The following is a 57,304-nucleotide window of genomic DNA, read 5'->3' on the forward strand; positions in this document are numbered from 1 at the left end:
TGTAAACACTGTCCTTCCAAATTGCGTTTACATGCACTTGCGCACCACGTTTAGCCAGTGATGAAGTTTGGCTAGATAGCTCACCCATCATATTCGAGAACGGCGCGGGTAAGTCTTTACGCGAACGACGCAGTGCACTAGTCACCGCCGACTGGCTGTTGTCATCCATTAAGCTGGTATAAGCGCGCTTGTTATTTGATTCTGACAGTACGTCTAAGTAATCACGTAGCTGTAGCATCGAAACGTGCATGCCTTCCAGATCAGCTTCATTAATGCTCAACAAGTCTTCAAATTCGGCTTCTACTTCAGAGCCAGGCAACGAAATTTTGGCCTTAGACATATCGTTAGGTAAGAAACGATTTAAGCGTGCCTTTTGACTCTTTAAGGCTACGTCAGTAACGTTTCCGGCAACTTCACCAGCCATTTTTGCGTTATCGCTCACTGCGATATCGGTTAAGCGAAGCTCTTTTTGTACTGCCATAATGAAGCTTTGCAAAGGACGCTCTGAGCCAGTTAAGTTTTTGGCCAGTTCTGCGCCTTCTTTAGCCGACGAGTATGGGCGCAACTGAACGTCATCTAACAATTGTTCCCAAACATAAACATAATCCCGGAAGTAACGTTCACTCACCGCTTTAACGACTTCATCGCGAGTCGCTTCATCAATCGACAAGCTATCGCCGTATACCCAACTGTCTTCCATTAGGCGTTTAACGATGCGGTTGTTTTCAATGCGGAATAAGCCGTGGAAGCCACTGTAGGTGTATAAGCCAGGAATACCTTCGTGCAGGGGCTCGCCACTGTTACGAATAAATACTTGGCGACCTTGGCGACCAAATACGTCACTCAATCTAAAGTCGGCTACGTGGCTAGACAAAAACTCAATGCGTAATCGTTGATAAGCCCGCTCGGCCAAAGGCATACGCGTTAATACGCTACGCGCTTGGGCAATTGCGTTTTGATTTACCGGAATAATGTTCACGCCATCAGCAAACAAGTTGCGGGTATGAGCCATTAAGTCTTGGCGAAGCCCAGTGTTAATTTCACCAGGCAAGTGACGCTCGTAGTAGATTTCAAACCAGCTATAGATTTGCTCAATTTCACGATGTTCGGCATCGTAAATCATCAAATAAGTTTTAAGTGATTCGTATAAATACTCGAGGTATTCCTCATTTTCGGCCAACTCGGTGGTTAAGGCATCGGTTAAGTAAGAAGCAAAGAAACCTTGCAAGGCACGTTGATAAGCCATTTGCGCAGGCTGACCAATTTTTTCACCTTGGTATAAGCCCATGCGGTGAACGTCTTGATCGATGAGTTTTTCACTAAAACCTGCCGGTAAATCGCGTAAAGCATTAAGCGCTTGTACCAAGGTAATCACGTCGGTATCAGTACTTAGGCCGGGTTTTACAATGTCTTTGTATTGGCTAACAGCTGTTTCACTGTGATCTACTAATTGTTTGTTCCAGCTATAACTGTTGTACCAAAGAACGCTACAAGTCAGCAGAGTAAAAGCACAACCGCCCGCCACAATGCGACGGGTCCACATTGAATGTTTCTGGTGATGGCGATTAACCGAACCAACAAACTTCTCTGGGAAAATCACGTCTTCAAGAAGGCGTTTAATAAAGTAACCTTTGGTCTCACCACCCTGTTGCTTCAAAGGCACTTGGCCTAAGCCCAAGCCATTAGACGTTTCAGCCATCACTCGGTCAATCGGCTTACCTTCTTGGGTGGCACTGGCAATGTATAAACCACGCAGCATTGGCGCTTCTTCAAAGGCATTTGGTGAGAAAATCTCTTTTAAGAAATCATCGATGCTTGATTGCAATAAATGCATTTGCTTAGGAAATTCGTACATCAAGGTACGTTTATCAATGTCGCGCTCTTGCTGCAGGCGAACATTTAAGCGGGTTTGAATACGCTTAAGTAAGCCGTGGAATTCACGGTTGAACAAACCCACTACACCGGTATCTTGGTTTTCAGCAATAAGTGGGAACGTAATACCCCAAATTTGCTCTCGCTCATTGGCGTTTAAGTCAGCAAAGAATTCGCTAAAACCAGCAATTAAGTCAGCCTTAGTTAGTACCACGTAAACCGGGAACTGCATGCCTAACTGATTTTTAAGCTCTTGAATACGCTGTTTAATAGCGCGCGCATGCAAGTTACGCTCGGTGCGAGTTTGTTGTAACAGGCTCGCCAAACTTACTGTAACAATAGCACCGTTAATCGGCCGCTTAGTACGATATTTTTTAAGTAGTCCTAAAAAGCCCAACCAAGCACGGGAATCTTTAGCACTGTTACTGTCTTGCGTGGTGTAGCGCCCCGCGGTATCAATCAATACTGCTTTGTTGGTGAACCACCAATCACAATGGCGAGTACCACCTACCCCAGCTAAGGGATCGTCACCTAGCTTGTCTTTAAGCGGAAACTCTAAGCCTGAATTTTGTAGGGCGGTGGTTTTACCGGTACCAGGAGGGCCAATCATGATGTACCAAGGCAATTGATAAACGCCTTGGCCTTTGGCTAAACTCGAATTTTTTAATACATCTAAAGCCGTTACCACTCGCTCACGCAAAGTTTCTACTTCACGGCGGCTTTCTTCATCATCACCATGCTCGTCTTCGCCATCGAGTAAAGACTGAACCGCTTGTTGGTTTTGCTTAGTGCTTTGTATGTGCTGCCAAAACTGATAAATAATACAGATTAAGGCCAAGGTAATAATAGTGAACCAACGCGCAGCAGCACTACCTAAAGGCTCTGAACCAGCAATCGCGATTAACGGGCCACCAAACCAGATGAGAAAGGCTACGGCAAGAAACCCTAGTAAGGTAATTGCCCATTTAGACTTCAACATTTGAATTAAGCGTTGAAAAAACAAACTGTTAAACATTTTTCAATCCTTTAGCCTTGCTTAGTAAAGCAAATCAATCTCTACACGACGATTCAAAGCACGTTCCGATTCAGTGTTATTGCTAGCACGTGGGTCAGAATCTCCTCGGCCTTCTGGCCATAACCTGCCTTGTAACAAGGTACCTATCGACATGGTGTTGGCGACTGAAGTCGCGCGCGCCAATGACAAGTGCCAGTTAGAGGGATAGCGGCTAGTAAAAATAGGTTGGTTGTCGGTGTGGCCGGTAATAAGTACTCGCCCGGTCGTGGACTCTAAGGCCCGAGACAGTTTTTGCAGTACTGGCACAATTGACGATTTAACTTCGGCGCTGCCTGCACTAAATAACTCGCTAGAATTAATAGTGATTCGAACACGATCACTCAATGGAGCAATTTCGAGTAATTGGCGATCCACCTCTGTTTGCAGGCGTTGCTGCAGCATAACAATTTGTTGGTCGTCTACCGCAACGGTTGTTGTTGACGTGCTTTCCCAGCGAGCTAGGGTATTAATTTGGTTAAACACCTGATTTGAATAGCTATTAATGAAATAGCTGCAGCTCATATAAATTGATAACAACACCACACCAAAAATTGCCGCTATCACCCACAGCGGTAAACCACCGTTGGCTTCATTACCAATACTCACACTCGCTTGGCTCTGTGGAGACAAATCAATATCGGCTTCGCCATGGATAGACTGCAAACGGTCAAATGCTTGCTGGCGGTACTCTTCTAGCTTCTCTTGGCCGCGTTCTTCTAAACGCATTTTGCCAACAAAACCTAGCGACAAACTGAGATACTGCAGCTCTAACAATTGGGTTTTAGCGTGCGGAGAAATCAGGTTTTCATCTAACAAGGTGAAGAAATGCTCGCCACCTGAGGTTTGCGAATGAAAAGTAGATAATAAGCTGTCACTCGCCCAAACAGATTGGCCGCCCCAGTTGGTATTTAGTACGGTTTCATCAATGAAACAGCACACACAATAACGGGCAGCATCGATAATCTCGGGGCTTATTTGTTGATGCCTAAGGTTAGCTTCATAATCACGAATCTTGTCGATACATACTTGGCGTAATGACGCGATATCGCCATGTTTAGAAGTGCAGCGAATCTGGCCTACCATTGACAATAGCGCGCTGGCCTCGTCAATCAGAGGGTTATCACCAAACTTTGGTAGTTGTACACCTCGCTCTTTATTTTTAGAGGGGGTGATAACCACGGTACACTCTGCTTCAGCAGCATTTGCGGCAATTTTACCAAGGTCGCTCACTGGCTTATTACCGCCTCGGCTTCCTGGTCGAGGCTTCATCACTGTAGCTTCAGACATCTATATTCATCCTTGGAACGTTGATTACTGGCTAATCGCCCAAATTTGCATTTCAAGCTCGGGGTAATTCCCCGAAAGGTGGATGGCGACACCACCACTGGCACTAAGGCGCGACCAGTAATCGTTGCTTTTATCCAATTTGAAATAGTGAAAACCAGCGTGGTATGGGATTTGGCGCGGCGCTACGGGCAAACCAATCGCAGAAATGCCGGGGAGCTGGTTATTAACCAAGTCACGAATGTGCTCAACAGGGCCAATTTTCACCTGTGATGGGAAGCGTTTACGCAACTCGTCTGGGCTAATGTTGGCGTTAACCGCGAGTACAAACTCAGCTCGCTCTAGCAAGCCTTTATCTTGTACCTGCGCAATACGGATCCCGTAGTTGGTTTCATCTAAGGCAATTTGTACCGCTGTTTGTTCTAGCACCATGCTCATGAATTGGTTCAATACCACCATCACGTCACCGAATACGCGGGTCAGCTCATCATGTTGGTAACCAGGCAATTGCGGGGCGCGTTTTTCTTTACTAGAGAACGTCGCCAACTCACCAGCAAGACCTGCTAGCTCTTGATATAAGCGCTCCGGATGCAAACCGTTGGTCGCCAATATGTGTGCAAGTACCGCGTCGTAACGGTTGAGCAATTGCAGCATTAAAAAATCTGCGATTGAACTGGCACTGCCTTGGCCAGCGCCAATACGAGCAGCCAAGGCTTCGGCGCGTTGGCGCAACATACCATGAACTTCTGTTAACTGTTGTTTTAGTACCGGGTTAGCCTGAGCGTTTAATGACGCGGGAATAAACTTTTCGTCGAGGCTAACTTGACCTTCTTCCGACACTTCGATGATTTTGGCTATCGCCAATGTGTCGTAACCCGATAAGTTGTCACTTTCCAGCTTCAGTTCAAAACCCGCTTGGGCTAATTGCAATACTTCAACTGCGTCATTACCAATGTTGGTATCAACCACCTCGTGATCAACAAAGCGATAGCGAGTAACACTGCGCCCTTGGGCTGATACGTTCAAACCGTTCGACTTTTCAGTAGGAAGAGCAATAAACACCAATTGGTCTCTTATGCTGCTATCTAAAGAAAGAGGCTCTGGAATAGGGTCTCGAGTAGGGCTAATAATTGCCGCGCCGTCTTGTAAACAAGCCTTAAGAGTAGATAAACCAAACTTGCCATTACTTAATAGAGCACGGTCAAAATTGAGTTCGCTCACACCCCAGTAATAACTCGATTGCTGTAATAGATTTTGCTGCAACTGAAAATTCAAACTGCGTTCTTGCTGCTGAAAGTGTTGCGGACGCAAAAACATCCCCTCGCTCCAGGCGACACGACAAAAGTCACTCATGTTTTAATCCCGTGATACTGCTTTATGGATTGCCAACAAATACGGCGAGTTCACCAACATGAACATCGAAGGTTTTGTAGTTGGTAGGGTCAATAGTTACTACTTCACGCCAGCTGGCGGTGTCGATATCTCGATAAGCAACTAATACACCGGCATAACGAACACCCGGAGATAGCGACAGTTTGTATTCAAACTGGCTACCTGGTTCAAATTCGAACTCGGTGCGATTGATTAGGTCAGGACCAAGCACTTGCGATGCATCGTCGTACAAAGCGAAGAAATCTTGGCTGTCGAATAAGGTGCGAGACGATAATTCAAAGACTTTCACTACGACCGGAGAAGCACGCCCAGTAATGTCTGGATTAACCCCTTCGTCGACATGAAACTGTAGTTTTGAATATGGTTCTACTACGTAATTGGCTACGGTACAGCCAAACATTGAAACACTTAGTAATACACTAAGTACTAACTTCCCTATGTTGCTCATCGTTATCCCTTTTGCTCTATGCTTTTTAAGCTTGATTCATAAGCCTTGGCAAAGTCTTCCATGTAGAAAGCGTTGCTGTTTCGGCTAAACTCATTTTCCAAATCACTGTAAATTGAACAGTAACGGTTCCAACTCTTATGCTTTTCAATTGCCGAATACACCTTGGCAATTCCTTTAGCGTGTTGATCTTTGGATTCTATCGATTTAGGGTCGAGCAGCTGCATCACTCCAGCAACCGCACCTTCAATCCCCGATAACAGGGCGTATTCATGGCGCTCTAAATCGATAAACGCTTCTTTAACCGCTCGCTCTGGAGGCAGAAAACCAGCAGTTTTGCGTTGTAATAAGTTATGAATGGCATCTTCGGCATTAGTAGAAAACTTAAGCGGGTTGTTTTCATTCCTTCTGAAAGTCGTTTGATTGATTCGACTGTTTTCTTTAAAGGCAGCACGGTTATGCAAGGTATTCATGATGCCATCCAAAGAGTCGCGAGTAATCACGCCTAGTTGGTGCCACCAGCGTACCGGATTATCTTGAGATACAAGCTCAGCAGATATTCCCATGCCTTCTAAAAAAGCAGTGAGATGGGCGTGTTCATCAGCAACTGTTGCCGTTGGTTTAGCCTGATTTTGCTGAGTTGGCGCACTAACTGCTGGCGCCACGTGATTTGAATACTGAGCAGTATTTTGCGGGGTTGCGTAGGCAAGCCCTTCATCAACTCGAGGCGCAACGGGTTCTTGAGCAACAGGAACATGAGGTACTGCTGGGGACGGTGCAGGATCACTCACTACCGCTGCTGTAGGCGCTGGTTGTTCTGCAGGCTGACTGTTTTGGGGCGCCGGTTGAGACACCGTAGCAGGGCTAGAGAATAGGGCATTCCAATCTTCTGGAATACTAGATTGCTCGTCATCGGTTAAGGTTTTTGGCAGTGCAAACGCATCATCTAGATTGGCATTTAACCTAGAATCTAAGCTGGTTGCCGCAACTGCTACAGGCTCTGGTTCAGCCAATACACCAAAGTCTTCTGCCACCGGTTGAATGGGTGCAGAGCTAAGCGCTGCAGGAGCCGCAACACTAGCAGGCTGAACCTGTGCGGAGATAGCCACTTCAATCTCGTAGTCACCAATAGCTAACACATCACCATCGTTTAACTGATAAGGCGTATCTTTAGCTAATGGCTCAACCGAGCGGTTTACAAATACGCCATTGGTAGACGTATCGTAAAGCCAAAACTGACCATTATTCGATTCAATTCGAGCATGGCGACTTGAGATAACACGCTCGGGGTCTAGCAGACACCATGAGCATTGGCTAGCTCGGCCAATAGTAATTACAGACTCCCCTGAATCAGTAGAAAGAAATTTCTTTTCTTCCACGCCAGAGGTAAACCTGTGATAACTCATCACAGACAAACACAAATTCATTTTCTTCCCGTCCCTTAGAAGTACTTTTTTACCTCAGGCTGAACCCATCACCCTAAAGATACTAATGATTTATATATCACCAGAAAAAGAAGCGGTATTATTACACTTAATAAATAAACCAATCAATATCAAAATAAATAATTTTAATAATAAAATTATTTTTCCCTACCTTTGATTTTTGACGATATTATTGTTAGCATCCGAACCTTTGTTTTACTGGGCTAAAAGCTAAAAACCATGTAAAGCAGTGACTAAAAAACAGTCAAAAAAGTAAAGCGAACGGATTTCACAATAATTTTCTTCTATTAAAGAGACTTTAATTCTAGAAATTAAAGACTAGAAAAACCGAAAATAGTATTCTTACTATTAATATATTTGTCACACATTAATGATAGAATGTGTTTTAGCCTGATAGGGTAGTTTCCATGGATGACGTTAATAAAGACCAAACCGCCACACCGAAAAAAAAAGCTGAACAAGCAGCTAATTCTTCAGGTTCTAATGACAAAACCGTAGTAAGTAATACAGAAACGGTAACCCCGAAAAAAAGCAAAGCGCACACTCCTAACGATCAAATGCTCAATCGCGTCATCAAAAAGCGCTATCAAATTGAAGGTTTGGTTGGCCACGGTGGAATGTGCGATGTGTACCGCGCCAAAGACTTATTGCTAGAAGCCGCTGGTGATAGCCAGCCTTATGTGGCGATTAAGCTGTTACAAAAAGAATTTCATGATCAGCCAGATGCTGCACGTATTTTGATTCGAGAAGCTCGGAAAACGCAGCGTTTAAGCCATCCTAATATCATTCGCGTGTACGACTTTGGCGTAGACCAAGAAGACTACTACTTGGTAATGGAGTGGTTAGATGGGCAAACCTTAGATGAAGTGATAAAGAGTCATCGACCTAATGGTTTGTCTTATAAAAGCAGCTTGGCTCTACTTCAGCAGCTGACTTCTGCACTCAGTTATGCCCACGAAAATGGCGTAGTACACGCCGACTTGAAACCAGGCAACATCATGCTATCGCGAGATGGCACCATCAAAATCTTTGATTTTGGTGTATCACGCGCACTTAACTTAAATGCCGATCAGTATGCTGCAGACAAGCCTGAAGAAACATCACCTGTGAGTGGCTTTACACCGACTTATGCTTCACCAGAGTTGCTGGATGGCGCTGCGCCGAGCATCGCCGACGATGTATTTGCCTTTAGCTGTATCGCTTACGAGTTGCTATCTAGCAAGCACCCATTTAATCGCAAAACAGCAAACCAGGCAGCGAAAGAAAAGATTATTCCAGCTAAACCTAAACATGCTCCTTTAATTCGTTGGGCTAGTTTAAAAAAAGGCTTAAAGTTCGAGTTAAATCAACGCACAACAGATCTTTCCAAGCTGGAAAAAGGCCTAACCAATAGTTACTTTAAGCCTACTTTTGCAGTTGCCTGTGGCATAGCATTAATTGGCTCTGTAGCTTATGGCTACCAACAAACCGAGCTGCAATTTAACCAAAGCCAACAAGCCCTAGAAACCTTGCAGCGAGTAGAGCTGGCTAACCAAGAATTGGTGGCCTTAACACCTCAGCAATTTTTGCCTATTCTCAGCACTATTCCTGTAAAGCAACATGTGCCTAAACAAGCGATGCTTCGTGATAAGCAACGTTTAGTGATTGATTATTATGAGAAACAAATCGACGATTTGTTAAATAATCGAGACAGTGCTTACCCCGATTACTACGCGATTCAGTCTTTACTTCAAGAAGTGAATCGAATTTATCCTGATTCCTATAGCTTGGCTTTAATCGCTGAAGACGTAAACCAAGGCTGGATGGGAACCGTTGAAGCATTGAGCCAACGTTTAGACACTAACCTAGAGCAAGGTAGATACCAGCATAGCGAAGATGGCGACGATATTTACCTTATCTATCAAGATTTGTTGCAAGTAAGAACTGACTATCAGTTTGCGCCCAATGAAAAATCAGAAAAAATGTTCACTCAGCTTTTCGACAAAGCCGCAGACGACTTAGATGTAGTTGCTCTTGCCGATATGATCTCAGCGGGTGAGACCTTTTTTGCCAATAGCGAACAACAGCAAGCGCGCATTGCTCGTGCAGCAGAGTTGAAGTCATCAATTAGTGCCATGGCAGAGTACAAGCAAGCCATAGCCAATGAACAAGAAGCTGATTTTCCTTATCAAGCCGCTGAAGTGTTTTACCAAAATCACTTCGCACAAATGCAAGAACGCATCGATGGTTTAACCCGTGTGAAAACGCTAGATAAAATGGCGCGAGAAGTAGATGTAATGGCCAAAGAGTTGCCTAACGACTTCTCACACCTAGTCGAAACACGCCAATCCATGGCTAACAAGTATCTACGTTTTTCAGATTACTTATTGAAAAAACGCCGCACTAAAGAAGCCAGTGCCGTAATGAAAAAAGCGCAAGATTTAATGACCAAAGTGCAAGATGCTCGCGTTGCCGATAACGCTTAAACGGCTTCGCCTGCACTTATAATTACCCTTAGGTAATGACAGTTTAGAGTGATTCAAAGCAGGTAGGCCGAGTCATCGGTCTACCTGCTTTAACTAAAAGCTCACTGGCTACGCTCTACAGGTATATTCGGTGCTCAACCGTCGGAAACTCAATAAACTGATAATGTCATTCCTCCACTGCTTAGCCATTTTCAAAGAACTGCGCCTGTAATCCTGTTTACTCGAAAGCCAGCCTCGTTATTGCCAATAAGCCTTAAGTAAAATGGCTAAACCAACACTCGCCAAGAACTAAACCTCTGCCACCCAAAAATGCCTTCAATCCAGGCTGTTTAAACAATCTACAAAAACGCGAGTAGGTTCACAGCAAACCCTTCTTAAATTATATAATAATACAAATATAACGGGATTTATCGACGACTCAAAAGGATTACCTATGCGCTTACAAAAAACAATCGCTCTTGGTGCTGGCATTCTGGGCACTTGTATTGTCCTATCCGCTCACGCTTATGTTCAAGATCCGCAGCTCACCAACTACCGCGCCGACAAAGGTAAAAGTGCAGTATGGCTAAGCCACGAAGATTCAAGTAACGGTTTAGGCGATGTGGGCAGCTCAAAAGATAGCGCTTTTGAAGGAGAAGGTTCATCTCGTTTTCGCTTTAAGCGCGATGTCAGTAACCATAATTTTTCAGCAATGCCTGGTTTAAGTCAGCTGGTGCGTGATTTACCAGCCAATACAGACATGGTGTTCTCTCTATTCTATTGCGATAAAAAAGGTAATAGCTCACCAACGCAATTATATTTTGGTGTTCGAGAAGTTGGCGATGCATCGCTCACTGGCAATATGCTAGCCGAAACTCGCGCGCACGTGCGTGATCTAGCCGACGCGCCACAAGGAGAAAACAAGAAGTGTTTCCGCCAAGTCAGTATCGACTTCAATACTGGCGATAATAACCAAGTGGAAATATTTAGCCTTTTAGAAGTAGACACCAGCACGACACCTAGCTTAGATAAAGAGCTGGAAGTACGCGTAGATGCCTTTTCTATCAGCAGAAAATAGCAACACATTACGCCATTAGTCACTCACGGCTAGCGCAAAGCTAGCCGGTTTTAATTCCACAAAGTCCTACTCTCGGCTCTTCAATAAGCCCCCCAAGTAGCAGTATTCTTAGCAATGACTGCCAATTTTAAGCGGAATACAGTCTTGCTCATCCATGATGAGTATTTTGCCCCTGCTAAAATGCCAATGACGAATTTGTCTTCAAAAACACCCTAAGAAAAATGGTAATTACTGCTACATAAGCAGTATTTATATTGCTTAATGTTTAAGCTAGCCCCCGTTTTTACTTATAAACATAAGCTAGAGCGGGGCTTTTCATAACCAGCATGTAATAATGTTTAATACATCAAATAGCCGCCAGTCATTTCATAGCCACCAGCTTAGAGAGCGCCTAGTGAAAAAAATAGCCGTATTCGCCGATGTTCAAAACATCTATTACACCTGCCGCGAGGCCTACGCTAAACAGTTTAATTACCGCAAACTTTGGCAGCAATTAAAAGAGCAAGGCGACATTGTTGCAGCTTATGCTTACGCAATTGATCGCGGTGATAACCAGCAGCTAAAATTTCAAGACGCACTTAAACACATTGGTTTCAAAGTAAAACTTAAGCCCTTTATTCAACGCAGCGACGGCTCAGCTAAGGGCGACTGGGATGTTGGCATTACCATCGACGTATTAGAAGCGGCACGCGACGTAGACATGGTAGTCTTGCTCTCTGGCGATGGTGACTTTGCCATTTTGCTGGATAAAATCACTCAGGAGTATTCGGTTGAGGCTTTGGTCTATGGGGTACCTAGCCTTACCGCCCATGCCTTAGTTAACTCGGCCAGTGTTTTTCAAGCAATAGAGCAGCCTTTATTACAATAAACTACCTACATTAGCCCCCAGCAAAATGCCGCCTAGTTTTGCTGTTCGGCCCTTCTAAAACACCTCAAGTGACATATATTTTTACAAGACAAGCTCAGTAAAGTGAAAAACTTGCTATTTTTTACACAATTGTGCCGTGTTTTCAGCTATCATCGCGCCCCCGAAAGCAATTGCTGCTGCGGTTATACCTTTATTTTTCCCTCGAAGAGGACGCCATTGTGAGCCAAACTGATTTTTCTACTCTTGCCCTACACCCTGATTTATTAGCAAATCTGGAAACTTTGGGTTATAGCTCCATGACGCCAATTCAAGCGCAAAGTCTGCCAGAAATTCTGGCAGGTAAAGATGTTATCGCTCAAGGCAAAACGGGTTCAGGTAAAACCGCCGCTTTTGGTTTAGGTTTGCTTAATACCTTGGAAGTTAAACGCTTTCGCATTCAAACATTAGTATTGTGCCCAACCCGTGAACTGGCCGACCAAGTGGCTAAAGAGATCCGTAAGCTGGCGCGTAGCATTCATAACATTAAGGTGCTAACCCTATGTGGAGGCATGCCTTTTGGCCCGCAAATTGGTTCATTAGAACATGGGGCCCACATTGTTGTAGGCACACCCGGTCGTGTAGAAGAACATTTAAACAAAGGCACGCTGAAGTTAGATAACATTAAGAACCTGATTCTTGATGAAGCAGATCGCATGTTAGAAATGGGCTTTCAATCGGCCATTGATGCCATTATTGAATTAGCACCGAGTGATCGCCAAACCTTATTGTTTAGCGCCACCTTCCCAGCTCAAATTGAGAGTATTTCTCAGCATATAATGCGCGAACCAGTGCGTATAGAAGTGGCTAGCACTCACGATGACTCGTCTATTTCACAGCACTTTTATAAAGTAGATGACAACGAGCAACGTATGTTAGCGCTACGCTTGCTGTTATTACAGCATCGCCCTAAATCTAGTGTGGTATTTTGCAATACCAAACGCGAAGCGCAAGAAGTTGCCGATGAATTACGCCTACTCGGCTTTAGCGCTGTTGCCTTACATGGTGATTTAGAACAGCGTGATCGCGACCAAACCTTAGTGCAGTTTGCCAATAACAGTGCCGCCATTTTGGTAGCAACCGATGTCGCAGCTCGAGGCTTAGATATTGACTCGCTTGATGCTGTGATTAACTACCACATTGCACGCGATGTAGAAGTGCATGTGCACCGCATTGGTCGTACCGGGCGTGCTGGCAGCAAAGGCTTGGCTTTTTCATTCTTTAGCGATAAAGAGCATTACAAAGTCGCCTTACTGGAAGACTACTTAAGCCGCCCCATTGAAGACGAAGAACTTCCAGATATGTCTTTACTAAACAAGAAGCCAGCAGGTGCGTTAATGGCTACCCTGCAAATTGACGGCGGTAAGAAACAAAAAGTAAGAGCCGGCGATATTCTGGGTGCGTTAACGGGCGAAAATGGTATTAGCGGCGCACAAGTTGGCAAAATTAACCTGTTTGATAACCGCGCTTATGTAGCAGTGGAGCGCGAAGTACTTAAGCAAGCACGTAAGAAGCTAGAGCACGGAAAAATGAAAGGCCGCTCGTTTAGAGTTAGACACCTAACTTGCTAAGTTAAGCAAACTAACACTCCGCCAGTGATCACTGGCGGACCTAATAGGTATTGTAATTAAAGACCAAACTCCCACCTTTTAGCACGCTGCCATAATTAAATAGCAAACCAATACTTACATTATCTAACCAGCCCTCACCATATGCACCAGTACCCATTAACAAATCAAAACCAAATTCATAGTAATGTGGTGTTTGAAAAGCCTCGTTAGTATTGCCAGTTAAATCAACCCGTGAAGCCGATAACTGCCCAGCAAATGAGATATCTAAAGCGCGACCAATAGGGTGAGCGTAATACAGGGTATTACGCCAAGAACTTGCACCAATATTGACTTTATGAGGCTCAATCTCAGACCCAAAGCTCTCCCCATACATGTAAGAAAAGCGCGAGCGATACTTAAGTTTGTGCTTACTCCAGCGCTTTTGATATTGCATCGCTAAGCTAGGGTGTAACATCCAAGCATTGAGCGAAAAATTGGTAAGTACTCCATCAAACACAGGTTGAAATATTTGGCTAATGGAATTGTTGTAAATATATTCTTGCTCTAAACGCCGAATACTTGTGCCTAATTCAGCACTAAAACGCCAATTTTTTATGCCATCCCAATGGGAGCCGCCGGCTAAAAATGCTGAGTATACTTTAAGTTTTTCATGATCTCGGGTGGGGTCTAACTCTTCGTAAAGCGTGATATCGTGAAATCGCTGGGTATAACCCAAACGGCCTGTGGCATAACTCTCCCATGCATGGCCATGCCAAGGAAGTGACAAGGTTAATGGTATGGTAATGGTTTTCAACTCATTTTTGAGACGATTGGCATCATCGCCACCAAGGTTATCATCGTCGATGGGAATAAAGCCCGATGGGTCAAAATTAACAAAGCCAATGGTTACCGTTTCGCGATCATGAATCACCGCATCGGCGGCAAAAGTCCCCGCTAAATTTCGCTGTATAATTGGTAAGATCTCACCTTCAAAATGTCCCTCTGCCAAAGCAGCATTAGCAGTGTTCCTAAGCAATGAGTATATCAAAACAACCAAGATACAACGTGAAGTTAATGATAGATTCATCCTTGAATATACCCTTCTTATCTACAAGCCTTTTAAACCTGAGGTATCTATATCTTTTAATGCTTGGTGCGCAATATCATCTTGACGTTGTTGCTCAAGTTTTTGCTGTTCAATAGCTATACGTGTTTGTCGCTGCAAGGCCTCTTCTTGAGATTCACACTGACGAAAGCCATCAGACCACCCTTGCGCATATTGCTTTTGCTGCTCAAAACGATTGATGTCTTTTTTGAACTGGTCAAACAAACTTCCTCCAGCTTGATGTCCGCTATGGCAGCCATCTTCAAAGCCATCGGCGTAATCAACCGGATAGCCTTGTTCTTGCATCTGTTGCGACTGACTTGCACAAGCAAATAGTGCGGTAGATATTGCCATTATCATGGTTAATTTGAGTATGTTCAAAACGTCTCCTTAAAAATGGATTTATTTTAGTTAAGTATAAGTACCATTTAATCGTTAGATTTACCAAAGAGCTAGGTGCTACCTCTTAAAAGTAGCACCTAGTCATTTAATATAACTTTATCCAGATGGTAACGCAGCGCTATAGCTATACATATTCTTAGCTCAGCCAAAGGCCAGGTTTGATTGGTAGGCAGTAAAATAGCGCGCTGTTTCTGATAACGAAACAAATTTGGGAACAAGGTTTTATACACCTCAACCAACTTTGTTTTACAATTTACGTATAAGCCTAAGTAGCCTGGCTGCTTAGCTTGCCAAGCTATTCGCAAGGTAGTGCCCGACTTTGTTTGTTCGGTGAGGTAGGCTAGCTCGCCCCACTTTAGGGTTTCGTGTAGCTCACCTACGCCCTCAGTTGTTTCGGCCACCGCTAAAATTTCTGCTCTTAATAACAACACTTGTTGCTGAATAGCAGCAGGATACTCTGAGATAGCAGCCTGCAGCTCTGGCTTTAATTGCCGCATCATTACCAAGCCTTTGCCGATACTAATGCGCGCTGAAACAGCGGCCAAGAAACAAGGTGCTGCTGATAACGCCCAGCGGCTCCTTCAAACTCGATCCCATAATTAGTTAAACGCTGTGCCATTACCGCATAGTAAGCATCAAGCGCCCCTGCTTTGTTAAAGGCGAAACAACCATCAAATTGTTGCCAAATAGCACTTAGGCGCTGTAATTCAGTCTCAATCTTAGGAGCTAGGCTCGGTGGTAAGCCTTTTTCAAACTGAAAGGGCAAATACTGGCGAATAGCCAAAAATCCCGCATGCAATTCCGCCATATAGCTACGCGCTTGAGCACGCAATCTCGCTTCATTGGGGAAGAGCTGGCCATTAGCTTGCTCGTTAGCAAACTCGATAATCGCTAAGGAATCATGAATGACAATATCTTCACACCTTAGCACTGGCACCAGCAAGCTAGGAGATAAGCTAGCTAACTGTTGTTGGTAACCCGCCTGGCCTAGAGGGACAGCAGTAAGCGAAAATTCCAGTTCTGCTAACTGCATACAAAGATAGGTACGCAATGACCAAGTGGAATCACGCCCAACAATCAAGGTTAAATTCTGCTCCATATCAGCTCCCCTGCAACGTGGCTTTTAAACCTTTCTGACGACTGTATATAGTGAGTAAAATCCCCCCTAATACCAAACCCGCCGAGAGTATAAAGTTTAACCCAAGTGGCTCGCTAGCAAACAACCAACCGCCTGCCGCCGCAATTAAGGGTACCAATAACTGTAACACCGCCGCTTGGCTGGCCGACAAACTCCCCAACGCGATATACCAAACCCAGTACCCCAATCCAGAAGCCAGAGCTCCCGAACTCAACGCTAGCAACACGCCATATACAGTCATGTTAGCTTGCATCGCTATCCAAGGTAGTAAAACCACTAAAAATGGTAAGCTGCGCCAAAAGTTAAAACAGGTATCTCGGCTAGGGCTTAATGAACCTCGCCCATTTAAGGTATACACCCCCCACGCACAACCTGCCACTAGCATTAAAACAAAGCCGACCAATGATACCGATGCCTGTTCGCTTGGCGCTAATAAAACGACCAAACCGGCAAACGCGAAGGCAATACCAAGGCCTTCGCCCCAAAATAATCGGACACCTTTAACTATCGAAATACCCACCATGCTTAGTTGCACCGCCGCAAATAATATTAATGCGCCAATACCAGTATCCAAATAAAGATAGGCAAATGAAAAACAAGCTGCATAACTAAACAGCATTACGCCCGACCACCAACTTCCCTTGCTTTGCTTTGCGCCAGAAGCAGGTTTTATCACCAACAACAGCACCAAAGTAATAGCACCCGCCAACAAACGCACCGCGGTAAAGCTGGCAGCATCAATTTGTTGGTCCCCCAAAGCCAAGCGGCACAGTACTGAATTACCCGCAAAAGCAATCAGCGCAATAAGAGTGGTCAAGTATGAGCGCATAGGTTGGGAGTTACTCAAGCTCAGACCACACTGCAAATTCGTTACCACTAGGTTCGCAAAAATGAAAGCGTCGCCCACCGGGGAAACTAAAAATTGCTTTAACTACCTTCCCGCCAGCTCGCTCTACTTTAGAAAGAGTCTGCTCTAAGTCTTGGCTATAAAACACCAGTAAGGCAGCACCGTTTTCGGTTGACGACTTTAACGGCGCTTGAAAAAAACCACCGTCTAAACCCTGCCCAGAAAACGCGGTATATTGCTCACCAAAATCTTCAAACTGCCAAGCAAAAACGGAGCTGAAAAACCGCTTAGTGGCGATGAGATCGCTGCTGGGGAACTCTACGTAGTTCAGCTTTTCGTGCTGATTCATTATTTCACTCCTTGAAAGCTAATTGGGTTAGCACTTACATAAACAAAGTGCCTTGCATATAGGTTGTAGCATGCCCAGCAACAGTGACACTTTGCGCATTTAACTTGCAATGCAATACGCCACCACGGTTCGAAGCTTGGTAAGCCACCATTTTCTTTTTATCTAAACGCGCCGCCCAAAATGGTGTAAGTCCAATATAAATAGACCCAGTAACTGGATCTTCATATCCGCCATTGGCAGGCCAAAAGTAACGCAATACAAAATCGTAATCACGACCTTTAGCGGTAACAACCACATCATAAGGACCAAGGGTTCTAATTAACACTTCATCAATAACTATCGATTCAACCTACGCTTGCTGATCATAGACCAGGAAATAAGCCTGTTGATTTCGCAAAACCTCACTCGGTTATATCTATACTCCATTTAATAGAGCATCTGGAATCTCTTGTATTGGCTGAGGTAGGTGAATGGGAAAATCCATAGCAATTAAATGGTTTTCCGCACGGCGTACGCTTAGCTCTCCCACTTTAGAAGTCGCAAATCTTAGTTCTAAGGCCTCAGTATTGTTTTCAAAGAGAACGCGTGCAACTGCCAGCCTGGCTTGTCCACAAAAATCAATTTCACAAATAGGCGAGAACCAGCGGATAAAATAATAGTTGGTCGCGAGAGGTACTAAGAACGCGGTTTCAGACAAGTTGTTTTCTATGGCTATCGCCTGCATTAACGCGTCTTCCAGCCAACGTTCAAGAATGATCACCGCTGTCGGATTACCTTTAAATAAGTCTTGGCTAAAGCTATCCACTTGATGGATCTTCAAGTTCATTGTGTTCCTTGTCATTAGACTAATTGCCTATTGTCAACTGGGGTAGAGATATGAGCTCGTCAACTTTACAAGACGCACTCCTCTGAACAGTGAGCGAAAGATCACACATACACCTTTACATTAATCCAATATACGTTACACTTCGCTCGCTGGTAAAGGTTACAGCGGATATTTATGCCCCATACAAATGCGTTGATTTCTTAGATTTCATACCTGTTTGTTCGTAAGTAATTTCTGCATCTTTCGGCACCCTTTAACTTACCCGTTTTTGGTGTAAGTTTTATTTATTATATTTTGGAGATTACTCATGGCTACAGGTCGCGTAAAATGGTTTGACGAGCAAAAAGGTTTTGGTTTCATCGAGCGTCCAGATGGTAAAGATGTATTCGTACATTTCCGCGCTATCAAAAGCGACGGTTACAAAACTTTAGCTGAAGGCCAAGAAGTACAGTTTGAAGTAGAAGAAGGTCCTAAGGGTCCTCAAGCTGCTAACGTAACTGTTGCTTAAGCTGCTCTTTAAGGCATAGTATCCAATTAGTCTTTGATTAGTTAGACACTAGCTTTAAGCTAAAAAAACGGCCTGCTTGGCCGTTTTTTATTGCCTGTAGAAAAGTAAACATAGCGATCAATCCGCTAAAGCAAACTGCGAAGCTGCGGAAACATGAATAGCGGTAGTATCGTAAAGCCTAATAGCGGTATGTGATTGCTGCACCAACAAGCCAATCTCAGTACATCCTAAAATAATAGCCTCTGCCCCTGCGGCTTTAAGCTTTTCCATTTCTTGCAAATAAACATCTCTAGAGCTGTTTAACACCTTCCCCTGACATAACTCTTGATAAATAATGTTATGTACTAACGCCATACCAACATCGTCGGGAACTAACACTTCTAAACCACGCTGTTGCAAGCGACCTTTGTAAAAATCCTGCTGCATAGTGAACTGAGTGCCTAATAAACCCACTCGCTTAACACCGTCTTTAAGCAACTCGCTCGCAGTAGCATCAGCTATGTGCAGCAGAGGAATACTCAAAGCTTGCTCTACATCTTCTGCTACTTTGTGCATTGTATTGGTAGCAATTAGCAGAAAATCTGCGCCTGAGGCTTGAACTGACAAACCAGCAGCGAGCATTTTTTCAGCTAAAGCCTGCCAATCCCCCTGATGTTGCAAGCGTTCTATTTCAGCAAAATCGACACTGACTAGGTTTATTTTGGCTGAATGTAAGCCGCCTTTTGCATGCTTAACGGCAAGATTCAGTTGCTGGTAGTACATTAGGCTCGATTCCCAGCTCATGCCGCCTATAATGCCAATTGTTTTCATCATAACCTCAATGCTCACCCAGCTACCATTTGGTAGGCTTTTCTATTTCATATAGATCGTCTGCAATGTTATCGATACGCTTTTGCATTACTACTTGTGCATCTTGCAAGCCTTGGTTGTAATAAAATGCGCCAATTTCTTCAGAGAAAAAATCCAATAGAAACTCTGCATCGAACTGACCAATTTCAACATCTAACTGTTGCTCACAATAACTTTGGACTTTACTCACTAATGCGCGTTTTTGATCAACTGAAAACTCAATAGCAGACATGGTTAACATTCCTCTAGAACTCGTTGTTCCAATTCATCTATTTGTTGCTCGGTTTTAATTTGCTGCTGCCAATAACCCACATTGACCCATTCGCCGAATTTTCGCCCTACCTTTTCAAACTCAGCCACCTTATGAAAACCCAAGCGCTCGTGAATAGCCACGCTAGCAGGGTTAGGTAAAGCAATACCCGCGATAACAGTAGCAATAGGATAATCCTGAAGGCGGTTTAACAAAGCTTGGTACAGCTGAGTACCAACTCCTTTGCCAGCAGTGCTATGCGCGACATAAATGGAGCTTTCAACGGAAAAGCGATAGGCACTGCGTCCTTTCCAAGGGCTCACATAGGCATAACCCAATATCTCACCTTGCTGTTCGTACACCAACCACAGCAGCTCTTTTTGCAGAGTTACAACCCGCGAAGCGATATCACTAGGCTCAACTTGCCGTTCTTCAAAGGTGGCACGACTGTTTTCAATAAAATAATTGTAAATACTGCAAATTTGCGGGCAATCACTTAACAGTGCATCTCTGATCATGGTTATCCTTTTCCTATCGAATACCGCTCTGTATTCACCAAACAACTTGCTCGACTATCAGCGACTTAAAAACAAAGCCAACTTGATACAGACGAAAGAAAAAAATTTGATGACTATCCTTCCACAAGATTATGCTTCAATGTTGAAACTAAGCGGGGCTATAAGCACTCTAAAACAGAACTAAACTACACCCACAATAAAACATTTTCCCAAGATTAGAAGGGGAATGTTTATACCGCTTAACCTGCTAGATGCACGACATCTTGTGTGGCCGTTGCTCGCCGTAAACTCCACCAACACCGAATGATAAAAAGTAGCAGTGCCCAACTTAGTGACTTAAACCCTTCGTTCTCTTAACGAGAGTGCGCCGTCAGCATCGAAAGGAAAGTAGAGGAGAGGTCAGTAAATAATCGACGTGACCACCGGATTGGCAGCGCTTAACTTCAAGCGAATTCTATATTTGAGCTCTACACATCCAACTAGCGTTACTACCCTCAAACGACATTACTCAAATGTGTAAACAAAAGTTGCTTCTAAAGCGTTAGCACTAACACACATTTGCTAGTTTTTCGATCATAAGTATTGTAGGACAAATTAGACCAAAGTATAGTGCAAAAAAAACGGACAGATAGGTTAATAAGCAAACGAATTATAGAGTTATTTATCAAGGAGCTTTCGTGAAAACATTAGCAATACTATTAGGGACACTTAGCACTCTGTCCTTCTCCTGCTGGGGCTTTAATAGCCACATAGTAGAGTCCACGCCATCTGAATTCATTAATTCAAACGCGCAAATTAACTACCACTATTACAACACCAGTCTAGGTGATCGCCCGGCGCGTATAAAAGGTCTGGTGGGGATTATTGATGGTTACGCAATTTTAAAGCTTAGCTGCGCGAATAATGGCGCGGTATCGGTAAAACACAATGTGATTAAAGCACCTGAACAGCACGTATCCATTGACCACAAACAACTGAAAACTAAGCTTAGCCAATTCAATTATAGCCTTAGCTCTCAAGAACAAATTACCCAACTAAAACAAGGTAAATACTTGCAGTTTTCTCAGCAACCTACACTAACAGCAAATTTGAAGTTAAAAACCACATCAGTATCTTTACAAGGGTTTACAGCTACTTACGAGCGGATGAAGCAACTTTGCGCACACAGCGCTGGCCTAGCAATGCGTTAAGCCAAATAGGCAACAGCTTGTACCTTGTTGTTATTGAAAAGTACTGCTTAACTTAGTTGCTCGGTAAAATGATGGCTTCTAATATCAAAGCCATGACGTAGATAAAATCGGTGAGCAGCAAAGCGTTGTACCCCAGATCCCAAATGAAACTGCTCACACTGTTGTTGCTTGGCATAGTCTTCTAGCCAATGCAGCAACTGCTTTCCAACACCTTTCGAGCGGCAATTTGGCAGTGTCACTAAGTCATCCAAATAAAGGTGTTTGCCCCAAGATAGCTTCCAAGCGATCACAAAACCGGCGACTGCAACAATTTGCTGCTGGTCACTTAAGTAACTCAACTGATAACCCTGCTGCTGCTGCAACTTAATTTGTTCAATCAATGTAGCTTTGGTGAAGCTTGGGCGAAGCACCAGCATAACATCTGCCACTTGCCCTAATTCAGTATCAGATTGCAGTAAGCTCACTTGCATTCTATAGGCTCTCTAAAGGATTAACCATGCTACCTATAGCAGCACAACGTTAAGTATGGATGCTTGAATTTAAGACTAAGGTATTTAGCTAAGCCCTATAAAAACGGCTTACAAGGAAGGGATAAACTCAAGTCTTGCTAAACGATTTTAGCAAGACTTGTTGACACATTTATTTCGAAACAAGCGCTTCTTTATTAGAATCAGCGTCTACTTCCGACTCTTCAGGCTCGGCAAATACTTCGGCCACCGACTTGCGAGTTAACTCACCTTTGAGGTTGCCGTCATCATCTACTACAGGCAATGAGAAATCACTTGCTAAACTGTCGGTTATAACACTCTCAATGGCCGCGTCTGGTGAAATAGTCGGCACGTCTTGATACTCACACGTTTCGAATTGCTCATCAGCATTTGCTTTCGATGCTTGCTCAAGCGAATCTTGCGTCACAATGCCTTGGTAGCCATCTTCGGTAACATGATAAGCGTAGTCGCCTTTGATTTTTTTCATTTGCTGCAAGGCTTCGCCAATAGTATCAGCCGTAATTCGCCGCGCAGGAGGCCGCATTACCGTTTCTACCGTAAGGGCACGAGCTCGGTTTACGTCTTTTACAAAAGCTTCAACGTAATCGGTAGCAGGATTTAATAGAATATCGTCTGGCGTGCCCTGCTGTACTACCTCACCGTCTTTCAAAATAGCAATTTTGTCGCCAATGCGCAGCGCTTCATCTAAATCGTGAGTAATAAAGATAATAGTTTTGTGCAGGGTTTCTTGGAGTTCAATCAGCTGATCTTGCATTTCACTTCGAATCAGCGGGTCAAGGGCTGAGAAGGCTTCATCCATCAGCAAAATTTCTGCATCGGTGCTTAAGGCACGAGCTAAACCTACACGCTGCTGCTGACCACCTGAAAGTTGCGAAGGATATTGCTGCTCATAACCGTTTAAGCCCACGGTATCTAACCACTCTTGAGCTTTTGCTAAACGCTGCTCTTTGGGCACGCCCTGCACGGTTAAACCATAAGCGACATTTTCAATCACACTACGGTGTGGCATCAAACCAAAACGTTGGAATACCATCGACATTTTATGACGACGGAAATCTTGCAGCTCTTTACTGCTCAGCTTCATTACGTCAGTCCCCTCAATGCTAATCACCCCTTCGGTAGGGTCAATTAGACGGTTGAAGTGACGGATCAAGGTCGATTTACCAGAACCAGACAAACCCATTATTACGTAGATTTCGCCTTGCTGTATCTCTAAGTTAATGTCTTTAAGGCCCAAAGTGTGGCCAGTTTCCGCCAGAATTTTATCTTTAGATTCTCCGGCCTTTACTCGCGGCATCACCTGCTTCGGATTTTCACCAAACAGCTTGTATAAGCCCTGAATTTTAATTAGCGGCTCAGTCATGCTTAAATCCTTGAAGATGTGCTTGGGTGCGCTTAGCGTAAGCTTGTGAGACACGATCAAATATAATCGCCAGCGCTACAATCGCTAAACCGTTGAGTAAACCCAAGGTAAAGTACTGATTGGTAATTGATTTTAATACTGGCTGGCCTAAACCCTTCACCCCAATCATTGAGGCAATCACCACCATCGATAAGGCCATCATAATGGTTTGGTTGATTCCCGCCATAATGGTGGGCATCGCCAAGGGGATCTGCACCCCAAACAAACGTTGCGTGGTACTCGCACCGTAGGCTGTAGCGGCTTCTAACACCTCTTTATCCACCAAGCGAATGCCTAAATTAGTTAAACGAATTACCGGAGGAATACCGTAAATAACCACCGCGATCACGCCAGGAATTTTACCAATGCCCAGCAGCATCACTACCGGAATCAGGTATACAAAAGCTGGCAGCGTCTGCATAACATCTAGCATAGGGGTAATAATTGCTTGGGTTCGATTAGAACGGGCCATCACAATGCCAATAGGAATACCTAAGGCAATGGCCAGCATAGTACACACGGTAATGATGCTCATGGTTCGCATCATGTCTTCCCACATGCCGAAGTAACCCACCAGTAGCAGTGATACTACGGAGCCAATAACCAGCTTCCAAGAACGACTCGCGGCGTAAACCAAACCTGCACACACAATCAATACTAACCACCACGGAGTGGTAATAAGCAATTTTTCAAACCAAACTAAAAACTGTAAAAGGGGCTCAAAAAATGATTCGATGGCTTCGCCATACTCTCGGGAAAAATTACGATATGCACCATCTAAAGACTTACGAATAACGGTGAGATCGGCTCGACTCATTTGTGGAAAACGTTCCAACCATGACGAATCCGCCATAAATAACTACCTCTATTAAAAACGCGAAAGGCCAACCCGAGGTTGGCCTTTTTGTTACTTAAACTACATACTGGCTAAAGCTTTACTGACCTTGGCGGCAACTTCATCTGATACCCAAGCTTTCCAGCTTTCTGGGTTTTCAGTTAAGTAGTGATACATTGCTGCATCGCCATCCGCTTGGCTTTCTTCCATCCACGCTAATAAACTATTCATTTCAGCATTAGTGAATGAACGCTTAGTAATGTAGTCATAAGCAGCCGGCGCCTTAGTGGCAAACTCTTCCGTCGTTACAGAGTGAACTGGCGAAGGTGGGTACATGGTTACTTTAGGGTTTTCACAATCTTCTTGAGTGGTACAGTTCAAGAATTCTTGCTCGTCAATACCGTTTCCAGTATCCACTTTAACCATTTCGTATTTACCTAGCACAGCAGTAGGTGCCCAGTAATAACCAAACCAGCCTTGTTCGCGGGTGTAGGCTTTAGCAATTGAACCTGAAAGGCCGGCACTCGAACCTGGATCAATCAGTTCAAAACCTGACTTCTCTAGTTCTAAAGCATTAAATAAATTACTTGCAGAAATTTGACAGTTCCAACCCGCTGGGCAGCCGTAAAAGCCAGATAGCTCTTTGCTTTCAGGGTGAACAAATAATTTAGCGTGTTTCTTAACGCCTTCGATAGTGGCAATTTCAGGGTACTTTTCAACTAAGTACTTAGGCACCCAAAAGCCTTCTTCACCGCCGTCAGACAATGACTTACCCGCAAAGCGAATACGTTTTTCTGCTACGCCGCGATCTAATACTTCTTTAGCAGAGTTACTCCATAACTCAGGAGCAATATCAGGTTCGCCTTTTTCCATCATAGAAACGGTGGTTGGCATGGTGTCGCCTGGTACAAGTTCGGCATCACAACCGTAACCATGTTCCAGAATAAATTTATCTACGTTGGCAATAACGGTTGCAGAACTCCAGTTCATGTCTGCAATGGTAACACTGCCACAGCTGTCTTCAGCTTGAGCAAATCCGCTCACTAAAAGCAGTGCTGCATATCTTAACTTCATATCCCTATCCTTCCCTGTGTGCTTTCTTAGCGTTAAGAATCATACACTTCAAATAATTAGAGTTCAAACTAACTACTGTGTATACCCTCTGGTTTGAGTATGGGATATACTCCGAAAAACCCCAAAAAAGCATTTAAATAGTTATGCAAAAATCTGCTTACTGGCAAGACGTGTTGATTTCCTTACGGAAAATTATCCGCGCTACCGACCTACAATCCAAACGCATTGTAAAAGCCTGTGGCTTAACCATTCCGCAAGTGATGGTATTACGGGCAATTGAAGAAATGGGCACCGTTAATGTTAAACGCCTCTCCGACCAAGTCTCATTGAGTCAAGCCACAGTAACCACTATTCTTAATCGATTGGAGGAGCGGCAGCTGATTGAGCGAGTACGCTGTGCCACTGACCGACGCATTGTAAACCCACGCCTTACCAGCCGCGGCCACGATATTCTTACTACTGTGCCGCCATTACTGCACGAAGAATTTATTCAGCGCTTTGAGAGCCTAGAAGATTGGGAGAAGACCCAAATACTCTCGTCTATGCAACATATTGCTTCAATGATGGATGCAGAAGCGATTGATGCAGCCCCATTATTAGACATTGAAGCGCCGGTAAAAGATCTACAACGCTAAGAAAATTACTTTCAACTCAAACTAATTCAGGATTTAGTCAGTTATTTTTGATAAGGCTAGGATATGGGTATCAACCCCATCTAAGCTTTGCTGGTTTTTCTTCGCCCAATATTGCTCAATACCTTTCTCACCTTGCTTATCTGCCCACTGACTTAGTTCTTCTCTAGGCGCTACATAGTCGTAAAATGGCACCGACATTCCGCACGAGCTCTGCACCATATCAATATCCAACAAGTAGAGTTGCCGGGCGCCATTTAGGTTAGAGAATAATTGACTATAACTTTGCCAACATTCATCTCCTCGATGAACCGCTGTCGCCTGTCCGTATAAACGCAAGATAACGGGTTTGCCTTCAAAGGCACAAAACATAATCGTCATGCGTGGATCTTGGCTCACATGAGCGGCAGTTTCATTGCCACTGCCGGTATAGTTTAGCCACACCACTTGGTGTTTGTTTAGCACTCGAAACGAGTCCATACCTTTTGGCGACAGGTTCACTTTTCCGCTTGGCGCTGCTGTTGCCACAAAAAACATCTGTTGTTGTTCGATGAATTCGACATGAGGGGGGATCATCGCACTAAACTGTTTACCCATTAATTGTCATCCTAGAAAACCTAAACGCAAGAGGTTCAGTTTATCAACAAGTGATGACAGTTCAGTGATCAATCAACGCTTTAACCCACTAAGCACCTTGATAAACAAGCTATAACGACGGGATAACGTCCAGCGCTTATAGCCTTATTTATGTTTGGCGAGAATAGAATCTAAATGGCTAGCAAAGGCTTTTCGGTCAGCTTGGCTAAGCGCAGCTGGCCCACCAGTATGCACGCCGCTGGAGCGCATAGTGTCCATAAAATCACGCATGTTAAGTCGCGATTTAATATTACTTTTCGTATAAAGCTCACCACGGGGGCTGAGTGCTAGGCCTTGTTTCGTAATCACCTCATCGGCCAAGGGAATGTCTGAGGTAATCACCAAATCACCTTCGCTCACTCGTGCCACAATTTCGTTATCGGCTACATCAAAACCAGCACTTACCTGTAAGCTAGAAATAACTTTTGAAGGCGGAGTCTTTATGTATTGATTCGCCACCAAGATAAGAGGAATTTGGGTGCGCTCGGCAGCACGAAATAGTATCTCTTTAATCACCACCGGACAGGCGTCGGCATCTACCCAAATCTTCATTCATAATTACTCTTCAACAATCGTGCGGCTACTATGCCAAATTAACGATTGATTACAAGATCGCTCGCATATCGATATTATAAATTTCGGTATGAAAGCCGCCGTATTCTTCAAAACCACAAGCCTTATAAAAATGTCGCGCGCGATGGTTGCTTTCTTGAGTCCCGCCCATTAACACTAAGCTTCGCGCACCTTGCTGCTTAACATGTTGCATCAAAGGTTTAATAGCTGCAGAAGCTAAACCTGCATTTTGATATGCATCGGCTATACACGGCGCAAAAATTACGTCTAACTCAGCCCGTAAGCATACGCCTTGGCGACTGTAACGCTCAGCTTCCTCTAACGATATGTGACGCTCAACAATAAAGTAACCCGCAACCAGGTCTTTATCCATAATCACCCAACGTTCAGCGCTGTCGGTGTTAATGGCTTCACATAAGTGTTTTGCTTGCTGCTGAGTTAATGGATGCGGCCCAAAGCGGCAAGTGGTTGCGAGGCTTAAACCTTGGAAAAAGGCACCTAAAGCTTCAGCGTCACCCCGCTCTATTAAACGCAAAATAAAAGTACGATCGTACTTAGCTTCAATCGATATCACTGCCATTTTCCTTTTATTTGGGCGCGAGGCTATGCACAAAATTAAGGCAGTAATCTAACCATTTTTCGCGCTGTTCTGCAGTGAGTAAACCTTCGGAAGACACATAAACCATGCCCTTCATGGGTTTACCTGTAAAGGTCATTTCCGACGCATATTCTTGCTTTAAACACTGTAAATACTGGTTAGGCCCTACCCGCGCCATCAACCTATCGCCGTTAATACCACAGGCCATGTGCCCCGCTACCATAAAACACAAACCGCCAAACATCTTTCGTTCGCTAATCTCCACCTTATCATTTAGCTGCAGTCGAATCTTGTTGGCCAAGTCTGAATCAAAAGCCATTACTCAGCCACCTCAAATATCGAATCAATCACCAGCGGTAAGTTTGCTCTGAGTGATACTGCAGCAAATACCGAGCGCGCATGCAGACCTCGCTCTCCAAATACCTCTACCATTAACGCTGAACAACCATCGAGCACTTCTGGATGTTGCTCGAATTGCTCGGTAGCATTTAGAAAACCCTGTAGCTTCACCACTCTACTCACCTTGTCTAAGGAACCTAGGTGCTGCTGTACTGCGGCCAAAATGTCTAAACCCGCTACACGAGCAAAATCAGCCCCCTGCTGGCAGCTAAATTCGCGGCCTAGCTTTCCTTTTGGAATGTTTGCTAATCCAGCAACCGGCCCCTTGCCCGATACATAAAGCAAGTTACCGGTTTGCACGCAATTACTGTAGCTTGCTGCAGGGCCTGTAGGTGTGGGCAAAGTAATTCCTAGCTCAACCAATCGCTCGGCTATACTCATATTGGTTCCTTATATGCTGGTACAAGAGCAAGTAATAGTGTCTTTCAGACTAGCATGATTACCGTTTATTCGACGTAATCTAGGCCACTGGCATTAATTAACTAAAAAACTCGCGAATTAAATGCCAAGATTAAGCCAGAAGCCTAGCCCAAGCATGGTACTCACTAGCAACTTACTGTAAGCTGCACGCCCGCCACAAGTGCGGCCATGCATACCTAATTACCACAAGAGAATATTCTATGAGCTTTGACTCCCTGGGTTTATCTAAACCCCTTTTAGAAGCGGTAGCCGCTCAAGGTTACGACACACCTTCGCCAATTCAAGCCAAAGCTATTCCTGTGATTCTTGAAGGTAAAGACATTATGGCTGCCGCACAAACTGGCACCGGTAAAACAGCGGGCTTTACCCTGCCCCTGCTTGAACTTCTGAGCAAAGGCCCTAAAGTACGTAACAACCAAGTTCGCGCCTTGGTATTAACCCCAACCCGCGAGCTAGCAGCACAAGTGGGCGAAAGTGTTAGCACTTACGGTAAAAACCTGCCATTAAGTTCAACCGTAGTATTTGGCGGGGTAAAAATTAATCCGCAAATGCAAAAGCTGCGTCGCGGTGCCGATGTATTGGTAGCAACACCCGGTCGTTTATTAGATTTGTACAATCAAAACGCGTTTCGTTTTCAGCAACTTGAAGTGATTGTTTTTGATGAAGCAGACCGCATGCTAGACATGGGTTTTATTCACGACATTAAAAAGATTTTGGCTCTATTGCCTAAAAAACGCCAAACCTTGATGTTCTCAGCCACCTTCTCTAACGAAATTCGCACCTTAGCCAAGAGCCTTGTGAGTAATCCTGTAGAGGTATCAGTTACGCCGCCTAACGCTGCAGCACCAACTGTAGAGCAGTGGATTGTACCGGTAGATAAGTCGAAGAAATCGGCCTTACTAACTCGCTTGATTCACGACAATAAATGGCAACAAGTACTGGTATTTAGCCGAACCAAACATGGTGCTAATCGCTTGGCTAAGCATTTAGACCATAGCCAAATTACCGCGGCAGCCATTCATGGAAATAAAAGCCAAGGCGCACGAACTCGCGCATTGGCAGACTTTAAAAGCGGTGACGTAAGAGTATTAGTGGCTACCGACATTGCCGCTCGCGGTTTAGATATTGATCAACTGCCACAAGTCGTGAACTTTGACCTACCCAACGTAGCTGAAGATTATGTACACCGTATTGGGCGTACTGGTCGCGCTGGCTCAACAGGCCAAGCAATATCTTTAGTGTGTGCCGATGAAATTGCTGATTTGAGCGGCGTAGAACATTTAACGGGCAAACTGTTAGAGCGTAAGGTAATGGAAGGGTTTGAGCCATCAACCGCCTTACCACCTACCACCTTAAGCGGTAAGCCCATTAAACCGAAAAAGCCGAAGAAGCCTAAGCAACACCGCAATGATCATCGCGATGGTCAGCGTTCGAGTGAAAATTCTCGGGGTAATAAGCCGGTTGGTAAAAATCGCCGCCACGCTGGCGGCGGTACTACAAAAACCAGTTCTAGGTTTGCTAAGCCTAAACCGGCTAATTCTGGTAACAGATAAATAAAAAGCCCGACGACATGTCGGGCTTTTTTTAAAATTCTGACTAATAATACTCAGGCAGTTAACTGCTTAAACGGCACTCACGCTCAGTGAGCGCATCACATACGCCTCGTCTATGCGCCTGCATTATTATCAATGCTTAACCTAAAAATTCTCTACGAACAGATTTGCTAGTCTTAAACAACCCACCGTAAGCCGACGTTTGGGTGCTTGAACTGGCATCCATTACCCCGCGCGCTTTTACACAGAAGTGGGTCGCATCCATAGTAATGGCCACATCATCGGTACCTAGTAGGCTTTGCAAAGCAACCAGTATTTGCTGAGTTAGCCGTTCTTGTACCTGAGGCCGCTGGGCAAAAAAGCGCACAATACGGTTAATTTTAGATAACCCGATTATGTTGTCTTTAGGGATATAAGCCACTTTGGCTAAACCATCAATGGTGACAAAATGGTGTTCACAAGTACTCGTGAAAGCAATATCTGAGATCTTCACCATCTCTTCTACCGCCATTTTATTTTCAATGATGCTGATTTTTGGAAAACGCGAATAATCCAAACCAGAGAACACTTCATCAACAAACATCTTGGCAATACGATGCGGAGTTTCAGCTAGGCTATCATCTTTTAAATCCAAGCCTAAGGTTGCCACTACGTCAGTCAAAGAGGCCTTAATTTTTAAGTACTTTTGCTCGTTGGTTAATTGATTTTCCAGCAAAGGTGTTTCAATACCTTTATCAATTAATGCTTGGCGTACTTGAATTGCCTCTGGTGACAAGCAAGCGTCTTTTCTAAATTGTTTTTCAGCTAACGCTACTTTCATAATCACTTCCTTTAGATTGTCTTTCTTTTCTCACCCACTGCGGTTTACGTAACAACACTACTAACCCTAGACCAGATGGCGCCCGCCGTCTAAGCCGATAGTGCGTCCAGTGAGGTATTGGCTGCTCATTATATAGTTAACCGCTTGTACCGCTTCAGCCGCACCTGGCTCAACAGCCATTAGCGATTTAGCGAGCGCTTTAGTTTTGTATTCTGGTTTGTCGCCTTGGTTAAACATCAACAGCGAAGGCGCAATACTATTCACTTTTACCCTTGGTGCAAGCCGTGCCGCAAAAGAATGCGTTAAATTAGCCAGGCCAGCTTTACTGGCCGCGTAAGCAATGTGTTTACTACTGCCTTTTTCTACAACGTAATCAGTCATATGAATAATATCGGACAGCTGATTATGGGTTTGGTTTTTCAGTAACTCTTCAAAAGCCAAATTAAGTTGATAAGGGGCGCTAACATGCACGCTCCACATTATTCGCATCAACTCATGCTCATTATCCAAAGCGCCATTTTTAAGCCACTGTGAGGCATTGTGAATCACTGCACGCAATGCTTGGTAATGCTGCAGTACGTAGGCAATAAACGCGCTAATTCCAGCCTCATCAGCAAAATCAGCCTGAATACAATCCGCCCCTTTATCTCGTAGGGCGAGCACTGCCGGTTTGTCGCGACGATAGGTCACTAACACCGAGTAACCCTGATCCAACAGATTCTCAGCAATGGCCAAGCCTAAACGCTGAGTGCCACCGGTGATAAGCACCGGAGCCGATGGAACAGTTATCGCATTCAATGGCTTATTCACTGTCACGCGAGCCTGATAAAGTTACCGATACTGAATCGGCAAACCGCAAGGCGTGAGGTTTGTCTACGGTAATGCTGGCGCTAATCACCCTTGGTTCATCCATGGCTAACGAGAGCAAGTCGGCGCAGAGTTTCTCTAACAAGCGAAAATGACCTTGTTCTACATGGGCAATCATCGCCTTGGTAATCACTTTATAATTAAGCGCCAAATCTTCGCTGTCGGCTTCACACGCTTTGGTGGCTTGATAGCGAATCTCGGCATTAATCACTACATCTTGCTGCTTACTTAACTCTTCTTGGTTAAAACCTATGTAGGTACGCAAACGTAAATTAGTAATAGTAATTAACGCTGGGCCTAAACTAAAACTGCTGGTCAGTGGTGCAAGATTAGATACCTTACTCATTTAACTCTCTCTTTAATTCATGTTGCTTACTACATACCTAGCGCATTTAAGTAGGCATTAACAAGTTAGTTGCTCTTTTAAGTTAACTTTTGTGCACTCGGCAGTTTTAGCCAAGCACCTGCTTTTGAATCACTAAACTAACGGAGCCTACTTTAAAACCGAACTTTTTCATTACTGACTCGTTAACAATAGTGGCTGGGTTAACCAGATACATTTTGTCTTCCACCACCACGTCCATCGGGCTTCCCTTATAGTCAAGCGTAAGTACGTAGTCCATAAACAAGGCATTACCGGCCAAACGCATGGTTGCGGCTTGGCTTACATCATTTGCGCTGGCTAAAAAACTGCCGTCGGACTGGCGAACTAAGGTCCAAATGCGCTGTTGCTTTTCACCGTCGTCAAAAACAAAATGCTCGTCTAGGGTGCCTACGCCTTGTTCATCCCAACTGGCATCAATCACCACATTAAAGTAACGAATCAATTCCCCTGAGCGGTTTTTCACAATGCCGTGAGCAGTAAGCTTTCCGCTAAAGAAGTCTTCGATGACTAGTTTGGGTTGATTGGCCGCATGACTTGCAACATCAGCACTGGAGCAACCTGCCAGCCCAGCTAACAATCCAAGTAACAAGAGATAGCGTTGATAAACGCTAGATGCAATTTGCATAGGGTTTTCGCCAAACAGGAACAATACAAATAAAACGAGGGAAGCAGGGAAAAAGATCTATCAACTTGAAATAATTGTTAGTTCCAGTCGCGAGGAGCCAGTTCTGTACACTTAACGCAGTTAAGCGTTTGACCAATCATTGATGAGCGGCCTTTATAGTCCATTACCCATGGGCGGTTTTGCCAAGGCGGTTGATGCCGTACATGCTGATAATGCCCACAAGCTAGTCGAGCCACCCAATGCCGCTCATCGTCTAGTTCAAAACCCACTATCACTTGCTTCATCACTGTCCTTAGCGGCTAAACATGTCACGTAATACCATGTGAGTGCGCACCATTACCATTTTCTCCATTTGTTCTAATTGCAAACGGATTTCTTCAAGCCGCGCCATGCTTGCCACTTCAATATACAGCAGCATGTCTACGTCACCTGAGATAGCTTGGCAACGCTTTACTTCGGGAATACCTCGCATAATCTCGGCATAAGCTTCACAATTATGTTCTTTATATCGTAGCTCTAAATGCGCAGCGATAGGTGCGGCTTGTTGGGCATGACCTAAACGGGCGTGGTAGCCACTTATTACACCTTGTTTCTCTAGATTGCTTATTCGCTCTGCGGTGGCCGAGCGAGACAGATTAACCTCTCTGGCAATTTGACTCACCGGCGTTCGTGCATTGTCGACCAACATGGCGACAATTTTTTGATCAAACTTATCCAAGCATTACTTCCCTATATCTACCCATTCTGGCTTAACCAGACATGTTGGCTGGTGTGGCTAATATGGCTCGGGCGTGAACCAAGCAAGCTCTTGATGCAACTCGGTAACGCTGCCTACCACAATTAGCGATGGGCTGATGGCTTGCTCGGCCAGTATCGCTAGCTCTGCCAATTTGCCGGTAAGCACCCGTTGTTGTGGGGTTGCGCCGCGCTCAATAATGGCGCAAGGAGTAGCGTCGTCTAGGCCATTGTTCACCAAATTGGCTTGGATTTGTGGGCACTGTTTCAAGCCCATGTAAAACACCAAGGTATGGTTTGAATGGGCCAACGACGGCCAATCAATATCTTCACCATGTTGTTTTAAATGACCGGTAATAAACTGCACACTCTGCGCATGGTCGCGATGGGTTAGCGGAATGCCAGCATACGCAGTACACCCTACCGCAGCAGTAATGCCAGGCACTACTTCAAAAGGCAAATTTTCTGCGGCTAACGATTGCAGTTCTTCACCACCACGGCCAAAAATAAACGGGTCTCCACCTTTTAGGCGCACCACATGTTTACCTAGCTTGGCTTGGTCTACCAGTATTTGATTGATATCGGGTTGCGGTACAAAATGGTGGTCAAGCTGCTTACCTACGTACACCATCTCGGCCGTTGGCGAGGCTAAATCGAGGATCTCTTGCGATACCAAGCGGTCATACACAATCACGTCTGCGGTGCGGATCCGCTTAACCGCTTTTACCGTTAATAAGTCTGGATCACCCGGACCAGCTCCCACCAATGAAACAAAACCCAAGTCGCCATTTGGGGCAGAGGGAGATAAAGACATTTGCAGCATCCTTTTAAAATCTATTACTAACAGTTTAGCGGGCTAACGCCGATGGCGTAGAGTACCAGCTCTGTGGCTTGCTGCCTATATTAGCCTTGGCCTTGGTGTGGGTAAGTTAATATTCTTTAGAAACAAAAAAGCCCCTAAGCACAAAGGCTAGGGGCTTCTATATCTTCAGCAAAATGCGCTGCTTAAAGCTTAAGCGGCATTGCGTTGTGGCAAGGTTTTACCATGAGTCACATAAATGCTCATACCTGTCACCAATAAACCGCCCACAATGTTACCTAAAATAACCGGGATAAGGTTCCAGCCTAACCAGTCAGCAATAGTAAACTCGGCACCTAACATCATGCCTAATGGGAATAGGTACATGTTTACGACGGCGTGTTCAAATACCAAACCGAAGAAGATGAAGATGGGGAACCACATGGCCAATACTTTGCCGCCAACGGTTTTAGAAGTCATTGCACCAACCACGCCTAAACACACCATCCAGTTACACAAAATGCCTTTAACAAACACCGTAATCCAGCCGTTTAAGCCGTGCTCAGCAAAACCTAAAGTACGCGCGGTAGAAGCTTTGATAAACGCTTGGCCTACAGCACCCGGTTCAACACTAAAGTTCATGGTAAAGGTTAAGGCCACCAAAAACGCCACTGCCACAGAACCAATTAAGTTACCTAAGCCTACTAAGCCCCAGTTACGTAATACACCCGCTTTAGTCACACCAGGACGTTTTTCTAATAACGGCAATGGTGCAAGTGCAAATACACCGGTCATTAAATCAAAACCCATCAGGTTTAAAATACAAAAACCCACTGGGAATACCAATGCACCCACTAGCGGAATACCAGTTTGCACGGCTGCGGTAATCGCTACTGCTACCGCAATCGCTAAAATAGCACCAGCCATAATGCCGCGAACAATGGTATCGCGGGTCGACATAAACACTTTGCTTTCACCGGCATCGATCATGGTTTGAACGAATTCAGCGGGTTTTACGTAAGACATATTAGTCCTTAATGTTAAAGTTAAATCGAAATTCTTTAGGCGCTTACGGCTACCTTGCCGGCGCTAACTTTTACTGGGTAGCTAGCAACAGATACTGTTGGGTTTTCTAGGCATTCACCGCTGGTTAAATTGAAGCGTTGTTTTTTAAGTGGGCTAGCAACCCAAAGTTGACCTTGATGCTCAACAATCAATCCGCGTGATAACACGTTAGATTGAGCAAAAGGGTCCATGTTATTGATCGCAAATACTTGCTCGTCATCACGTGGGCGGAACAAAGCTACTTGAGCCCCGTTCACTAATGCGCAAATACCGGTGCCTGGGGTGATGTCGTGTAATTTACAAACTGTTTCAAAGCTCATGATTATGCCTCCAACTCAACGTGTAGAATGTCGCCTTTAGCGCCGGGATTTTTTTCTGAGAACGTCGCTGGGCGATGCTGTTCACGCTCGTCCACAAACACCACGTTGTTGTCACGTTGGTCACTGTTAATAAAGTGAGCAAAGCGTTTTAGCTGTACTTCGTCGTTAATGGTATCGGTCCATTCACAACTAAAGTTTTCAATTAACTTGGTCACGTCGGCTTCGAGCTGTTGGTTAATGCCCAACTTATCGTTAACGATCACTTCACGCAGGTAATCTACGCCGCCTTCTAGGTTTTCTAACCACACTGAAGTACGTTGTAGTTTGTCGGCAGTACGGATGTAAAACATCATGAAACGGTCGACATATTTAAGCAGCGTGGCTTGATCTAGATCGGCCGCTAATAAGTCGCCGTGGCGAGGTTTCATGCCACCATTACCGCCTACATACATGTTCCAACCCGCGTCGGTAGCAATAATGCCTAAGTCTTTACCTTGTGCTTCGGCACACTCACGGGTACAGCCCGATACACCAAACTTCATTTTGTGCGGGGTACGAATGCCTTTGTAGCGATTCTCTAGCATGACCCCTAGGCCAACACTATCTTGCACACCAAAGCGACACCAGGTGCTACCCACACAGGTTTTAGCCATGCGCAGCGCTTTACCGTAGGCTTGGCCGGTTTCGTAACCCGCTTCGATTAGCTTGCGCCAAATAGTAGGAAGGTCGTCTTTTTGCGCGCCAAATAAACCAATACGCTGCGCGCCAGTAACCTTGGTGTATAGCTTGTATTCTTCGGCCACTTCGGCCAATACACCAAGGGCTTTCGGCGTGACTTCGCCGCCCGGCATGCGCGGAATCACCGAGTAAGTGCCGTCTTTTTGCATGTTGCCAAGGAAGTTGTCGTTGGTGTCTTGCAAGCTCACCAATTGCGGTGCTAATACATGATCGCCCCAGCAAGATGCCATAATTGAGCCAACTGCAGGCTTACATACTTCACAACCATAACCTTTACCGTGCTTAGTAAGCACTTGGTCGAAGCTTTTCAGGCCTTCAATACGAATCAGGTGGAATAACTCTTGGCGTGAATATTCGAAGTGCTCACATAAGTGGTTGTTTACTTCTACGCCCGCTTTAGCCAGCTCTGCATTTAGCACTTGGCCAATCAGTGGCAAACAACCGCCACAACCAGTACCTGCATTGGTAGAGGCTTTAATTTCGGCCATAGTGGTTTGACCGTCAGCCACTGCTGCAGCGATCTTACCCTTGGTAACATCAAAACAAGAACAAATCACCGCTGAGTCAGGCAAAGAGTCTGCACCCATTGCTGGCTTCTCTGCGCCTGCATGAGCAGGTAAAATTAAGGTGTCAGGATGTTCCGGTAAGTCGATATCGTTAAGCTTAAGTTGCAATAAGTTACCGTAGTCAGCGGTATCACCAACCAAAACCGCACCTAGCAGTTTTTTGCCGTCTTCAGACACGATTAAGCGCTTGTATACGCCCTCTTCATCGTTTTGGTACACAAAGCTCTTACAATTTGGTGTGCGGCCATTGGCATCGCCAATGCTGCCTACCTTTACGCCGAGTAACTTAAGCTTGGCACTCATGTCAGCGCCTTCAAAGGCGTTGTTATTGCCCAATAAATGATCAACGGCCACTTGCGCCATTTTGTAACCTGGCGCGACTAAACCGAAGAAGCTCTCGTTCCAAGAAGCACACTCGCCAATCGCGTAAATGTCTTCGTCAGAGCTTAAACATTGGTCGTTAATCGCAATACCGCCACGAGGAGCGATAGTTAGTTCAGACTGACGGGCTAATTTATCTTGTGGGCGAATACCGGTAGAAAATACAATGAAGTCGACTTCTAACTTGCTCTCATCGGCAAACTGCATGGTATTGCGAGCATGCTCGCCTTGAGCTTGAATTTCTAAAGTGTTTTTACTGGTATGCACTTGCACACCCATGCGCTCAATTTTATTGCGAAGTAGCAAACCGCCCTGTTGATCTAATTGCTCTGCCATCAGTACCGGGGCAAATTCAATCACATGTGTTTCTACACCCAGCGCTTTAAGTGCGCCTGCGGCTTCTAGCCCTAATAAACCGCCGCCGACTACTGCGCCGCTTTTGCTCTTTTTAGCGCTACCCTCAATGGCTTTTAAATCTTCAATGGTGCGGTAAACAAAACAATCTTTATTTTCGCTGCCCTTAATAGGCGGTACCCAAGGGTAAGAGCCTGTTGCCATTACTAGCTTGTCGTAATTGATTTCACGACCAGTGCTTGAGTAAACCACTTTTTGCTCACGGTTAATGTTGATAGCGCGCTCGCCTAACAACACCTCAATACCGTGTTTCTCGTAAAAGCCATGTTTCACTAAAGATAATTCTTCAGCGGTGTGATGAGAAAAGTATGAAGACAAATGAACGCGGTCGTAAGCTACTCGCGGCTCTTCACAGAAAACGGTTACGTCTAATTGGCTCAGATCAGCTTTATCAACCAAATCTTCCAAATAACGGTGACCCACCATGCCATTGCCAATTACAACTAGCTTCAACTTGCTCATAGAATTCCTAGGGACAAAATAAGATTAATGCGCGGATAATAGGATGTAACAAAAATAAAAGAATGATGTAGATCAATAACAACTTTAAACTACCCTAAAGAGGTATATTGGTCATTTATACTGCAAATTCTGAAATATTCTTACATTTGAGTAATAAAAACACACTAAAAGACACGTATTTCGCCTAACGTGATTTTGTAAACAGATGAAATTATTTTTCACATACCTACTCAAAATAGGTAGTTGGTGTGAATATTGAGCACTGAGTTTACACACTCAACTACAGTTAAATCAGGTGGGCGTTAACAAACAGAGCAGGTAATGATAAATAAGTTAAGCAAATGTTATCGCAGAAAATTTAGACTACTTGCAGGTATTGCTTGGCTAGTTTCTCACTCGGTAATTGCCGTAGAAAATATCAATTTAACCAGTGGCGAGTGGCCTCCTTATTTATCAGCTAAATTAAGCAAAGGAGGTATTGCTGCGCAAATTGTCAGCGAGGCTTTTGCCCTTAATAACATCAATACTTACTATGGTTATTATCCTTGGAAGCGCTCTTATGAGTATGCTCGTCGCGGATTTGGTGCCGCTAACGCTAAATGGCACGGCAGCCTTGCATGGGTCAAAACCTCGCAACGCGAGCAACACTTTTGGTTTAGCGATCCCATTGTTAGTGATAAAGAGGTTTTATTCTTCTTAAAATCTAGCCCGATTCACTGGCATAAAATAGAAGATTTAAAAGGAGTCACTATTGGTGGAACCATGTTTTCTGTCTATCCCTCGCTTGAGAAAGCCGCCAAAAACCAGCTTATAGTGTTAGAAAAAGTAGGCGATTATCAGCGTCTATTCGAACGACTGCTGCACAAACGGATAGATGCGGTTGCTCTCACCAAGCATGTCGCGCTGAATTATATCAACTATCACCTCAGTAACAGCGATGCTCAGCAAATTAGCTATTCAGAAACCTTGCTCGAACAACGTAAGTTTCGTTTGATGTTATCTAAGCAATATCCAAACAATCAACGATATCTGAAACAGTTTAATCAAGGATTACAAACGCTAAAATCTAGTGGGAGATATTCCGAAATAGTCGACCAATTTACCCCCCGTTTATTATCACCGTTAAATTAACGGCAATAGGCGACTAATTCACGTGAATTTCCGCTAAGTTCACAGCTTTCAAAGAAAACATTTAGGACTATGATTGAGTTTTCCATCCTCTAGCAGTTGTTACCTATGAGTCGTTTACATCAACAATTAGGCATTAGCCAAGGCGTTGCCTTGCTTGCCACTTCTCTTCTTGGCACGGGCATATTTGTGGTGCCAGCCATTGCTGCCAGCATCGCTGAGCGCAGCTCACTATTAGCCTGGGCCATTCTCATCGCTTTGGTAATGCCTATCGCTTTTACCTTTGCCGCCTTAGGCAAGCGCTATCCGCACGCTGGTGGTGCCGCTCACTTTGTGGGAAAAGCCTTGGGGCAGCGCGCCGAAAAACTCACTGCCTTTTTGTTTCTGTCGGTACTGCCTGTGGGTTTACCGGCCGCGCTAGTGATGGCCACGGGGTTTTGGCAGGCGGTATTCGAGCTAAGCCCGATTATGTCGCTGGGTATTCAACTCTCTACCTTGCTATGTATGCTGTTGCTGGGTTTGGGTGGCGCTAAACTGTCGGGCAATGTGCAAGCCATTATCGCCTTGGCCATTGTTACTTTAGTGGCGGCATTATGGTGGCAAGCCGATATAGTGAGCAGCGATTACCAATTGCCCAGTGACCTAGGCAGCCCCAATATTGTGCCTGCGCTGGCGGTGATGTTTTGGTGTTTTGTTGGCATTGAAGCTTTCGCTCACATGGGAGAAGAATTTCGCCGCCCTGAGCGTGACTTCCCCATCGCTTTATTGCTTGGCGTATTTGTAGCTGGCGCCGTGTATTGGGCAGCGTCGGTAGTGGTTCTAAAGTTTGGTGCTTACGGTACTCAGCATGCTAATACGCAATCACTACCGCATGTAGTCGCTTTGCTGTTTGGCCCTCATGCAAAGTGGCTAGCCGCCATAGTTGGCTACCTAGCCTGCTTTGCTAGTATGAACATTTATATTCAAGGTTTTGCACGGCTGCTTTGGAGCATGGCTGACGAAGGTCACTTACCCAAGCAACTGGCACATTTATCGACAAACAAAGTCCCCACTCGTGCACTAATTACTATTGTTAGCGCCTGTGTTTTTAGCTGCGTTGTAGCGTGGTTATTTAAACTGCCGTTAGATGAGCTGATTCGCTACGCCAATGGCAATTTCATTGTGGTATACCTATTAAGCATGATCGCTGGTGCCGTATTACTTAAGGGCGTGTTTAGAATACTGGCTGTCATTGGCGCCGCCTTATGCTGTTTGCTGCTGCTTGCGCTGGGCCAACAAAGTATCTACGTATTGCTGCTATCAGTAATATTTTTGCTAATTCAGCCTTTGTTTATGCAAATAAAGAAACAATGGAAAGTGTCTAAGCTACCCAAGAGTTGATAGCTTTAGACGCCGTTGCTTCATAAGCAATCACTAGCCAAAATGTATCAAGCACCACTTTGTCGTGGTGCTTTTTAAACGTTAAGCTTCACTTGCAGCCTTTTCGCTATTGCCGTAGGCTAAAAGTTCATCACTTAGGAAATGACATGACCCAAGTTTTCATCACCGCCAAGTTCAGCAGTTTGCTCGCATTAAATGCTAACACTACTGTGGTTAAACTGTGGCTGCTGCTTACTACAAGCAGTGGTGAAGATTAGTTATACATTTTCACTGGCTGCGAAGCGCAGCCAGTCCCTTTGCCCTTCGTAGCCTACTTTTTTACCCATAATAAGGCTCGTAAGGACATGAATAATCACAAACCGATATACCGTCAAATCGCCAGTCGCTTTTCTGCCAACACTATTGGCCTAGTACTCGCGCTGGTTGCTACTGCGCTGTTCTCCCTCAAAGCGATTTGGATCAAGCTTGCCTATCAACACGATATCGATCCCGTGAGCTTAATGACTTTGCGTATGGCGTTTAGCTTACCCATTTACTTGGCGCTAGCAGGTTTTTGGTGGAAACAGGGGCGCTTTACCAATAAACCGATTGCCGGTTTTGCCCTAAGAGCATCTATTGTAGGTATTGCGGGTTATTACCTTGCCAGCTTTTTGGATTTAAGCGGTTTGCAGTACATATCAGCCCCTTTGGAGCGGGTGGTATTGTACGCTTATCCTAGCTTCACTATTTTATTGGCTTGGTTGGTCTATCGGCAAAAACCACAAGCGATATTTGTTATCGCACTGCCGCTAAGCTGGGTGGGTGTGGCATTAATGATGTGGCATGAAGCAAGCGCAACTCAGTTAAGCAACAACGTGGCTCTAGGCACTAGTTTAGTGGTGGCGAGTGCGTTTAGCTTTGCCGTATATCTGGTATTTAGTAAAGCCATTGTCAGTAAAATAGGCAGCCAAGCATTTACGTGTATTGCAATGATAGCGGCAAGTTTGGCAATTTTTGTCCATTATTTCCTGCAAAATAGCAGTATTTCCCTAAGTGCTTATCCATCTCAAGTATATTGGTACGCACTAAATATGGCGATATTCTCTACGGTGATACCGTCCTTTTTATTTAGCGAAGCAATTCACCGTATTGGCGCGCAGCGTACCTCTATTTCCGGCAGCGCTGGGCCGGTATTTACGCTACTCATGGCAGTGTGGATTCTAGACGAGCAGGTAAACATCTTTCAGCTAATAGGTATTGCCCTAGTGGTGGCTGCGGTAGCCTTGCTCAATAGAAAATAACCGCTAACAGCGCGGTAGCTTGCTCGGTCGATGTTTAGCCAGTTACACTAGGCTAAACATCGACTTTTAATGACTCATGAACACGCTTAAATATCTCAGCGGCTATCCCGACACGCTACATTCGCAAATACAAAACTTGATTGAGCAGCAAAAACTGGGCGACTTTTTGTTAGCTAAATACCCCACCATCCACAACATTCATAACGACCAGGCGCTAAGGGAATACGCCACTGAACTAAAAAACCGCTATATGCGAAAATCAGCCCCATTAAGCAAAGTTATTTACGACAAGAAAATTCATGTCGTGAAACACGCCTTGGGTTTACATAGTTATGTTTCACGTGTTCAAGGCAGCAAACTAAAAAGTAAAAATGAGATCCGAGTTAGCAGCCTGTTTCAAAAGGTGCCAGAACCGTTTTTGAAGATGATTGTGGTACATGAATTGGCGCATCTAAAAGAAAAAGAGCATGACAAAGCGTTTTACCAACTCTGTCAGCATATGCTGCCTGATTATCATCAATTAGAATTTGATACGCGGGTGTATTTAACCCAGCTAGAATTGGTTGGGCCAATTTACTAACCCAACCAGATCGCCAATTAAGCGAATGCGCCATTACCCTTAGGGTTTGCGCCGTAGTTATTGTCGTCGTGGCTATCTGAGGCCAAGAACACAATCAACACAATAAGGCCGATAATCGGTATTAAAGCAATTAGCTGCCACCAACCACTACGCCCCGTGTCATGTAAACGTCTTGCGGCAATGCTGATGCAAGGAATCAACATTCCTAGTGAGAAGATAAGTGACAATAACTGCATGCCAATAGCAGCATCAATAACACTTAAGATGATGCTAATTACCATGTAAATCAGGCTAAACATCCAATATTCTTTTCTGCGAGCTCGCCCTGAAAATTCGGCATATTTCTTCAACGCGCTAATAAAGTATTCCATCATAATCCTTTTCAATGAGTCATATAAATTCAAACTGGTATGACTAACACCAGCTAAAAAACACGCTAACCCATTGTTAAAAAACAAACTATGATGCAAATCAGTGATCAATTAATAAAGGCAGAGGTAAGTAGCAGCGAAAGCAATCAGGCCACCTAGTACCTATTTGATAGCGGCACATTCAATGCTTATGGCATCACCTCTTTATACAGTTATAAAGGCTATAAATGATTGAATATATTCGCTTAGCCAAAATGAATAACAGGCCTAATCACTAAGTTTTACATCAATTTGGGGAACGCTTCCCAAGTTAGTTATGGCAGGCACCTAGCGATGCAGAAAAACTCGATGCTATCGTCAATATTTCAATTACTTAAGCCACCATTTATGAGTTACTCGTGGTTTTAAGTTACCTGCTATGCTTTAACAGAAAATGCTTAGCTAAATAACTTGAATCGTAACAGCGAACCCAATAGAGTAATTACTCTATATTGTTAAGGATGATACTTAGTGATTACTCGATTTAAGAGCCCTAAACTCTTTTCGATAGGTTTAGTCGGATTACTCTGTGCGCTAGTGAGCAACACTTGTTTCGCAATGAGCTTTGAACAAGCATGGCTAGAAGTGCTAGAAAAGAACGAAAGCCTCGCCGCGAATAAAGCCAGCGTAGCTCGTTCTGAGGCAATGCGTGATGCCGCCAAAGATTTGTATTTTCCCAAGGTGGACTTAACCGGTAACTATACCCGTTTGGAAAAACCGGTCTCTCTTGACCTAAAAGACTTAGAACCACTCGCGTCTCTAGATTTAAGCGGGCTTGACCCAGCATTAGGGCAAATTCTAGCGCCTTTATTAAACTTACCCACGGTAACAAACTTCACTGAACAAGATATAACTACTAGCTCTATTCGCGCCATTTGGCCTTTATATACCGGTGGTCGCCGTGGCGCCGCTATTGATATTGCTCGCGAGCAGAATATTGAAGCAGGCAAAGTGCTGGCCATGCAACAACAAGCCAAGTTTGAAGACTTAGCCAAAGTGTACTTTGGTGTAGTGCTGGCCGCCCAAGTAGCAGAAACCTACAAAGATGTTGAAGACGGCTTAAAGAAACACCAGCGAAACGCATTAAAACTAGAGCAGCAAGGGCAAATTGCTTATGTTGAGCGGCTGCAAGCCGACGCTTCATTTGATAAAGCGAAAGTCGATACCAAAAAAGCGCTACGCAACTACGAAATAGCCCAACTGGCCTTAAATGAGTTAGTGCATAGCCAACATGCAGTGCAACCCAGCACAAGCTTATTCACCGAAGAGCAGATCCCCGAACTAGAAAGCTTTATGAGTCATACGCTGAATAGTTATCCGGGTTTGGCCATTCTCGACAGTAAATCAGAACAAGCCAAGAAAATGGTCACCATTGCCAAAGGCAGTTATATGCCAGAGGTTTATATGTTTGGTAACTACGATATTTATAAAGGTGATAGTTTAGCCGCTAAATACGCGCCCGACTGGATGGTAGGAGTTGGTGTATCGGTGCCGATTATTGATAACTCTGGACGCTCGGGCAAAGTGCTCGCAGCCAACAGTACCTTAGTGCAAATTGGCTATATTCGGGCTCAAGCCGAACGTGATTTAGGCTTGTTAGTGGAAAAAACCTACCGCGAAGCGGAGCAAGCTTTAGAGGAATATCAAGGCTTGGAATCTACTTTGGCACTGTCGAAAGAAAACTTACGGATCCGCTTAAAAGCCTTTAGCCAAGGTTTGGCTACTTCGCTAGATGTAGTAGACGCCGAGATGTACCAAGCCAGCGTAAAAACGCAGCGCCAGTCGGCTGCTTATCACCATGTTATCGCCTTAGCAAAGCTCACTGCACTCAGTGGTGAAATGGCGCAGTTTTCACAATATTACCGATTTAACTAGGGTTTACTTATTATGCGCAAGCTTTCAGCTGTTTTACCCATTGTTCCGCTTCTGGCTATTATTGCTTGGGTGGCATACTCGTTTTGGCAAGCCTACCAACCTAAACCACAAATCTTACAGGGCCAAATCGAGGCGCAGCAATACAACATATCCTCTAAAGTGGCCGGTCGTATTGATCAAGTATTGGTAAGAAAAGGCGATCAAGTGGAACCGGGTCAATTGATATTTTCTATCACTAGCCCAGAATTAGACGCCAAATTAGAACAAGCAAAAGCCGGACAAGAAGCCGCGTCAGCCATCGCAGAGCAAGCTGAAAACGGCGCGCGCAGCCAAGAAATATCAGCTGCTAAAGATCAGTGGCAAAAAGCACTAGCAGCCTCTAAGTTGGCAGAAAAAACCTACCAGCGAGTAGATAACCTATTTGAAGACGGCGTAGTGTCTGAGCAAAAGCGTGATGAAGCCTATACCCAATGGCAAGCCTCTCGTTATACCGAGAACGCCGCCTCACAAATGTACCAATTGGCGAAAGAAGGCGCCCGTGACGAAACCAAACGCGCAGCGCTAGAGCAAGCTCGCGCAGCTGCTGGAGTAGTTGCCGAGGTGGAAGCCTTTTCTAGCGATACCTTGGTAAAAAGCTGGCATTCCGGCGAAGTGAGCCAGTTGCTACTGCAGACCGGTGAACTGGCTCCTACCGGGTTCCCAGTGGTATCGATTATAGATATGCAAGACGCTTGGTTAGTACTGCATGTGCGAGAAGACCAACTCAGCCAGTTTCAAACTGGCGAGCAATTTGTAGCGAAGTTACCCGCGTTAGACAACCAAGAATTTAAATTTGAAGTGTCTCACGTAGCGGTAATGGGAGACTTTGCCACGTGGCGAGCCACCGACAGCCGTACGGGTTTTGATTTGCGTACCTTTGAGATTGAAGCAAGACCGTTGCAGCAAATTGAGCAGTTGCGGGTAGGCATGAGTGCCATTGTAGCGCTTGAGCAATAAACCATGCCACATACCGATGACTCAAGCCTTAGCCTAAGGCAGTTAGTTGCCCAGCAATGGGCATTGCTGCGCGATAACCGTTGGTTAATGGCCATGCTAACTTGGCTGCCTTTACTGGCTTTTGTTGGCGTGTGGTGGGTATTTTCCTCAGGGTTAACCCGAGATTTAGATATTGCGGTGGTGGATCACGACCACAGCCAGCTATCGCGTAGTTTAATTCGTCATTACGATGCCAGCCCCACCTTAAAAGTCGTCAGTGTAAGCGGCGAACCGGAAGCGCGTTCGTTGCTACGAACTGGCGAAGTATCTGCCTTAGTCATTATTCCCAGAGATTTAGAGAAACACACCAAGCTTGCCCATGCCCCAACAGTAGCGGCGTATTACAACAGCCAATTTATGGTACTGGGTAAACAAATTAACTCTGCGTTGCGCCAAAGCCACGGTACGTTTAGTGCCAAAGTTGAAGTGGCGCGGGCACTTAGCCACGGCAATACTCAAATACTACAAGCGCTAGGCTCAGCCTTACCCATACGTAACCAGATTAGTGCTTTGTATAATGGTAATAGCAATTATGCCCAGTTTATTGTGTCGGCTGCACTGCCTGCCTTTTGGCAAATTTTGATCATGGCAGTAATGATTTTAGTCTTAGGGGCGGAACTGCGTGACCATAGCTACAAAGCCTGGTTAGCCAAACAAGCTTGGCAAAAAATCACCGTAAAGTTACTGTTTTTTGGTAGCCTACTGTGGTTGCAAGGGGTCTTGTTATGCACCTTAATGTTCCACGGTTTTGATTGGCCAATGCGCGGTTCATGGAGTGTATTATTGCTCGCACTACTGCTATGTGTGGTCGCTTCTCAAGCAATAGCGTTAATCTTTATGCTGTTGTTTCAAGATGTTGCCCGAGCATTGAGTTTTGCCGGGGCGCTTACGGCACCGAGCTTCGCGTTTATGGGAGTGACTTTTCCGGTTAGCGACATGCCTTGGTTTGCCCAGTTTTGGCGACAACTTATCCCAATTACCCATTACATTGAAACCCAAGTTTCGCAAGCTAACTATGGTGCCAGTGCCTTGCAATCATTACCTTCTTTACAGGCTTTATTGTTATTTACCGTCACGTTTATTAGTGCCGCTTGGCTGATTCGAATTCGCTTTACGCAACCAGGCACTCAGGAGCTACGGTCATGAGTTGGTGGGTATTACTGCGTTTAGAACTGCGCCGAATTTTGGCCAATCGAGCCTTGTTGTTAACAGTAGTTGGAGGCTTGCTGCTCTATGCTTTTTTGTATCCGCAACCCTATATAAAACAAACACCCCTGCAACAACCGATCACCGTTATTAATGCCGATGGTAGCCAATTAAGCCGCCAGCTCATCCGTATGGTAAACGCCAGCCCTTTGCTAGAAGTCACCAGCCAAGTCGCCAGTATTGAGCAGGCTCAACAGCTATTGGTTGAACGCAAAGTAGGAGGCTTGCTAGTGATCCCAGAGAACTTTTATCGCGATGTACTACTGGGTCGCTCACCCACTCTCTCTTATGCCGGTGATGCCTCTTACTTCTTAGTTTATGGCACTATTGTGCAGGGCTTGGCGGAAACGTCGGCCACCTTGGCAGCCCAGGTTAAAGTCGCCAAAATGGTGGTCGATGGCGTGCCTATATCTCTTGCTAGCCAGCTGCATTCACCCTTACAGCTCAGCACCAACGCAGCCTTTAATGCTCATCAAGGTTACTTGGATTACGTTATTCCTGCGGTATTTATTGTAATACTGCATCAAACCTTGTTGATTGCCATAGGCTTACACGCCAGCCCGACCAAGCCAGCAATAAAACCAAATTTAGTTCGCTTTTTTCCGGCGTGGAAAATAGTTGTAGTTCGCAGCTTATTGTTTGTGGCGATTTACTGGCTAATGAGCAGCTTTTACATTGGTGTAGTATTGGATTATTACGGCGTACATCACTGGGCGAATGTGGCTGATATTTACAAACTATTGCTGCCATTTTTGCTAGCCGCCAGCGGTTTAGCCATGTGCATCGCCAGCTTGCTGCCTAAAAGAGATTACGCCACTATCGTTGGCTTAATGACTTCACTTCCCATTGTGTTCGCCTGTGGCTTTATTTGGCCTTTGAGCTCCATTCCCATGCCTATCAATATTATTGCGGATTTAATTCCGGCCAAACCGATGGTATTGGGCATGCTAAAAATGAATCAGATGGGAGCAAGCTTTAGCGAGGTTCAACATCACTTCACTCACCTATGGTCATTGGCAGGCTGTTACTTTGCTTTGGCTGTCGCGATGATTTATTGGCAATCGACGTCACCCCCTAAGGTAGATGCAGCCAAATCAGCATTGCCTTCTTCACTCTCAGAGTGAAAACGGCATGGAATAAGTCGGTATTTGAACTGAGCTGAAAATAAGACAATTCAAGAGCTTATACTTCTAACGTAAATAGAACCTAGCAATACGCGGGCAGATCACAAAGAACATACACAAAAGTAACAAATCATCAATGTTCGTCACAGATCCATTTGCTCAATCTGTAAACAATTGTGGCCAAGGTTTATCGTTTACTGGTAGAGCAATTAGCTCGCACCTTGCAGTTTGGCATTTTGCCGGCTGTGCGTGCGATTAGGCTGTCAGCCTAACGCATCAGTGACTAACATTGGATGGTGGGAATACTATGGAACAGTTTTATTTTACTTATTACGTAAACCTTTTTGCTAGAAAAGCGAATAAGCTTAACAAGAGAAAGGTACATTCTTAGATTGCTCTCAGTCTAAAGTAAAAAGCCAGTCTCTTTAGAGTACTGGCTTTTTTTAGGCCTATAGTTACTCACCAAAATTCACCAGCACAGTTAAACCCGGCTGATTACTTTGCAGCTTCACCTCACCTTCGTGTAAACGAATAATCGCCCTCACTAAGGGTAAACCTAAGCCATAACCGGGGCTGTTTCTGCTGCTTTCTAAACGGTATAAACGCTGAAATACTTTGTCGGTTTCAGACTCAGGAATACCGGGGCCATTGTCGCTAAGCGAAAAACCCGTAGCGTTAACTGTTAGTTTAATTTGGCTTTGCTCTCCAGCATATTTACTGGCGTTTTCTAGCAAGTTGTAAATAGCACGAAATAGCAAGGTAGCGTCACCTAGCAATTTACACGCTTGCTTAATCTCTACATTAAGCACTTGATTGCGCTGTTGAGCTAGCGGTTGAATCAGCTCAATGGCGTCTTCAGCAATATTGGCTAAGTCTAGCTGCTTAAAATTAGCTTTTTGCTGCTGTTGTTCCAAACGAGTGAGCTCTAACATGGCAGTAAAAGTAGCTAATATACCGTCTAGTTCGGCTAACATGCTGCTAAGTTGCTCGCTAGTTACATGCTGCTTTTTAGCATCTAATTGCGCTTGTTCCAAACGTAACCTTAACCGCCCTAAAGGAGTACGTAGATCGTGAGCAATGGCATCAGTGACTCCAGTAATGGCATCAAAGGAGTGTTCGACTTGCAGCAACATTTTGTTGATATGAGTTGCCATGTGATCAAACTCATCATTGCGTTTGCTTAATGGCACTCGCGCACTCAATTCGCCCGCTTCAACCTTAAGCGCAATCTCGTTGATGCTATTCACTCGGCGCAATACTTGAGCAGAAAAGAACCAGCCGGTAATCAGCCCCAAAGCTAGGGCAAGTGCTAAGGCAGCAACGCTGGCTTGAATAAATTGCTCACGTAAATCAAACAGGGCTTCGTCATCGGTAGCCACCAGCAAGCGGCCATTGTTGAGGCTTTGTACACAACCGGAAAATAGCCGAATTTCATTGTAATTATAAACAGGAAAGCGCGCTATTTGCGGGCAGGCAGTCACTCGTTTAGGAATAGTAGCCAAGCGACCATAGGTGGTGTGGTTATCGCTGTAGGCCATAATAAACTGGCGCGATTGTTCGGCTTGTTGCTCAAACTGACGAATAAAATCAGCTTGGCTAAGTTCTTCGGCCAATACTTGTTGCTGTTGTTGCAATTGATTGAGCTGCAGAGTTTGGCTGCGGCCGAGCTGACCAACGCTAAGTTGGTAAAGTACCCACAGCAATATGCCAACCACCAGCATGAGCAGCCCCGTATAGAGCCGAGTTAAGCGCCAAACTGAGCTCGCTTGGTGGTTATTTCGCCACCATCCGGTAACCCACGCCACGTACGGTTTCAAGTAGTGGGTTATGGCCATCAAGTTCTACCTTTTTTCTTAAGCGCGCAACATGCACATCAATAACATTGGTTTGTGGATCAAAATCGTAATCCCATACCGCCTCAAACAATAAAGTGCGGGTAACCACTTGACCAGCGTGTTCCATTAAATAACGCAACAGCTTAAATTCTTTAGGTTGCAGTACAATCTCTTGCTGGCCACGCCAAACCTGTCTAGCCAATAAATCCATGCTGAGATCGGCCACCTGTAATTTGTTAGATTGCGGCTCTGCTTGGCCACGCTGTCGCTGTAAGAGAATCTCTATTCTCACCAGTAACTCAGCCAAAGCAAAGGGTTTAACTAAGTAGTCGTCTCCACCCTCTCGTAAACCTTTGACCCGTTCATCTACACTGTCTAAAGCACTCAAGATCAGCACAGGCAAGGTTTTGTTGGCATTGCGCAGCGTAGACAACACCGTTAAACCATCGAGCTTAGGTAGCATTCTGTCTAGTACCAGTAGCTGGTAGTTATGCTCTAAAGCGAGAAACAGCCCATCTTGGCCATCACTCGCCACATCTACCTGATAGCCTTGCTCAGTTAAGGCTCGCTGCAAAAACTGCTGAGTCGTTAAGTCATCTTCTATAACTAATATTCGCACTCGATTTGGCCTATAGCTAGATAAAAACAAGGTTGGCACTTGGCCAACCGTAGCATTAAGAACTTAGTGCTTAAGCACTGGAATGGTCTCGCCAGTAACAACGTCTACTATCACGCGTTGTTTACCCTGTTGACCTAATAATTTGAACTTGTAAAAGGTAATGCCCTTTTCGTTTTCTAGTTCAAACTCCAATACTTGCGCTTGGTACTTATCATTTAACATGGCAATGGTTTGTTGCAGTGAAAGTTCTGACTCCGCTACTTGCTCCAAGGCCAAACGCTCATCATCGTCTATTTTACTCACACCTAATATGGTCAGTTTACTGCTTTCATTTTTAAGCATTTCGCCATCACTAAGGCTTAGCTTAAGTTTGTGTTGTTGCTCTTGCGCTAAGTTAATCACGTCCACTTCGTAAACCGCTTGGCCTTTATAGTCGTCCAGCTCAAGCTCGGTGATATGGCCTGGGTAAGTGGTGTTAACCTTTTCAATGGCTTGCTCTAAGCTAAAGCCCGCTTTTTTAAGCGCTAGCGCTGATAAGGCATCATCGTCGGCAATCGCTGCGGTTGAGGTTAACGCTACGGCAGCAGCAACACATAATTTTTTCGAGAATTTAATTGGCAGTTTCATTCGGTAATCCTATTTGCTTAATTGACGCTAAGCAGTTTATAAAACCGCGCCTTACCACAAGGTGGCTGCAACATTACATTTTGTTCATCTTAATTAAAACAAGCGAATAACATTAGAACAATGATGAGTAAGCGCCTAATGCACTTATTCAACCACAAGCTGATGAGAAGATAAATAATCAATGGAAGCAAACACTTGTGCTAGGTTGCCAATTAGTTTTTAACCAACGGTTCGGCTGTTAGCTTACGCAGCACAGCGGCTAAACTATCGGCAATGCCTCGATGTTTATCGTGTAAATAATGATACACCGGAATAGCATCTAAGCTGGGTGACAGCATTTTTATTTGTTTGTGCCAATATTTTTTAACCACATACTCGCCAATCGATTGTGGCAGAATAACTACGTCAACCCGCCCTCTGCCTAACATGGTGAGAGCCTGATGAGCATCACTAAAGAAGACTGTGCTGACGTGATTTTCTAGTTTAACTTCTAAGAACAGATGACCACGAACCCCAGCGACCTGATAACCCTGCAAATCTTCCCATTGTGAAATATCTATCTCTTCGCGTTTTACAAACGCCGCAATATTAATGTAAGCCAATGGCACGGGAATCATTAAGTGATGAGGTAAATAACTGGCGACATACTCGGTTCGAGCTAACTCGGCATCAATGCCAAAATTGTTCTTAGCTTGATACAAAGAACGCTTGGCTGGCATAGGAATTATCTCTACCTGATAACCCAGTTCGGCGTAAGCGTTGCTCACTAACTCGCTCACGTTGGGAAGAGCCGCTATGGTTTCTACTGTTGAAATACGAAGGCTTGGCCCCGCATGAAGCTTAACGCTTATTAACATCAGCATTACCAGTACAATCATTTTCATGCTATTTCCTTAGTCCCTAAAGGAGAGCAATAACTGACAATATACTTTTTAGTGTAGTTGATGTTGCGATGTTTCAAACCTTCAAATTAACTCATTTGAAGGTTTGCAGGCCTCACTTAAGCTTCAATATCTACGCTTCAATCATTTAACCTTTCGGTAAGCATTTGAATTAATGGCTGATTCGATTTATCGGTTTGCGGAAGACTGCCAAAGCCAAAATATAAACCAAAAGGATCTTCGTGATAGGTATGCAAATTAAAATGGGTTTGATAACTGTCAGCTACATCTAATACATCACTCACCCACTGTAAGCCGCCCGCTTGGTCTTTAAAACACGCAGCGATACAGCCAAACTCACCTAAATATAAAGGCACTTTTTGTTCCATTCCCCATTGCTCGATAGGTCGTATTATTTCGGCTATCAGGGCTTTATCCCAAGGTAAAATAGCGTTAACACCGGTTTGGAAGTCTAAGCGCGCTTGCACATGAGCCGCGCTCCCTGCATTACTGGTTTTGGCCCAGGCGGAGATTTGGTAATAATGGCCTAGGGTTGGCACAATAAACTGCTGGGAACTGCCGCTGTTAGCATCACCACTGGTATTGCTAATCTGAATGGCATCTTCGCCTTCTAAAATGCGCGACCTCGAAGCGCCTTTATTTTTAGCTGCCCAAAAGTACCAGTTTGAATGTTGGCTTAAATCCACCTCAATGTGCCGCAGTACTTGCTCACCATCAGCGGCGTATTCAGTAATGGTTACCTGTTTAAACCAAGTATCTCCTGCATTGTTAGCAGAGACTAAAGCTGGATACATTAACTCTACTTTGGGGTCTGTAAGTGCAAACTTGTGCCCCTGCAAATACTGCCAATCTGCATTGTGCTCGCTCAATCTAGGATTATTGAAATAGGCGTCGTACCAGTGCGGCGAACCGATAACTTTAACGCGCTCAGGATCAGGATATTGGGCTGGTGCTTGAAATTGGCTCAACCAAGAAGCTTGCTGATGGGTGTAATCAATCGGCTCATAAAAGTGATACTGATAAACAATATTGGGGTCGTCTAGCTTAAAGAAGTTTTGTTGCTGATCGATCTGCCATTTGCCTTGCACCGCTAATAAGCGTTCTACAAACACAATATGCTCGGGATTTACTTGGCGAATCGCCGCAAGCGCTGTAGTGGCCAAATCCACCCATTGTTGTTTACTGCGGCTAGTAATGGGTTCATTCAATAAATCTAGGCCAGCAATATTAGGATGGCCTCGATAACGTTTGGCAATGGCTTGCCACAAACTCACCAGCCGTTGTTGGTTTTCTGCTTGCTCCCATAAGGCATCACCGCCACCTAAAGACTGAAAGCCACCCTGCGGTACATGCATATTTAGCACTAAATAGATGCCGTGTTTTTCAGCCCACTCTAGGTTTTGATCTAACCAATCCCAACCCGCTTGATGATATTGATAAGGTGCAGAGTCACTTTCAAAGGTTTGGTAGTTTAGGTAAAAGCGAATGCTGTTAAAACCCATTGCCTTAACGCGTTCAAAGTCTTGTTCGTTATGATGTTTGTTAGGAATATGGGTATTCGCCCATACCTCGTTGCCAAAAGCGACGCCCTTTAAACGCACTTTTTCACCTTTACCGTTAACGATAAAGCGCCCCTCAACCTGTAAGCGTAATTGCGGGTCGTAATCGGCCAGTGGGCGGTAAACGCTCACATTTTGCAGCGCTTGTTGTTGAGTAACAGAACTAGAACTACACGCCCAAAGGCTAATCAGTATGGAGAGAATAAACACTCCGTGAAAACAACGCATTACGAGTCCTTAGTGCAAAAGTTTAAGTCTGTAACCAAAACTATACCTAGCCCGCTATGATAAAAACCCAAGCCAGTTCACTGAACAAAATCTTGGCGATATTTCGTAATTAAAAACCGGTTTTTTGCAAAGCTGTGAACACAATAATAACGAGGGAATATATGCAGATTGAGGCTAAATCACCATCAAGCCCCAAGCTAAGGGATTGCAAGGCGTTACCCACTGAGTCTTTTCGTTAGCAAATGATAAAACCAGCCGCACAATAGATTCTTCAGGTTTAACAATCACTTCCTAAGCCTATATAGAGTCACTAACGTCCGAAAAATTTAAAATGGGAAAGCATCTCTATTGTGTGGTGTGATTCAATTTTAATTGTTACATTATCACACTGTTTTATTTTCACATTGCTCATGTTTTGCGCTATTTCCATTCTCTTCAATTAAATAAGCTGCTATTGCTGGCCATGCTCACACTCCCTTTAGGGCTGAGTACCGTGTCGCTTATGCATTCAATGGAAATGGAACATGAGGCTCACGAGCATCATCAATGTGAAATGTATGAAGCAATTAACAATGCCGTGAACGCAGCGGCAACACTGGAGTATCGTTCAGATAAAGCCCAGTGTTATCAGACGTTTGAACCACAAGCTATAGCATTCATCTCAAAAGAACTTCCTCGTACTCGGTCTCCTCCTAGCGTTACTTAAGCTTCAAATACAATTTTTCTATCCCATTTTTATAACGCTAATTAACATCGTTAGGATTTGTTATGACCGAACTATCGTACGCTTCTATCAATAAAAAGAAGAAGCTTAAACGTGGCATTTTAGTTGCCACGGTTATCGCAGTGGGTGCAGTTATCGCATTTACCGCTACCCAAAAATCATCAGACCAAACTGTTCCAACTAAAGCCAATACCCTCTCCATCAGTGGACCTTGGGAAATATCCAGCTTAGATCCGTCTAAGCAAGGCTACATTTTGACGCGGATGCAAGTGATTGAAACCTTGCTAAACATAAATAGCAAAGGGCTTATCACCGCTGGTTTAGCGACCGAGTGGCGCAGTAGTGAAGACGGCCTGACATGGCAGTTGAGCCTGCGTAAAGGTGTAACTTTTCATGATGGTCTGCCAATGGATGCTGACTCAGTAGTACAAAGCCTAGAGTTTGCACAGAGTAAACACGGCACCTTAAATAAGGCCGAAGTGGTAAGTATAAAAGCGCTAAACAATGAACAAATTAGCATTGAGTTAGCTAAGCCTTATGCTGCGTTTGCTTCACTGCTAACCAACTATTCCAATGCAATTTTATCTCCCGCGTCTTACAAACAAGATGGTGCAGTTGAGACACTCTTTGGCTCAGGGCCTTACCAAATGAGTAGCTTTGCACCGCCACATCAGCTAACAGTGAAGAAATTTGACAACTACTGGGGACAAAAACCAAGCATTGAGTTTGCGACCTATTTGACCGGACATAGGGCTGAAAGCCGGATTCTCCAAGCTAAATCAGGTGAGGCAGATATCGTATTCACCCTCGAACCATCAATGCTGGGGCAATTGGATGGCTCAAATGAAGTGCAGCTCTATAGCCATTTGGTGCCGCGTACCATGTTCATTAAATTAAATGCTGCGCATCCAATCTTGGATGACATACAAGTACGTAAAGCCTTAAGTATGGGACTAAACCGCGCAGCCATTGCGACTAACGTGCTTGGCTCTGAAGGCTCGGAAACCTCGCAATTGATGCCCAGTTCAATGTCACAGTGGTTTGTTGAAGGTATCGAAACCAATGGCTACAACCTAGAGCAAGCACGAGACATTTTGGCTGACCTAGGTTGGCAACAGGGTGACTCTGGCATGCTTGAGCGTGATGGCACCCCATTTAAATTAACCATGATTACTTACGCTGATCGCCCCGAGCTAACCACTGTTGCTACCGCAATTCAGGCCCAGTGGGCTAAATTGGGGGTAGAGCTTAAGGTGGATATTACTAACTCAAGTATGATTCCTGCAGGCCATAAAGACGGCTCGTTAGAAATGGCATTAATCGCCCGTAACTTTGGTTTTAGTGGTGACCCTCTTCCTATTATGAGTACTGATTTCGCCCATGGTGGCGGTGATTGGGGAACCATGAATTGGAACAATGCGGAGGTGGATAGTGCCATTACGGAATTGGTGGGCTCGCAAGATCCTGAGCGTTCTTTAGAGCTCAGCCAACAGGTTGCCGCCACAATTTATAACGAGTATCCGGTATTGCCAATATCCAGTTATAGCCAACACACATCGGTTAATAAGCGCGTTAAAAACTTCCAATTCGACCCGTTTGAGCGCGATTACTTCATTAACCAGATGGAGATTAAATAATGATATGGGAGCTTCTTCGGAAGCGCCTTTACCAATTAGTGTTGGTGGCGTGGGGAGTAGGCACACTAACCTTTGTGTTAATGCGCAGCCTACCGGGCGATATGGCTTACCGCATTGCGGCAAGCCGCTACGGTCAAGACAATGTCGATTCGGCTGCCGCTGAATTAGTCCGACAAGAACTCAACTTAGACCAAGGTTGGCTCTCAAGTTATGTGAATTGGTTGTTCGAGTTATTACAGTTTAACTTGGGGAACTCTCTGGTGAGCGGTTTGCCGGTGAGTGAAACCGTGCTACATCAGCTCGGTCACTCGCTGCTGTTAGCGGGCTTTGGCATTGCATTATCAATTTGTATTGCACTGCCTCTTGGTACTTGGTCAGCCAAAAAGGGAGGGCTAGTAAATTCAATAATGGTGTGGTTTTCCACTTGCACCCGAGCCATGCCTGTTTTTGTTCTTGGCTTAATTTTAATCCTGCTTTTTGCCTTGGAATGGCCACTGTTTCCGGTGGCGGGTTTTGGAACTTGGCAACACTTGGTGCTTCCAAGCATTACTCTTGCCATTAGCTTAGCTGCGGTGTCTAACCGGGTGGTGTATGGCAGTGTGCGTAGAGTATTACGCTCGCCCTTTTACCAGTTTTCTCGGGTTAAAGGTTTAAGTGAGCGACAAACCTTCTTCCGTCATGGCATGCGCAATATGGCGGTGCCCATCGTTGCCTTTATTGGGATTCAATTGGTCAGTGTTATCGAAGGTATTGTGATGATTGAATCACTGTTCTCATGGCCAGGTGTAGGGCATGGTTTAGCCCATGCAATCTTTGCTCGTGATATTCCAGTTATTCAAGGCTGTGCTTTAACCATGGGTGTTCTGTTTGTGGTGCTGAATGGCATTATCGATCTGC

General features: G+C 44.7%; 59 protein-coding genes (2 of these 59 running past the window's edge). 18 read left to right on the forward strand and 41 right to left on the reverse strand.

What is annotated here, in order from left to right:
• The 5 genes in view from tssM to tagH are tightly spaced (at most 24 nt apart) and all read right to left on the reverse strand, a layout consistent with a single transcriptional unit that may run on beyond the window.
• Positions 1-2,887, reverse strand: partial view of a type VI secretion system membrane subunit TssM gene (tssM, locus tag FFR00_RS06055; protein WP_137672486.1) — the 5' portion only. The gene continues 653 nt to the left of window position 1, outside the view; the window shows 2,887 of its 3,540 coding nt (coding positions 1-2,887); its start codon is at positions 2,885-2,887; the stop codon falls past the left edge of the window.
• 21 nt (positions 2,888-2,908) lie between these two features.
• On the reverse strand, positions 2,909-4,213 hold the full coding sequence (gene tssL / locus FFR00_RS06060) for a type VI secretion system protein TssL, long form (RefSeq protein ID WP_137672487.1): 1,305 nt from the start codon (positions 4,211-4,213) through the stop codon (positions 2,909-2,911).
• A 24-nt stretch (positions 4,214-4,237) separates the two neighbouring features.
• Entirely contained in the window at positions 4,238-5,563 is a 1,326-nt protein-coding gene (gene tssK / locus FFR00_RS06065; RefSeq protein WP_137672488.1) for a type VI secretion system baseplate subunit TssK, read from the reverse strand.
• Between the two features lie 22 nt (positions 5,564-5,585).
• A complete protein-coding gene (gene tssJ / locus FFR00_RS06070; RefSeq protein WP_137672489.1) occupies positions 5,586-6,050 on the reverse strand; it encodes a type VI secretion system lipoprotein TssJ in 465 nt (154 codons plus the stop codon).
• A 2-nt stretch (positions 6,051-6,052) separates the two neighbouring features.
• Positions 6,053-7,474, reverse strand: coding sequence for a type VI secretion system-associated FHA domain protein TagH (tagH, locus tag FFR00_RS06075; RefSeq protein ID WP_137672490.1), 1,422 nt, complete (start codon positions 7,472-7,474; stop codon positions 6,053-6,055).
• A gap of 425 nt (positions 7,475-7,899) precedes the next feature.
• Here tagH and FFR00_RS06080 point away from each other — a divergent pair, with 425 nt between their 5' ends.
• The 4 genes from FFR00_RS06080 to dbpA all read left to right on the forward strand — a co-directional run bounded on the left by FFR00_RS06080 (position 7,900) and on the right by dbpA (position 13,489).
• Positions 7,900-9,957, forward strand: coding sequence for a serine/threonine-protein kinase (locus tag FFR00_RS06080; RefSeq protein ID WP_137672491.1), 2,058 nt, complete (start codon positions 7,900-7,902; stop codon positions 9,955-9,957).
• Positions 9,958-10,390: 433 nt separating this feature from the next.
• Complete coding sequence (locus FFR00_RS06085; RefSeq protein ID WP_137672492.1) at positions 10,391-11,014, forward strand: hypothetical protein; 624 nt, start codon at positions 10,391-10,393, stop codon at positions 11,012-11,014.
• 394 nt (positions 11,015-11,408) lie between these two features.
• Positions 11,409-11,882 carry an NYN domain-containing protein gene (locus tag FFR00_RS06090; RefSeq protein WP_137672614.1) on the forward strand — a complete coding sequence of 158 codons (474 nt, stop codon included), beginning with the start codon at positions 11,409-11,411 and terminating at the stop codon, positions 11,880-11,882.
• Positions 11,883-12,100: 218 nt separating this feature from the next.
• A complete protein-coding gene (gene dbpA / locus FFR00_RS06095) occupies positions 12,101-13,489 on the forward strand; it encodes an ATP-dependent RNA helicase DbpA (RefSeq protein ID WP_137672493.1) in 1,389 nt (462 codons plus the stop codon).
• 40 nt (positions 13,490-13,529) lie between these two features.
• Here the strand turns inward: dbpA and FFR00_RS06100 are convergent, their stop codons facing one another.
• The 8 genes from FFR00_RS06100 to FFR00_RS22045 form a co-directional block, all read right to left on the reverse strand.
• Positions 13,530-14,555 (reverse strand): Solitary outer membrane autotransporter beta-barrel domain, encoded by a 1,026-nt coding sequence (locus FFR00_RS06100; RefSeq protein ID WP_137672494.1) that lies wholly within the window; start codon positions 14,553-14,555, stop codon positions 13,530-13,532.
• A 21-nt stretch (positions 14,556-14,576) separates the two neighbouring features.
• Positions 14,577-14,954, reverse strand: a complete 378-nt coding sequence (locus FFR00_RS06105) for a hypothetical protein (RefSeq protein WP_235836170.1) — start codon at positions 14,952-14,954, stop codon at positions 14,577-14,579.
• A gap of 98 nt (positions 14,955-15,052) precedes the next feature.
• Positions 15,053-15,475 (reverse strand): DUF1801 domain-containing protein, encoded by a 423-nt coding sequence (locus tag FFR00_RS06110; RefSeq protein WP_137672495.1) that lies wholly within the window; start codon positions 15,473-15,475, stop codon positions 15,053-15,055.
• A complete protein-coding gene (locus FFR00_RS06115; protein WP_137672496.1) occupies positions 15,475-16,074 on the reverse strand; it encodes a glutathione S-transferase N-terminal domain-containing protein in 600 nt (199 codons plus the stop codon). The genes FFR00_RS06110 and FFR00_RS06115 overlap by 1 nt, the downstream gene beginning before the upstream one ends.
• A gap of 1 nt (position 16,075) precedes the next feature.
• Positions 16,076-16,942 carry a DMT family transporter gene (locus FFR00_RS06120; RefSeq protein WP_174235931.1) on the reverse strand — a complete coding sequence of 289 codons (867 nt, stop codon included), beginning with the start codon at positions 16,940-16,942 and terminating at the stop codon, positions 16,076-16,078.
• 10 nt (positions 16,943-16,952) lie between these two features.
• A complete protein-coding gene (locus tag FFR00_RS06125) occupies positions 16,953-17,309 on the reverse strand; it encodes a VOC family protein (RefSeq protein WP_137672497.1) in 357 nt (118 codons plus the stop codon).
• Positions 17,310-17,343: 34 nt separating this feature from the next.
• On the reverse strand, positions 17,344-17,634 hold the full coding sequence (locus tag FFR00_RS22040) for a PhzF family phenazine biosynthesis protein (RefSeq protein ID WP_306766880.1): 291 nt from the start codon (positions 17,632-17,634) through the stop codon (positions 17,344-17,346).
• Between the two features lie 90 nt (positions 17,635-17,724).
• Positions 17,725-18,135 (reverse strand): PhzF family phenazine biosynthesis protein, encoded by a 411-nt coding sequence (locus tag FFR00_RS22045; protein WP_306766881.1) that lies wholly within the window; start codon positions 18,133-18,135, stop codon positions 17,725-17,727.
• A gap of 307 nt (positions 18,136-18,442) precedes the next feature.
• Between FFR00_RS22045 and FFR00_RS06135 the strand changes: the two genes are divergently transcribed.
• On the forward strand, positions 18,443-18,643 hold the full coding sequence (locus FFR00_RS06135; protein ID WP_137672498.1) for a cold-shock protein: 201 nt from the start codon (positions 18,443-18,445) through the stop codon (positions 18,641-18,643).
• A gap of 117 nt (positions 18,644-18,760) precedes the next feature.
• Here the strand turns inward: FFR00_RS06135 and FFR00_RS06140 are convergent, their stop codons facing one another.
• Genes FFR00_RS06140 through FFR00_RS06150 form a run of 3 tightly spaced genes read right to left on the reverse strand, consistent with a single transcriptional unit; the run spans position 18,761 to position 20,260 of the window.
• Positions 18,761-19,453, reverse strand: coding sequence for an aspartate/glutamate racemase family protein (locus FFR00_RS06140; protein WP_137672617.1), 693 nt, complete (start codon positions 19,451-19,453; stop codon positions 18,761-18,763).
• Between the two features lie 22 nt (positions 19,454-19,475).
• Positions 19,476-19,724 carry a DUF2164 domain-containing protein gene (locus FFR00_RS06145; protein WP_137672499.1) on the reverse strand — a complete coding sequence of 83 codons (249 nt, stop codon included), beginning with the start codon at positions 19,722-19,724 and terminating at the stop codon, positions 19,476-19,478.
• 2 nt (positions 19,725-19,726) lie between these two features.
• A complete protein-coding gene (locus FFR00_RS06150) occupies positions 19,727-20,260 on the reverse strand; it encodes a GNAT family N-acetyltransferase (protein ID WP_137672500.1) in 534 nt (177 codons plus the stop codon).
• A 677-nt stretch (positions 20,261-20,937) separates the two neighbouring features.
• Between FFR00_RS06150 and FFR00_RS06155 the strand changes: the two genes are divergently transcribed.
• Positions 20,938-21,450 carry a hypothetical protein gene (locus tag FFR00_RS06155; RefSeq protein WP_137672501.1) on the forward strand — a complete coding sequence of 171 codons (513 nt, stop codon included), beginning with the start codon at positions 20,938-20,940 and terminating at the stop codon, positions 21,448-21,450.
• Positions 21,451-21,497: 47 nt separating this feature from the next.
• Here the strand turns inward: FFR00_RS06155 and FFR00_RS06160 are convergent, their stop codons facing one another.
• The 4 genes from FFR00_RS06160 to FFR00_RS06175 all read right to left on the reverse strand — a co-directional run bounded on the left by FFR00_RS06160 (position 21,498) and on the right by FFR00_RS06175 (position 25,270).
• Entirely contained in the window at positions 21,498-21,920 is a 423-nt protein-coding gene (locus FFR00_RS06160; RefSeq protein ID WP_137672502.1) for a GNAT family N-acetyltransferase, read from the reverse strand.
• Positions 21,921-22,089: 169 nt separating this feature from the next.
• Complete coding sequence (locus FFR00_RS06165) at positions 22,090-23,322, reverse strand: glycine betaine/L-proline ABC transporter ATP-binding protein (protein WP_137672503.1); 1,233 nt, start codon at positions 23,320-23,322, stop codon at positions 22,090-22,092.
• Positions 23,315-24,214: a proline/glycine betaine ABC transporter permease gene (locus FFR00_RS06170; protein ID WP_137672504.1), complete on the reverse strand. Its 900-nt coding sequence runs from the start codon at positions 24,212-24,214 to the stop codon at positions 23,315-23,317. Before FFR00_RS06170 ends, FFR00_RS06165 begins: the two co-directional genes overlap by 8 nt.
• 63 nt (positions 24,215-24,277) lie before the next feature.
• Positions 24,278-25,270, reverse strand: coding sequence for an ABC transporter substrate-binding protein (locus tag FFR00_RS06175; RefSeq protein WP_137672505.1), 993 nt, complete (start codon positions 25,268-25,270; stop codon positions 24,278-24,280).
• 143 nt (positions 25,271-25,413) lie between these two features.
• Between FFR00_RS06175 and FFR00_RS06180 the strand changes: the two genes are divergently transcribed.
• The gene (locus FFR00_RS06180; protein WP_137672506.1) at positions 25,414-25,905 is read left to right on the forward strand and encodes a MarR family winged helix-turn-helix transcriptional regulator; all 492 of its coding nucleotides are present in this window, start codon (positions 25,414-25,416) and stop codon (positions 25,903-25,905) included.
• 33 nt (positions 25,906-25,938) lie between these two features.
• On the opposite strand, the gene FFR00_RS06185 is transcribed toward FFR00_RS06180, so the two are convergent.
• From FFR00_RS06185 to FFR00_RS06205, 5 genes are all read right to left on the reverse strand, one after another.
• Positions 25,939-26,499 carry a pyridoxamine 5'-phosphate oxidase family protein gene (locus FFR00_RS06185; protein WP_137672507.1) on the reverse strand — a complete coding sequence of 187 codons (561 nt, stop codon included), beginning with the start codon at positions 26,497-26,499 and terminating at the stop codon, positions 25,939-25,941.
• A 144-nt stretch (positions 26,500-26,643) separates the two neighbouring features.
• Positions 26,644-27,090 (reverse strand): YaiI/YqxD family protein, encoded by a 447-nt coding sequence (locus tag FFR00_RS06190; RefSeq protein ID WP_137672508.1) that lies wholly within the window; start codon positions 27,088-27,090, stop codon positions 26,644-26,646.
• Positions 27,091-27,142: 52 nt separating this feature from the next.
• Positions 27,143-27,685 (reverse strand): GNAT family N-acetyltransferase, encoded by a 543-nt coding sequence (locus FFR00_RS06195; protein ID WP_161985103.1) that lies wholly within the window; start codon positions 27,683-27,685, stop codon positions 27,143-27,145.
• Between the two features lie 13 nt (positions 27,686-27,698).
• Positions 27,699-28,028 (reverse strand): TfoX/Sxy family protein, encoded by a 330-nt coding sequence (locus FFR00_RS06200; RefSeq protein WP_137672510.1) that lies wholly within the window; start codon positions 28,026-28,028, stop codon positions 27,699-27,701.
• Positions 28,028-28,489 carry a RidA family protein gene (locus tag FFR00_RS06205; protein ID WP_137672511.1) on the reverse strand — a complete coding sequence of 154 codons (462 nt, stop codon included), beginning with the start codon at positions 28,487-28,489 and terminating at the stop codon, positions 28,028-28,030. Before FFR00_RS06205 ends, FFR00_RS06200 begins: the two co-directional genes overlap by 1 nt.
• A 239-nt stretch (positions 28,490-28,728) precedes the next feature.
• Here FFR00_RS06205 and FFR00_RS06210 point away from each other — a divergent pair, with 239 nt between their 5' ends.
• Positions 28,729-30,081 carry a DEAD/DEAH box helicase gene (locus FFR00_RS06210; RefSeq protein ID WP_137672512.1) on the forward strand — a complete coding sequence of 451 codons (1,353 nt, stop codon included), beginning with the start codon at positions 28,729-28,731 and terminating at the stop codon, positions 30,079-30,081.
• A gap of 139 nt (positions 30,082-30,220) precedes the next feature.
• On the opposite strand, the gene folE is transcribed toward FFR00_RS06210, so the two are convergent.
• The 10 genes from folE to nirB form a co-directional block, all read right to left on the reverse strand.
• Positions 30,221-30,901 (reverse strand): GTP cyclohydrolase I FolE, encoded by a 681-nt coding sequence (gene folE / locus FFR00_RS06215; protein WP_137672513.1) that lies wholly within the window; start codon positions 30,899-30,901, stop codon positions 30,221-30,223.
• 66 nt (positions 30,902-30,967) lie between these two features.
• Positions 30,968-31,711, reverse strand: a complete 744-nt coding sequence (gene folM, locus FFR00_RS06220) for a dihydromonapterin reductase (protein WP_201798704.1) — start codon at positions 31,709-31,711, stop codon at positions 30,968-30,970.
• A complete protein-coding gene (gene folX, locus FFR00_RS06225) occupies positions 31,704-32,114 on the reverse strand; it encodes a dihydroneopterin triphosphate 2'-epimerase (RefSeq protein ID WP_137672514.1) in 411 nt (136 codons plus the stop codon). The genes folM and folX overlap by 8 nt, the downstream gene beginning before the upstream one ends.
• Before the next feature lie 106 nt (positions 32,115-32,220).
• Positions 32,221-32,778, reverse strand: coding sequence for a DUF3833 domain-containing protein (locus FFR00_RS06230; RefSeq protein WP_137672515.1), 558 nt, complete (start codon positions 32,776-32,778; stop codon positions 32,221-32,223).
• 77 nt (positions 32,779-32,855) lie between these two features.
• Positions 32,856-33,062 (reverse strand): DUF3565 domain-containing protein, encoded by a 207-nt coding sequence (locus FFR00_RS06235; RefSeq protein ID WP_137672516.1) that lies wholly within the window; start codon positions 33,060-33,062, stop codon positions 32,856-32,858.
• Positions 33,063-33,070: 8 nt separating this feature from the next.
• Positions 33,071-33,496, reverse strand: a complete 426-nt coding sequence (locus tag FFR00_RS06240) for an Lrp/AsnC family transcriptional regulator (RefSeq protein WP_137672517.1) — start codon at positions 33,494-33,496, stop codon at positions 33,071-33,073.
• A gap of 57 nt (positions 33,497-33,553) precedes the next feature.
• Positions 33,554-34,327: a uroporphyrinogen-III C-methyltransferase gene (gene cobA, locus FFR00_RS06245; protein WP_137672518.1), complete on the reverse strand. Its 774-nt coding sequence runs from the start codon at positions 34,325-34,327 to the stop codon at positions 33,554-33,556.
• A gap of 198 nt (positions 34,328-34,525) precedes the next feature.
• Positions 34,526-35,338, reverse strand: coding sequence for a formate/nitrite transporter family protein (locus FFR00_RS06250; RefSeq protein ID WP_137672519.1), 813 nt, complete (start codon positions 35,336-35,338; stop codon positions 34,526-34,528).
• 35 nt (positions 35,339-35,373) lie between these two features.
• Positions 35,374-35,700, reverse strand: a complete 327-nt coding sequence (gene nirD, locus FFR00_RS06255) for a nitrite reductase small subunit NirD (RefSeq protein ID WP_235836172.1) — start codon at positions 35,698-35,700, stop codon at positions 35,374-35,376.
• The gene (nirB, locus tag FFR00_RS06260) at positions 35,700-38,258 is read right to left on the reverse strand and encodes a nitrite reductase large subunit NirB (protein WP_137672521.1); all 2,559 of its coding nucleotides are present in this window, start codon (positions 38,256-38,258) and stop codon (positions 35,700-35,702) included. The genes nirD and nirB overlap by 1 nt, the downstream gene beginning before the upstream one ends.
• Before the next feature lie 321 nt (positions 38,259-38,579).
• Between nirB and FFR00_RS06265 the strand changes: the two genes are divergently transcribed.
• From FFR00_RS06265 to FFR00_RS06280, 4 genes are all read left to right on the forward strand, one after another.
• Positions 38,580-39,389: an ABC transporter substrate-binding protein gene (locus FFR00_RS06265; protein WP_137672522.1), complete on the forward strand. Its 810-nt coding sequence runs from the start codon at positions 38,580-38,582 to the stop codon at positions 39,387-39,389.
• A gap of 105 nt (positions 39,390-39,494) precedes the next feature.
• Positions 39,495-40,766: an L-methionine/branched-chain amino acid transporter gene (gene yjeH / locus FFR00_RS06270; RefSeq protein ID WP_137672523.1), complete on the forward strand. Its 1,272-nt coding sequence runs from the start codon at positions 39,495-39,497 to the stop codon at positions 40,764-40,766.
• 344 nt (positions 40,767-41,110) lie between these two features.
• Positions 41,111-42,046 (forward strand): DMT family transporter, encoded by a 936-nt coding sequence (locus FFR00_RS06275; protein WP_137672524.1) that lies wholly within the window; start codon positions 41,111-41,113, stop codon positions 42,044-42,046.
• A 76-nt stretch (positions 42,047-42,122) separates the two neighbouring features.
• On the forward strand, positions 42,123-42,626 hold the full coding sequence (locus FFR00_RS06280; protein WP_137672525.1) for a M48 family metallopeptidase: 504 nt from the start codon (positions 42,123-42,125) through the stop codon (positions 42,624-42,626).
• A gap of 17 nt (positions 42,627-42,643) precedes the next feature.
• On the opposite strand, the gene FFR00_RS06285 is transcribed toward FFR00_RS06280, so the two are convergent.
• A complete protein-coding gene (locus FFR00_RS06285) occupies positions 42,644-42,997 on the reverse strand; it encodes a DUF805 domain-containing protein (protein ID WP_137672619.1) in 354 nt (117 codons plus the stop codon).
• Positions 42,998-43,594: 597 nt separating this feature from the next.
• Between FFR00_RS06285 and FFR00_RS06290 the strand changes: the two genes are divergently transcribed.
• The 4 genes from FFR00_RS06290 to FFR00_RS06305 are packed head-to-tail and all read left to right on the forward strand — an operon-like array spanning position 43,595 to position 48,276.
• A complete protein-coding gene (locus tag FFR00_RS06290; protein ID WP_235836171.1) occupies positions 43,595-44,911 on the forward strand; it encodes a TolC family protein in 1,317 nt (438 codons plus the stop codon).
• 12 nt (positions 44,912-44,923) lie between these two features.
• The gene (locus tag FFR00_RS06295; protein ID WP_137672527.1) at positions 44,924-45,907 is read left to right on the forward strand and encodes an HlyD family secretion protein; all 984 of its coding nucleotides are present in this window, start codon (positions 44,924-44,926) and stop codon (positions 45,905-45,907) included.
• 3 nt (positions 45,908-45,910) lie between these two features.
• A complete protein-coding gene (locus FFR00_RS06300; protein ID WP_137672528.1) occupies positions 45,911-47,092 on the forward strand; it encodes an ABC transporter permease in 1,182 nt (393 codons plus the stop codon).
• Positions 47,089-48,276, forward strand: a complete 1,188-nt coding sequence (locus FFR00_RS06305) for an ABC transporter permease (RefSeq protein ID WP_137672529.1) — start codon at positions 47,089-47,091, stop codon at positions 48,274-48,276. Before FFR00_RS06300 ends, FFR00_RS06305 begins: the two co-directional genes overlap by 4 nt.
• Before the next feature lie 455 nt (positions 48,277-48,731).
• Here the strand turns inward: FFR00_RS06305 and FFR00_RS06310 are convergent, their stop codons facing one another.
• The 5 genes from FFR00_RS06310 to FFR00_RS06330 all read right to left on the reverse strand — a co-directional run bounded on the left by FFR00_RS06310 (position 48,732) and on the right by FFR00_RS06330 (position 54,046).
• On the reverse strand, positions 48,732-50,111 hold the full coding sequence (locus FFR00_RS06310) for a HAMP domain-containing sensor histidine kinase (RefSeq protein WP_137672530.1): 1,380 nt from the start codon (positions 50,109-50,111) through the stop codon (positions 48,732-48,734).
• Positions 50,050-50,730, reverse strand: coding sequence for a response regulator transcription factor (locus FFR00_RS06315; protein ID WP_137672531.1), 681 nt, complete (start codon positions 50,728-50,730; stop codon positions 50,050-50,052). Before FFR00_RS06315 ends, FFR00_RS06310 begins: the two co-directional genes overlap by 62 nt.
• A 63-nt stretch (positions 50,731-50,793) precedes the next feature.
• Entirely contained in the window at positions 50,794-51,357 is a 564-nt protein-coding gene (locus FFR00_RS06320) for a PepSY domain-containing protein (RefSeq protein WP_137672532.1), read from the reverse strand.
• Between the two features lie 212 nt (positions 51,358-51,569).
• Positions 51,570-52,241 carry an ABC transporter substrate-binding protein gene (locus tag FFR00_RS06325; RefSeq protein ID WP_137672533.1) on the reverse strand — a complete coding sequence of 224 codons (672 nt, stop codon included), beginning with the start codon at positions 52,239-52,241 and terminating at the stop codon, positions 51,570-51,572.
• Positions 52,242-52,378: 137 nt separating this feature from the next.
• Positions 52,379-54,046, reverse strand: a complete 1,668-nt coding sequence (locus FFR00_RS06330) for a cellulase family glycosylhydrolase (RefSeq protein ID WP_137672534.1) — start codon at positions 54,044-54,046, stop codon at positions 52,379-52,381.
• A gap of 768 nt (positions 54,047-54,814) precedes the next feature.
• On the opposite strand from FFR00_RS06330, the gene FFR00_RS06340 reads away from it, so the two are divergent.
• Together FFR00_RS06340 and FFR00_RS06345 are read left to right on the forward strand one after the other, a co-directional pair.
• On the forward strand, positions 54,815-56,407 hold the full coding sequence (locus FFR00_RS06340) for an ABC transporter substrate-binding protein (RefSeq protein WP_137672536.1): 1,593 nt from the start codon (positions 54,815-54,817) through the stop codon (positions 56,405-56,407).
• Positions 56,407-57,304, forward strand: partial view of an ABC transporter permease gene (locus FFR00_RS06345; RefSeq protein WP_201798705.1) — the 5' portion only. The gene runs 41 nt beyond the window's last position; the window shows 898 of its 939 coding nt (coding positions 1-898); it begins with the start codon at positions 56,407-56,409; its stop codon lies off the right edge, out of view. Before FFR00_RS06340 ends, FFR00_RS06345 begins: the two co-directional genes overlap by 1 nt.

Origin of the sequence: Agarivorans sp. Toyoura001, from assembly GCF_005405585.1 — a bacterium.
Lineage (GTDB): Bacteria > Pseudomonadota > Gammaproteobacteria > Enterobacterales > Celerinatantimonadaceae > Agarivorans.

What these genes read in the sequence shown, in the direction of transcription:
- tssL (WP_137672487.1), bottom strand. Translation starts at nt 4,213, where the DNA reads ATGTCTGAAGCTACAGTGATGAAGCCTCGACCAGGAAGCCGAGGCGGT.
- tssK (WP_137672488.1), bottom strand. Translation starts at nt 5,563, where the DNA reads ATGAGTGACTTTTGTCGTGTCGCCTGGAGCGAGGGGATGTTTTTGCGT.
- tssJ (WP_137672489.1), bottom strand. Translation starts at nt 6,050, where the DNA reads ATGAGCAACATAGGGAAGTTAGTACTTAGTGTATTACTAAGTGTTTCA.
- tagH (WP_137672490.1), bottom strand. Translation starts at nt 7,474, where the DNA reads ATGAATTTGTGTTTGTCTGTGATGAGTTATCACAGGTTTACCTCTGGC.
- FFR00_RS06080 (WP_137672491.1), top strand. Translation starts at nt 7,900, where the DNA reads ATGGATGACGTTAATAAAGACCAAACCGCCACACCGAAAAAAAAAGCT.
- FFR00_RS06085 (WP_137672492.1), top strand. Translation starts at nt 10,391, where the DNA reads ATGCGCTTACAAAAAACAATCGCTCTTGGTGCTGGCATTCTGGGCACT.
- FFR00_RS06100 (WP_137672494.1), bottom strand. Translation starts at nt 14,555, where the DNA reads ATGAATCTATCATTAACTTCACGTTGTATCTTGGTTGTTTTGATATAC.
- FFR00_RS06110 (WP_137672495.1), bottom strand. Translation starts at nt 15,475, where the DNA reads ATGATGCGGCAATTAAAGCCAGAGCTGCAGGCTGCTATCTCAGAGTAT.
- FFR00_RS06115 (WP_137672496.1), bottom strand. Translation starts at nt 16,074, where the DNA reads ATGGAGCAGAATTTAACCTTGATTGTTGGGCGTGATTCCACTTGGTCA.
- FFR00_RS06120 (WP_174235931.1), bottom strand. Translation starts at nt 16,942, where the DNA reads ATGCGCTCATACTTGACCACTCTTATTGCGCTGATTGCTTTTGCGGGT.
- FFR00_RS06125 (WP_137672497.1), bottom strand. Translation starts at nt 17,309, where the DNA reads ATGAATCAGCACGAAAAGCTGAACTACGTAGAGTTCCCCAGCAGCGAT.
- FFR00_RS22045 (WP_306766881.1), bottom strand. Translation starts at nt 18,135, where the DNA reads ATGAACTTGAAGATCCATCAAGTGGATAGCTTTAGCCAAGACTTATTT.
- FFR00_RS06135 (WP_137672498.1), top strand. Translation starts at nt 18,443, where the DNA reads ATGGCTACAGGTCGCGTAAAATGGTTTGACGAGCAAAAAGGTTTTGGT.
- FFR00_RS06140 (WP_137672617.1), bottom strand. Translation starts at nt 19,453, where the DNA reads ATGAAAACAATTGGCATTATAGGCGGCATGAGCTGGGAATCGAGCCTA.
- FFR00_RS06145 (WP_137672499.1), bottom strand. Translation starts at nt 19,724, where the DNA reads ATGTCTGCTATTGAGTTTTCAGTTGATCAAAAACGCGCATTAGTGAGT.
- FFR00_RS06150 (WP_137672500.1), bottom strand. Translation starts at nt 20,260, where the DNA reads ATGATCAGAGATGCACTGTTAAGTGATTGCCCGCAAATTTGCAGTATT.
- FFR00_RS06160 (WP_137672502.1), bottom strand. Translation starts at nt 21,920, where the DNA reads ATGCAAGTGAGCTTACTGCAATCTGATACTGAATTAGGGCAAGTGGCA.
- FFR00_RS06165 (WP_137672503.1), bottom strand. Translation starts at nt 23,322, where the DNA reads ATGACTGAGCCGCTAATTAAAATTCAGGGCTTATACAAGCTGTTTGGT.
- FFR00_RS06170 (WP_137672504.1), bottom strand. Translation starts at nt 24,214, where the DNA reads ATGGCGGATTCGTCATGGTTGGAACGTTTTCCACAAATGAGTCGAGCC.
- FFR00_RS06175 (WP_137672505.1), bottom strand. Translation starts at nt 25,270, where the DNA reads ATGAAGTTAAGATATGCAGCACTGCTTTTAGTGAGCGGATTTGCTCAA.
- FFR00_RS06180 (WP_137672506.1), top strand. Translation starts at nt 25,414, where the DNA reads ATGCAAAAATCTGCTTACTGGCAAGACGTGTTGATTTCCTTACGGAAA.
- FFR00_RS06185 (WP_137672507.1), bottom strand. Translation starts at nt 26,499, where the DNA reads ATGGGTAAACAGTTTAGTGCGATGATCCCCCCTCATGTCGAATTCATC.
- FFR00_RS06190 (WP_137672508.1), bottom strand. Translation starts at nt 27,090, where the DNA reads ATGAAGATTTGGGTAGATGCCGACGCCTGTCCGGTGGTGATTAAAGAG.
- FFR00_RS06200 (WP_137672510.1), bottom strand. Translation starts at nt 28,028, where the DNA reads ATGGCTTTTGATTCAGACTTGGCCAACAAGATTCGACTGCAGCTAAAT.
- FFR00_RS06205 (WP_137672511.1), bottom strand. Translation starts at nt 28,489, where the DNA reads ATGAGTATAGCCGAGCGATTGGTTGAGCTAGGAATTACTTTGCCCACA.
- FFR00_RS06210 (WP_137672512.1), top strand. Translation starts at nt 28,729, where the DNA reads ATGAGCTTTGACTCCCTGGGTTTATCTAAACCCCTTTTAGAAGCGGTA.
- folE (WP_137672513.1), bottom strand. Translation starts at nt 30,901, where the DNA reads ATGAAAGTAGCGTTAGCTGAAAAACAATTTAGAAAAGACGCTTGCTTG.
- folX (WP_137672514.1), bottom strand. Translation starts at nt 32,114, where the DNA reads ATGAGTAAGGTATCTAATCTTGCACCACTGACCAGCAGTTTTAGTTTA.
- FFR00_RS06230 (WP_137672515.1), bottom strand. Translation starts at nt 32,778, where the DNA reads ATGCAAATTGCATCTAGCGTTTATCAACGCTATCTCTTGTTACTTGGA.
- FFR00_RS06235 (WP_137672516.1), bottom strand. Translation starts at nt 33,062, where the DNA reads ATGAAGCAAGTGATAGTGGGTTTTGAACTAGACGATGAGCGGCATTGG.
- cobA (WP_137672518.1), bottom strand. Translation starts at nt 34,327, where the DNA reads ATGTCTTTATCTCCCTCTGCCCCAAATGGCGACTTGGGTTTTGTTTCA.
- FFR00_RS06250 (WP_137672519.1), bottom strand. Translation starts at nt 35,338, where the DNA reads ATGTCTTACGTAAAACCCGCTGAATTCGTTCAAACCATGATCGATGCC.
- nirB (WP_137672521.1), bottom strand. Translation starts at nt 38,258, where the DNA reads ATGAGCAAGTTGAAGCTAGTTGTAATTGGCAATGGCATGGTGGGTCAC.
- FFR00_RS06265 (WP_137672522.1), top strand. Translation starts at nt 38,580, where the DNA reads ATGATAAATAAGTTAAGCAAATGTTATCGCAGAAAATTTAGACTACTT.
- yjeH (WP_137672523.1), top strand. Translation starts at nt 39,495, where the DNA reads ATGAGTCGTTTACATCAACAATTAGGCATTAGCCAAGGCGTTGCCTTG.
- FFR00_RS06275 (WP_137672524.1), top strand. Translation starts at nt 41,111, where the DNA reads ATGAATAATCACAAACCGATATACCGTCAAATCGCCAGTCGCTTTTCT.
- FFR00_RS06280 (WP_137672525.1), top strand. Translation starts at nt 42,123, where the DNA reads ATGAACACGCTTAAATATCTCAGCGGCTATCCCGACACGCTACATTCG.
- FFR00_RS06285 (WP_137672619.1), bottom strand. Translation starts at nt 42,997, where the DNA reads ATGGAATACTTTATTAGCGCGTTGAAGAAATATGCCGAATTTTCAGGG.
- FFR00_RS06290 (WP_235836171.1), top strand. Translation starts at nt 43,595, where the DNA reads ATGAGCTTTGAACAAGCATGGCTAGAAGTGCTAGAAAAGAACGAAAGC.
- FFR00_RS06295 (WP_137672527.1), top strand. Translation starts at nt 44,924, where the DNA reads ATGCGCAAGCTTTCAGCTGTTTTACCCATTGTTCCGCTTCTGGCTATT.
- FFR00_RS06300 (WP_137672528.1), top strand. Translation starts at nt 45,911, where the DNA reads ATGCCACATACCGATGACTCAAGCCTTAGCCTAAGGCAGTTAGTTGCC.
- FFR00_RS06305 (WP_137672529.1), top strand. Translation starts at nt 47,089, where the DNA reads ATGAGTTGGTGGGTATTACTGCGTTTAGAACTGCGCCGAATTTTGGCC.
- FFR00_RS06310 (WP_137672530.1), bottom strand. Translation starts at nt 50,111, where the DNA reads ATGGCCATAACCCACTACTTGAAACCGTACGTGGCGTGGGTTACCGGA.
- FFR00_RS06320 (WP_137672532.1), bottom strand. Translation starts at nt 51,357, where the DNA reads ATGAAACTGCCAATTAAATTCTCGAAAAAATTATGTGTTGCTGCTGCC.
- FFR00_RS06325 (WP_137672533.1), bottom strand. Translation starts at nt 52,241, where the DNA reads ATGAAAATGATTGTACTGGTAATGCTGATGTTAATAAGCGTTAAGCTT.
- FFR00_RS06330 (WP_137672534.1), bottom strand. Translation starts at nt 54,046, where the DNA reads ATGCGTTGTTTTCACGGAGTGTTTATTCTCTCCATACTGATTAGCCTT.
- FFR00_RS06340 (WP_137672536.1), top strand. Translation starts at nt 54,815, where the DNA reads ATGACCGAACTATCGTACGCTTCTATCAATAAAAAGAAGAAGCTTAAA.